This window comes from Amycolatopsis sp. NPDC005003, from assembly GCF_053600695.1.
On the sequence record NZ_JBSGAI010000009.1, the window covers coordinates 113,019 to 170,689 of the forward strand.

General features: G+C 72.7%; 30 protein-coding genes (2 of these 30 cut by a window edge). 20 read left to right on the forward strand and 10 right to left on the reverse strand.

Annotated elements, in window-relative coordinates:
* Window positions 1-4,357 carry the 3' portion of a PA14 domain-containing protein gene (locus ACWED2_RS13415; RefSeq protein WP_449690724.1) on the forward strand. It extends 1,799 nt beyond the left edge of the window, so the window shows 4,357 of its 6,156 coding nt (coding positions 1,800-6,156); its start codon lies beyond the left edge, outside the window; the stop codon is at window positions 4,355-4,357.
* A gap of 82 nt (window positions 4,358-4,439) precedes the next feature.
* A complete protein-coding gene (locus ACWED2_RS13420; RefSeq protein WP_449690725.1) occupies window positions 4,440-7,079 on the forward strand; it encodes a DUF7402 domain-containing protein in 2,640 nt (879 codons plus the stop codon).
* Between the two features lie 39 nt (window positions 7,080-7,118).
* Here the strand turns inward: ACWED2_RS13420 and ACWED2_RS13425 are convergent, their stop codons facing one another.
* The 3 genes from ACWED2_RS13425 to ACWED2_RS13435 are packed head-to-tail and all read right to left on the reverse strand — an operon-like array spanning window position 7,119 to window position 11,698.
* Window positions 7,119-8,690 carry a hypothetical protein gene (locus ACWED2_RS13425; protein WP_449690726.1) on the reverse strand — a complete coding sequence of 524 codons (1,572 nt, stop codon included), beginning with the start codon at window positions 8,688-8,690 and terminating at the stop codon, window positions 7,119-7,121.
* Window positions 8,691-8,692: 2 nt separating this feature from the next.
* Window positions 8,693-10,666: a hypothetical protein gene (locus ACWED2_RS13430; RefSeq protein WP_449690727.1), complete on the reverse strand. Its 1,974-nt coding sequence runs from the start codon at window positions 10,664-10,666 to the stop codon at window positions 8,693-8,695.
* A 54-nt stretch (window positions 10,667-10,720) separates the two neighbouring features.
* A complete protein-coding gene (locus ACWED2_RS13435) occupies window positions 10,721-11,698 on the reverse strand; it encodes a helix-turn-helix domain-containing protein (protein WP_449690728.1) in 978 nt (325 codons plus the stop codon).
* Between the two features lie 160 nt (window positions 11,699-11,858).
* On the opposite strand from ACWED2_RS13435, the gene ACWED2_RS13440 reads away from it, so the two are divergent.
* Both ACWED2_RS13440 and ACWED2_RS13445 read left to right on the forward strand, forming a co-directional pair.
* Window positions 11,859-12,812, forward strand: coding sequence for a VOC family protein (locus ACWED2_RS13440; protein WP_449690729.1), 954 nt, complete (start codon window positions 11,859-11,861; stop codon window positions 12,810-12,812).
* 4 nt (window positions 12,813-12,816) lie between these two features.
* Window positions 12,817-13,455 (forward strand): alpha/beta hydrolase, encoded by a 639-nt coding sequence (locus tag ACWED2_RS13445; protein WP_449690730.1) that lies wholly within the window; start codon window positions 12,817-12,819, stop codon window positions 13,453-13,455.
* A gap of 117 nt (window positions 13,456-13,572) precedes the next feature.
* Here the strand turns inward: ACWED2_RS13445 and ACWED2_RS13450 are convergent, their stop codons facing one another.
* On the reverse strand, window positions 13,573-14,304 hold the full coding sequence (locus tag ACWED2_RS13450; protein WP_449690731.1) for an SDR family oxidoreductase: 732 nt from the start codon (window positions 14,302-14,304) through the stop codon (window positions 13,573-13,575).
* Window positions 14,305-14,408: 104 nt separating this feature from the next.
* Between ACWED2_RS13450 and ACWED2_RS13455 the strand changes: the two genes are divergently transcribed.
* Entirely contained in the window at window positions 14,409-15,002 is a 594-nt protein-coding gene (locus ACWED2_RS13455) for a TetR/AcrR family transcriptional regulator (protein WP_449690732.1), read from the forward strand.
* A gap of 17 nt (window positions 15,003-15,019) precedes the next feature.
* Entirely contained in the window at window positions 15,020-16,273 is a 1,254-nt protein-coding gene (locus tag ACWED2_RS13460; protein WP_449690733.1) for an FAD-dependent oxidoreductase, read from the forward strand.
* Between the two features lie 88 nt (window positions 16,274-16,361).
* Here ACWED2_RS13460 and ACWED2_RS13465 read toward each other — a convergent pair whose 3' ends face one another.
* The 3 genes from ACWED2_RS13465 to ACWED2_RS13475 all read right to left on the reverse strand — a co-directional run bounded on the left by ACWED2_RS13465 (window position 16,362) and on the right by ACWED2_RS13475 (window position 18,923).
* Window positions 16,362-17,318, reverse strand: a complete 957-nt coding sequence (locus ACWED2_RS13465) for a pentapeptide repeat-containing protein (protein WP_449690734.1) — start codon at window positions 17,316-17,318, stop codon at window positions 16,362-16,364.
* Between the two features lie 71 nt (window positions 17,319-17,389).
* Window positions 17,390-18,463, reverse strand: coding sequence for a peptidoglycan-binding protein (locus ACWED2_RS13470; protein ID WP_449690735.1), 1,074 nt, complete (start codon window positions 18,461-18,463; stop codon window positions 17,390-17,392).
* A gap of 16 nt (window positions 18,464-18,479) precedes the next feature.
* A complete protein-coding gene (locus tag ACWED2_RS13475; protein ID WP_449690736.1) occupies window positions 18,480-18,923 on the reverse strand; it encodes a hypothetical protein in 444 nt (147 codons plus the stop codon).
* A 268-nt stretch (window positions 18,924-19,191) separates the two neighbouring features.
* On the opposite strand from ACWED2_RS13475, the gene ACWED2_RS13480 reads away from it, so the two are divergent.
* Window positions 19,192-22,218, forward strand: coding sequence for a BTAD domain-containing putative transcriptional regulator (locus ACWED2_RS13480; RefSeq protein ID WP_449690737.1), 3,027 nt, complete (start codon window positions 19,192-19,194; stop codon window positions 22,216-22,218).
* A 6-nt stretch (window positions 22,219-22,224) separates the two neighbouring features.
* On the opposite strand, the gene ACWED2_RS13485 is transcribed toward ACWED2_RS13480, so the two are convergent.
* The 3 genes from ACWED2_RS13485 to ACWED2_RS13495 form a co-directional block, all read right to left on the reverse strand.
* Window positions 22,225-23,412, reverse strand: a complete 1,188-nt coding sequence (locus tag ACWED2_RS13485) for an aminotransferase-like domain-containing protein (RefSeq protein ID WP_449690738.1) — start codon at window positions 23,410-23,412, stop codon at window positions 22,225-22,227.
* Window positions 23,409-24,428, reverse strand: a complete 1,020-nt coding sequence (locus tag ACWED2_RS13490; RefSeq protein WP_449690739.1) for a methyltransferase — start codon at window positions 24,426-24,428, stop codon at window positions 23,409-23,411. The genes ACWED2_RS13485 and ACWED2_RS13490 overlap by 4 nt, the downstream gene beginning before the upstream one ends.
* 102 nt (window positions 24,429-24,530) lie before the next feature.
* Window positions 24,531-25,835 (reverse strand): hydantoinase/carbamoylase family amidase, encoded by a 1,305-nt coding sequence (locus ACWED2_RS13495; RefSeq protein ID WP_449690740.1) that lies wholly within the window; start codon window positions 25,833-25,835, stop codon window positions 24,531-24,533.
* A 259-nt stretch (window positions 25,836-26,094) separates the two neighbouring features.
* Between ACWED2_RS13495 and ACWED2_RS13500 the strand changes: the two genes are divergently transcribed.
* The 13 genes in view from ACWED2_RS13500 to ACWED2_RS13560 are tightly spaced (at most 45 nt apart) and all read left to right on the forward strand, a layout consistent with a single transcriptional unit that may run on beyond the window.
* Window positions 26,095-27,312, forward strand: coding sequence for an MFS transporter (locus tag ACWED2_RS13500; RefSeq protein ID WP_449690741.1), 1,218 nt, complete (start codon window positions 26,095-26,097; stop codon window positions 27,310-27,312).
* An 8-nt stretch (window positions 27,313-27,320) separates the two neighbouring features.
* Window positions 27,321-28,283, forward strand: a complete 963-nt coding sequence (locus ACWED2_RS13505; RefSeq protein ID WP_449690742.1) for a GHMP family kinase ATP-binding protein — start codon at window positions 27,321-27,323, stop codon at window positions 28,281-28,283.
* Window positions 28,273-30,111, forward strand: coding sequence for an amino acid adenylation domain-containing protein (locus ACWED2_RS13510; protein ID WP_449690743.1), 1,839 nt, complete (start codon window positions 28,273-28,275; stop codon window positions 30,109-30,111). Before ACWED2_RS13505 ends, ACWED2_RS13510 begins: the two co-directional genes overlap by 11 nt.
* Window positions 30,108-34,931 carry an amino acid adenylation domain-containing protein gene (locus tag ACWED2_RS13515; RefSeq protein ID WP_449690744.1) on the forward strand — a complete coding sequence of 1,608 codons (4,824 nt, stop codon included), beginning with the start codon at window positions 30,108-30,110 and terminating at the stop codon, window positions 34,929-34,931. Before ACWED2_RS13510 ends, ACWED2_RS13515 begins: the two co-directional genes overlap by 4 nt.
* 45 nt (window positions 34,932-34,976) lie before the next feature.
* Entirely contained in the window at window positions 34,977-35,204 is a 228-nt protein-coding gene (locus ACWED2_RS13520) for an MbtH family protein (RefSeq protein ID WP_449690745.1), read from the forward strand.
* Between the two features lie 39 nt (window positions 35,205-35,243).
* Entirely contained in the window at window positions 35,244-51,314 is a 16,071-nt protein-coding gene (locus ACWED2_RS13525; RefSeq protein WP_449690746.1) for an amino acid adenylation domain-containing protein, read from the forward strand.
* Window positions 51,315-51,328: 14 nt separating this feature from the next.
* Window positions 51,329-52,660 (forward strand): acyltransferase domain-containing protein, encoded by a 1,332-nt coding sequence (locus ACWED2_RS13530; protein ID WP_449690747.1) that lies wholly within the window; start codon window positions 51,329-51,331, stop codon window positions 52,658-52,660.
* Between the two features lies 1 nt (window position 52,661).
* Window positions 52,662-53,822, forward strand: a complete 1,161-nt coding sequence (locus tag ACWED2_RS13535; protein WP_449690748.1) for an acyl-CoA dehydrogenase family protein — start codon at window positions 52,662-52,664, stop codon at window positions 53,820-53,822.
* Complete coding sequence (locus ACWED2_RS13540) at window positions 53,819-55,072, forward strand: hypothetical protein (RefSeq protein WP_449690749.1); 1,254 nt, start codon at window positions 53,819-53,821, stop codon at window positions 55,070-55,072. Before ACWED2_RS13535 ends, ACWED2_RS13540 begins: the two co-directional genes overlap by 4 nt.
* A complete protein-coding gene (locus ACWED2_RS13545) occupies window positions 55,069-55,923 on the forward strand; it encodes a 3-hydroxyacyl-CoA dehydrogenase family protein (protein ID WP_449690750.1) in 855 nt (284 codons plus the stop codon). The genes ACWED2_RS13540 and ACWED2_RS13545 overlap by 4 nt, the downstream gene beginning before the upstream one ends.
* A gap of 16 nt (window positions 55,924-55,939) precedes the next feature.
* The gene (locus tag ACWED2_RS13550) at window positions 55,940-56,233 is read left to right on the forward strand and encodes an acyl carrier protein (RefSeq protein ID WP_449690751.1); all 294 of its coding nucleotides are present in this window, start codon (window positions 55,940-55,942) and stop codon (window positions 56,231-56,233) included.
* Between the two features lie 11 nt (window positions 56,234-56,244).
* Window positions 56,245-57,024: a thioesterase II family protein gene (locus ACWED2_RS13555; RefSeq protein ID WP_449690752.1), complete on the forward strand. Its 780-nt coding sequence runs from the start codon at window positions 56,245-56,247 to the stop codon at window positions 57,022-57,024.
* Window positions 57,024-57,671: the 5' portion of a PLP-dependent cysteine synthase family protein gene (locus ACWED2_RS13560; RefSeq protein WP_449690753.1), read on the forward strand. Its footprint extends 402 nt past the window's final position; only the first 648 of its 1,050 coding nucleotides appear in the window; its start codon is at window positions 57,024-57,026; its stop codon lies off the right edge, out of view. The genes ACWED2_RS13555 and ACWED2_RS13560 overlap by 1 nt, the downstream gene beginning before the upstream one ends.

The window sequence follows — 57,671 nt, forward strand, 5'->3', positions numbered from 1 at the left end:
CGTCGCGGGCAAGGCGGGGCTGTCGTTCACGTACAACTCCCAGCAGGCCGAGCCGAAGGGGCTCAAGACGTCGTACTTCGCCGACCTGTCCCACAACGGCCTGATCAACGACGCCCAGCAGCCGATCCTGGTGCGGACCGAGCCGCAGGTGAACGTCAACTGGAGCGGTGATTCGCCGTTCGCGCCGGCGCTCGCGGCGGACTGGTTCGTGGTGCGCTGGGAGGGCTACTTCCAGGCGCCGGTCACCGGCAGTTTCCAGTTCGCCGGCGTGCACGACGACGGCGCGACCGTGTGGGTCAACGGGGCCAAGGTGTACGGGGTCTCCGGCCCCAGCGACGTGAACTGGACCGAGTCGAGCGCGGTGAACCTCACCGCGGGACAGCGGGTGCCGATCAAGATCGAACTCGCCGAAGCCGCCGGGCTGGCCCAGATGCGGTTGTTCACCCGCACCACGGACGGCAGCACCGTGCCCGCCCAGATCGTCTCCGCGGACTGGCTGTACTCCGCCGACCTGCCGGCGGTGCCGCGCGGCTGGACGCTGTCCGCCGACGTGGACGGTGACGGTGCCTCCTACACGGACGCGAAGATCGCCGACCAGTCGATCGTGCTCACCGACGGCACCGGCGCCAAGCACACCTGGACCAAGGCGAGCACCGGCGGCTACACCGCGCCCGACGGCGAATCCGGGGTTCTCGCCCTCGACGCGGGAGGGCGGGTGACCCTCACCGAAGGCTCGAACGTGTTCGCCTTCCGCGCCGACGGCAAGCTCGAGTCCCAGACCAGCGTGGCCGACACCCGCAAGCCCGCGACCCTGCAGAACCTCTACGACGGCGCGCCGTCGCGGCTGCGGGAGATCAAGGATCCCGTCTCGGGCCGCTCGCACGTCCTGCACTACAACCGCGCCGGCGACGACTGCTACGGCGGCACCACGCCACCACCGGGAGCCGACGCCCTGCCGCCCTCGCAGATGCTGTGCCGGATCACCTACTGGGACGGCAGCGAAACCCGGTTGTGGTACGTGGGCGGCAACCTCGGCCGGGTGGAGGATCCCGGATCGGAGATCACCGACTTCGGCTACACCGGCCAGGGCCTGCTCAACGGCGTCCGGGACAGCCTGGCCACCGACTGGATCGCCGCCGACCCGGCCGCGCGCCAGGCGAACCAGGGCGACGTCACGGCGTACGTCACCTACGACACGGGAGCGAAACCGAAAGCCACCGGAGCCGGGTCTTCCGTCCCGGCGATCGGGCAGCCCCGGCTGGCTCGCACCTACCGCTACGACCCGGCCAACCGCCAGGCTTTCGTGGACGTCGCCGGGCTTTCCCCGGCGGCCGGTTTCGCCACGAAGGTCACTTATGACGACGCCGACCGCACCTTGAGCACGACCGATGCCACGAACCGCGCCACGCGCCAGACCTGGAACGTGCGGGACCAGGAACTGACCTCGACCGACGCGGCCGGGCGGGTTTCGACCAAGGTCTACGACTACGCCGACCGCCTGACCGACACCTACGGCCCGGCACCGGCGTCCTGCTTCACCGGGCAGCTGCCCACCGCCGGCTGCGCGGCCACGGTGCCCCACGAGCACACCGGCTACGACGAGGGGCTCAACGGCCTCACGATCGCCCTCTACCCCAACGACTCGCTGACCGGCGCACCGAAGGTCTTCACCAGCACGATCGGCGACGCGACCGGCAAGCTGGTCCGGAACTGGGACACGGCCGCACCCGCCGACGGCATCCCCGCCGACCGGTTCTCCCTGCGCGCCACCGGAGAGCTCGTGCTGCCCCAAGCCGGTGACTACACCATCCGGCTGCTCGCCGACGACGGCGTCCGAGTGTGGATCGACGACCGCTCCGTCATCGACGACTGGCGGCCCAGCGTGCCGACGTGGCGCCAGGCGACCGTGCACAGCGATGCCGCCAACTCGGTGAAGCGGATCCGCGTCGACTACTACGAAGCCGACCAGACCGCGCAGCTCGAGCTGCACTGGACCACGCCCGGCGGAGTCCAGGAGCCGGTGCCGGGCACCCAGCTGCGGCCCCGGTACGGGTTGCCCACCTCGACGCTGACCGCCGAGTCCGCCGGTGTGCCCGACCGGACCACGGCGACCCGCTACACCGGGTTGGACCCGGTGTACGGCCAGGCGACCGGTACGGTCGCCGATCCGGCCGGGCTCGGACTGACTCAGGGACACGGTTTCGAACCCGTCGGCACGGGATACCTGCGCAAGACCGGCAAGACGCAGCCCACCGGGGCGCAAACCGGCTACACCTTCTACGGGGACACCGAAACCCGCGCCAATCCCTGTTCGGCGGGCAGCCCGGCGGTGAACCAGGGCGGGATGGCCAAGCTGACCACCGGAACCACGCCGGCGGCCGGACCGGCCCGGACCGACGAGCAGGTGTACGACCCGAGCGGCCGGGTCGTCGCCCGCGCGACGGCGGGCGGCTGGTCGTGCCTGAGCTACGACGCCCGGGGCCGGGTGCTGCAGCAGACCCACCCGGCGAACCCGGCCGCGGGACCGCGCACGGTCACCCACGACCACGCGGTCGGCGGCGAGCCGCTGACGACCTCGTTCGGCGACTACACCGGCACCGTGACCACCAGGACCGACCTGCTCGGCCGGGTCGTCCAGTACACCGACGTGAACGGGACCGACACCACCACGAGCTACGACCAGGCCGGGCGCGTCGTCCGGACCGCCAGCGATCCGTCGCTGTCGAACGACCCGCCGCGGGTCACGGTGACGACCTACGACGACGCCGGCCGGGTGCTGACCGTCCAGGTCGACGGGACCACGCAGGCGGTGAACACCTACGACTCCGGCGGGGACCTGGCGTCGGTGGTCTATGCCAACCACACCGAGCTCTCCGCGATCGGCCGGGACGACGCCGGCCGCACCACGGCACTCACCTGGAAGACGAGCGACGGCAGGCAGATCGTGTCCGCGGTGACCCGCAGCCGGGCGGGCACCGTCACCGACGAATCCCTCGACGGGGTCGACGCCAACCCGGCAGGCCCGAACTACGCCTACGACGCCGTGGGCCGGCTCACCCAGGCCTACGTCGCGGGTCACCACTTCACCTACGACTTCACCTCGGCCGCGGCGGCGGCGTGCCCGGCCGGCACCCAGCCGAACGCGGGCCGCAACACCAACCGGGTGCGGCTGCTCGACCAGACCCCGGGCGGCACGGCGGAAACCGGGTACTGCCACGACAACGCCGACCGGCTCCTCGCCACCACCGGGGCCACCGCCGCGTCGGGGTTCACCTACGACAGCCACGGCAACACCACCGCCTACACGATCGGAGACTCGACCACCCGGCTCGGCTTCGACGCGGCCGACCGCAACATCCTCGTCACGACGACCGGCGCGGACGCGGCCGACGTGTCCTACGTGCGCGATGTCACCGACCGGATCGCCCGCCGCGACGTCCGCCAAGGTGATCAGCAGGCCGCCGTCCTCTACGGCTACGCCGGCGACGGCGACGCGTCGATCGTCACGTTCGACGTCGACCACCACGCGCTGACCTGGACCCAGGTCCTGCCCGGCGGGGTCGTGTGGACCGAGCAGACCTCGCAGTCGCCGGACAACTGGGACCTGCCGACCGTCCGCGGCGACCTGTTCGCCACCGTGCAGAACGGCGGGCTCGTCGTCGGCGACGTGCGGACCTACACCCCGGACGGCCGGCCGGTCTCGCCGGCCGGTGCGGTGAACACCGACAACGTCCCGGACAACCAGCCCGGCCAGCTGGACTACGGCTGGCTCGGCCAGCACCGGCGTCCCTACGAACACGCCGGCGCGCTGTCGATCGTCCAGATGGGCGCCCGGCCCTACAGCCCGCTGTTCGGCCGGTTCCTCTCGGTCGACCCGGTCGAAGGCGGCTCCGCCAACGACTACGACTACGTCATGGGTGACCCGGTCAACAAGACCGACCTCGACGGCAAGGCCTGCCGCCGGAACTGGTTCAGCCGGACCTGCACCACGGTTCGTTTCAGCTGGACCCGCATCACGATCCGCACCGTCACGCGGACTGTCTGGGGCGTCACCACCGACCGCCGGCGGGAGTACCGGATGGCGCGCGCATGGCCCCGCGGACGCTGGGTGCTGGACATCCAAACCACGTGCACCAGGTACCGCGGCGGCCGCCAGAGCTGCGTGGTCTACCAGCCGCACGCGATGAGGGCCAAGACACCCAGCTTCGCCTGCGTCTCGAGCATGGTCGCCCTGGGCATTGCCGGCGGCGGAGTGCTGGTTTCGATCGTCGCGACCGGTGGCCTCACCGCCGTAGCCGGTTACGGCGCGATCACCGCGAGTGGGTGGTCGATCGCCGGGATGGCCGCCAACTGTTGAGACCGTCGGCGACCACGAACCGACTCGAAGGAGCTTGACGTTGTCCTGGCGTAGACATGGAAACCGGCGACTCGCGGGGTCCGTGGCAGCGGTGTTCCTGTTCGTGGTCGCGCTCTCGGGTGCGCGAGTACCGGCGGCGTCGGCGGCCGCCGCGGGGGTGACCGCGGACTTCTCCCGCAGCGACGGTGTGGGCCACGCCGAGGTGTTCGGCTCGAGCATCAACGTCCCGATGCTCACCGACCCGGACAAGATCGAGACGCTGCACCAAAGCGGTACCCGGTTCGTCCGCGGGGACGCCTACCTCGGCGAAATCCTGCCGGACACGACGATCGACGCCTACCTGGCCTCGATGGCGTCCGGGACCGGCGTCGCCGACCCGGCCACCTGGAACTGGGGTCACTACGGCTGGGTCGACGAGCATCACAAGCGCGGCGCCAAGGTCATGCTGATCCTGAGCTACTCGACGAACTGGCTCGGCTACCAGCCCGGCCCGTACTTCTGGAACGGCTCGCCGCCCCGGGGCGCGGACGGGTTCAAGGTCTACCGGGACGCGGTGGCCAAGATCTACCAGCACTTCCGCGGCAAGGTGGACCTGGTGGAGGTGTGGAACGAGCCGGACAACCAGTTCATCGACCTCACCGGCTCGCCGTACGGGACCGGGCAGCGGGGCAAGCTGGCGGCGTACAAGGACATCTACTACAACGCCGCGACGGCCGTGCGTTCGGTGGACCCGGTCATCCCGATCGGCGGTCCGGCCCTGTCCCAGCCGACCCCCGTGCTGAGCGATCCGAACGTCCCGGGCGACGTCGCGAACTGGCCGCAGGAACTGCTCGGCGACCCCAGGATCGCCGGGCTGACCGACTTTCTCAGTTACCACACCTACAACGACTTCGCGGTATCGCGGGCCGAAGCCGTGACCACGTGGAAGCAGGCCGCCCGTGCCGCGGGCAAGGGCGACGACTTCCCGGTGTACGTGACCGAGTGGAACTACGACTGGAACTACAACAGGAACCCGATGAACGCCCCCCACCCGTACACCATCAGCTACACGGCCACCAGGCTGACGGAGTTCCTGAAGCAGCACGCGAACGGGACGAACTTCTTCGCCGACAACGACGAGTCGCTGCTGCCGGACTTCTTCGGCGTGCACGGCAACGGCATGCTGCCGCCGAAAGCCCGCACCTACCACCTCCTGTCGGTGGACCTGGGCCTCGGCGCGGGCGAGAGCACGCTGCGGCCGGTCAGCTTCCCGCCGTCGATCAGCAACGCCGGCGCCGCCACCACGGCGACCGGCGACCGCGTCGCCTGGGTGGTCAACGACAGCGCCGCGGCCCAGGAGATCGATCTGAACCTGACCGGACTCGGCGCCACGGGGCCGACCACGGCGAACATCTTCGAAGCGGGCCCGGCGCAGTCCCCGTTGCGGCCCAAAGCCTCGGTGCCGTTGACCGGCTCGGGTGGCGCCGCGACCGTCCGGATCACGGTGCCGGTGCGGGGCGTGGTCGGTGTCCGGCTGACGCCGGCGCCGGTCGCGGACAGCGAGAACCTCGCTCCCGGCGCGAAGATCACTCCCTCCAGTGTCTACAGTGGCCAGTTCGACGGCGGGCTGGTCGCGGACGGGGTGATCCGGAGGCACGAAGCGGGCGAATGGGCGTCACGGGGCGAACTGACGCCGAACGTCAAGCTGGAGTGGCCCACCCCGAAGGCGGTCGGCCAGGTGGTGCTGTACGACCGGCCGAACTTCGAAGACCACGTGCTCGCCGGCCGGCTGGACTTCGGCGACGGCACCAGTGTGCCGGTGCCCGAGCTGCCGAACGACGGCATCGGCAAGACGGTTTCCTTCCCGGTGCGGGAGGTCACCGGGCTGACGTTCGTGGTGACCCGGAGCACGGGCAAGAACCTGGGGCTGTCCGAGCTGCAGGTCTTCGCCGGGGCCAACGTCGTCAAGGACGGCACGGTGACCACGTCCTCGGAGGCCGATCTCGGGCAGCACAGCCGGCTGAAGGCGGTGGACGGCGTCACCACGGCCGCGGGGGAGTGGGTGTCCACCGAGACCAACCCGTGGATCCGGGTCGGCTGGGTGAACCGCCACCAGGTCGACCGGGTCGTGCTCTACGACCGGCCCGGCGGCGCCGACGCGAACAGCGGCACGCTCACGTTCAGCGACGGAACCGCCGTGGCGGTCACCGGCATCCCGGCCGACGGCACACCCAAGCCGGTGATCTTCCCGGCCCGGCCGGTGTCGTGGGTGAAGTTCCAGGTGACCGGTGGCTCCGGCGGCGACGTCGGGCTGGCCGAACTGCGCGTCCTCGGCGCGGGCAACATCGCCTCCAGTGCCCAGGTGACCGCGAGTTCGGCGTTCGCCGACGCCGACCTGCAACCGGCCGCGGCGACCGACGGGGTGCTCAACCAGTGGTACGTCGGCGAGTGGGCGTCCGGCGGTGAACGCAATCCGTGGCTGCAGCTCACCTGGGACGCACCGCAGACCATCGGGCAGGTGGTGCTGTACGACCGCGACAACCCGGACGATTCCGTGCTCGGCGGAACGCTGGCGTTCAGTGACGGCAGCACCATGCCGGTGCCGGCGTTGGACAACAGCGGGACCGGCGAAGTGATCGCGTTCCCGCCCCGGTCGGTGACCTGGGTCAGGTTCTCCGCCACGGGCGCGGCGACCAGCAGGAACGTCGGGCTTTCCGAAGTCGAGGCGTACCGGCCGGGGTAGGGGGGCCGGACTCGTGACCCGGTGCGTCCCGGCGCCGGGTCACGAGTAGGTCCAATGGCCGAGCCAGGACTCGCGCCACGCCACCGTCAGCTCGCTCACTCCGTCCACACCGGACCGGTCCACCTGGGCCTTCCACGCCTCCTCCAGCGCCGCGCACAGCTTCGCCGCCGGCGGTTCGCCGCCGGATGAGGAGAACCCGCGCAGCACCGACCGCGGCACGGCGAGCTTCGCCTTGCCGCGGATGACCGACTGCTCCGTGGCACGGCAGATCAGGTACTCGACGGTGGCCAGCTCACCGGCCGAGGCCGTGGTTTCCGGCATCGCCACCTGGGGCGCGACCTGGGCCAGCGCGCGGTAGAGGCAGTCGAGCGGGGCGGCGAGGCCCTGGTGCTGGCGGGCGATCTCCCAGGACACCCACACGGCCATGCAGTCGGGCATCTGGTACGGGCGGTAGGCGAACGCCGGACCCGCGAAGGTCTGGTAGTCGCCGGTCGGGTCCTGCTCGACCGGGCCGGGCCCGTCGGGGTCGGGGGGCAGGCCGAGCCGTTTGAACAGCTCGCGCAGCAGCTTGTGCGGCCGGGCCGGCGTCGAGGACTCGCCGAGCAGCTTGCCCAGGATGCGGTTCAGCCGGTCGGCGGCCACGCCGTGGATCGCCAGCTGCAGGTGCACGAACGCGACGTCGGACAGCGTCGTGCCCGCGCAGCCGACCACGCCCACCTGGGGATAGCGCTGCAGGAAGGAGACGACCGCGTGCGTGGAGCCGATCCGCGCCGGTCCGACGAAGGTCACCGGCAGGACCGTGGCGATCCGCTGCCGGGACCGGAGGTCGCCCTTGTACAGCGGCGAGAACTCGCCGTCGGCGTGGTAGACCTCGAACCAGTTTCCCTGCCGGTGCCCCGGGCGGGTGTCGGCGAGCCAGAAGCTGTAGCCGTGCTTCTCGCACAGCTCGCGGAACCGGTCGGCCAGTTCGAACCGCGCGGCCGCGGACATGTCCCGCAGTGCGATCGCGAACCGGACCGCCAGCGACGCGCACGGAGCCGCGACCTCCTTGCGGGTGCGGAGATCGTGGTTGCGGGTCTTCACGATCGTCGGCAGCTGGGCCGGGCACTGCAACGACAACAGCGGCGCGTCGACGAGCGCGGACGCGGCTTCGGAGATCTCCCGCACCAGGTCACGCACGGCGAGGCCGTGCCATTCGCACACCTCGCGCGCCGCCGGGTCGATCGCGATCAGGCCTTCGAAGGTCTGCGCGGACTCGTAGATGAACGTCGGGTTGGGGGAGGTCGTCTGGCGGAAGACCCACCCGTCCCCGTTCTGCTGCGGGCGTTCGGCCGGCTGCCTGCCGTCGGCGTGCTCGACGACCTCGGTGCCGTCGAGGGGCTTGCGGGTGTGGGTGCCGATCACGACGCCGGCGCCGTTCGTGGCCGTGCACAGGGTCTCCAGGAAGACCGCGCTGTCGGGGTCGGCGGACACGAGCTCGCGCAGGTAGCCGTGGCGGGCCGCCGCGTGGTGCACCTCGAAGTCCACTTTGGTCACCGGCTGGCGCGCGATCTCGAAGCCGGCCCGGGCCAGGTCGGCCACGTTCCGCACGGAGATCCGCCGGCCACGCACCCTCACCACCTCCCGGACGAGTCGAACCGCACGTCGGCCTCCAGCGGTTTGCGGCGGCCCCGGCCGCCGGCCCCCGCCCACCGCGGCACCCCGATGCGGGACAGCGGGACCGCCGATTCACGCCACGACGCCTGGCCGAACAGCACGAGCGCGGCGATCACCGGCAGCCCCACCGCGACCGTGAGCGTGGCCTGCACGATCTCTCCCCGGCTCTGCGTCGCGACGGCCGCCGCGAACCCGGCGACGGCCGCGATGCTCAGCTGGACGAGCGCCTGCGGCAGCGTGCCGAGGTAACCCAGCACCGTGCGGCGCGGCGGCAGCGACAGGCGGCTGTAGAGGAAGCCCGGCAACAGCAGCAGCATGGTGATGACGGACTGGCCGTCGCCGATGTGGCCGAGCGCCTCGGTGGCGGCCCGGCCGTACGGCCACGGACGGCCCACCAGCAGCCAGCCGAGCACGAACGAGACCGTCGCCACGGCCAAGGCGTAGAACGTCACGTTGAGCGGCCCGGACTTCGTGGAGTCCTTGAGCACGAGCGTCGCGCGCACCCGGACGTGGTCGCCGCGGGGATCGCGGCCGCCGGACCGGCGCCAGTAGGCCCGCGCCTCGTTGTCGGCGATGCCGTTGGCCACCACCAGGTCCTGCCCGAACTGCCGGTCGGTCAGCTCGCGCGCCGCCGCGCGCAGGTTCGCGGCGGTGAACTCCGGGTGCCGCCGCAGCGAGTTGTCCAGCTCGCCCGAGTCCGTCCGCACCGCCTCGCCCGTGGTCGCGGCGGCCGCGAGCCGGTGAGAGACCGGCAGGCTGCGCGGCGAGAGCTCCACTCCCGACTGGCCTGCCTCCCACTTGCGGCGGCGAAGCAGATCCGCCAAGGGGCGCAGCACGGTCTGCGCCTGCAGTTCCAGGATCTTGTGCCGGGCGCCGTCGGTTTCCTCCAGCGACGCGGCGTCCTGCCGCTCGGCCAGCGAGACGAGGTCTTCGGCCAGGCCGTCGACCTGGTGCTGATCGGCGTCCGTGGACAGGTACATCCGCGAGACCTCGGCTTCCGGCGCGGTCCTGGCCACCAGGTGGTAGGACTTCAGCGTGGCCGGGATCATCGTCTCGTAGGTCACGACATAGCCGCGGCGGCTGGAGGCCAGCCGCCGCCACTGCTCCTTCGCGACCGGCGGCCGCGCGTCGACGTGCAGCGGGGTTTCGTAACTGAGCCGGTGCTCCTCGACCGAGTCGTCGAGCGCCACCACCAGCATGTAGTCGCGCACCGCGACGTCCAGCAGGTACGCGTATTCGACCAGCAGCTCGGAACAGCCGGTGAGGATGTCCAGCGCCAGGTCCCGGCACTGCCGCCCGTACCCGGGGACCGTGCCGGCGGCCTGGGCCGGCGTGAACTCGGCCTCCGGGTGGTTCCGTTCGGTGAGCAGCGTCAGCAACGCCTGCTGGATGAGCCAGCGGGGCTCGTGCACCTGGAACAGAAACGTGTTCAGCTCGTGCTTGGCGGTCTGGGCGTTCTCGTCGCTCGCGAGGATTCCGCGCAGCAGCCGGTAGAGCCCGGCGGCGACCAGCCGGGACGCCTCGTGCTGGGTGAGCCGCGGCAGTTTCTGGCCCGAGCTGTCGAAGACGTCGATGGGGGAGACGTCGCGGCGCGGCAGCCGGGCCAGCGGCACCCACAAGGACCGCTGTCGCGCCGGCCTCGACGCCGCCCGTTCGCCGTGTTCCTGGCCGATGAGGTCCTGCAGCTGCGCGGTGGCGTGCCGCTGTCCCTCGTCGAGCAGCTTGAGGCTGACGTCGACCTCGGTGCTGCGCCGGGCCGTACCGTGCTCGACCACGGTCAGCCGTTCGGTCAGCCGGCGCACGTGGTTGAGCCGCAGCGAGGTGTCCAGGAGCGCCAAGCCGACTGCCGCGCCCTGCCGGGACAGCCGGGGCGGGGCCCCGGGAATGGGAATCGTCGCGATCGCGTGCCGGAGACTGTCGATGCCGTCCACACACTGAGCGTAGGAGATGGCCCAGCCCGGCGACGAGAAAACGACGACATCCGGTCAGGCGAGCGCCCGGCGGCGGAACTCCGCCGGGGTGACGCCGGCGGCGGCTTTGAAGACCTGGCCGAAGTGGGACGGGTCGGTGAACCCCCAGCGGGCGCCGATCGCCGCGACCGGGGTGGTGCGGGCGGTCGGATCGGCGAGGTCGCGTTTGCAGGCTTCGACGCGGCGGTGGCGGATCCACCCGGCCACGGTGTGGCCGCTGCCGCGGAACAACGCGTGCAGGTGGCGAACCGAAACGAAGCAGCCGGCCGCGACGGTCTCGACGCGCAGGTCCGGATCGGACAGGCGCCGGTCGATGTAGGCCAGCACGGCCTGCCGCCGCCGGTGGTGGTCGCCTTGTTCGGCCTGGCCGGCGATCCCGGCGTGGGCGCGCAGCATGGTCGCCGTCATGTCGAGGACGTTGCCGGCCAGCAGGATCCCGGCCGGCTGCTGCGCCGGGGACAGCGAGCCGAGGCTCAGGATGGTCGACCAGACCACGGGCGCGATGCCGTGTTCGGTGGAAAACCTCCGGGCCACCAGCTGGGTGAAGGCCGCCGCGTCGTGGGCACCGACCGCCGCCTTGCGGAACCGCACGTTGACCGACCGGTAGTCGTCGCTGACGTCGAGGGTCAGCGGCTGCTCGGAGTCGTAGAGCGCGAACTCGCCGGCGCGCAGGGTCGTGGACCGGCCGTCCTGGGTGAGCTGTTTGGTCCCGGCGAGCTGCAGCGTCAGCAGGAAGGAGGCGTCGGCGGCGAGCGACAGGTCGTCGGGGCGGCGGTGGACGGTGTGGCGCAGGCAGGCGACGCCGAACAGGCCGAGCTCGCCCACCGCCCGGTGGGTGATCGAGCCGGCGAAGCTCTTCGGGTTGTCGAATTCGAAGCTGAAGTGCAGCGACACGCCGGTGTTGACCTGGCGTTCCCAGACACCCGGCCCGACCTTGGCCGCCGTGCGGGGCACGGCGTGCCCGGTGGGCAGCAGGCTCAACGCACCGGCCATGGTCGCTCCTGGGGCGCTCGGGCAACGCGGCCAGGGTACGCCGTGGCCCGGGTTGTGCGCATCGGCGACATCGGCGTGCACGTTTTCCCGATGCCCGGGTGGCGGCCCGCTCCTAGGTTGGGCGCGGAAGTGCTCGCAGCTCGACGAGGAGATGCCCGCCATGGCCTACATCGAAGGCTCCCACCACATCACGCTGTCGGTCGGCCACGCGCAGGAGGACGTCGACTTCCACGTCAAGGTGCTGGGCATGCGGTTCATCAAGCGGACCGTGCTCTTCGACGGTTCGGTGCCGATCTACCACCTCTACTACGCGAACGCGAACGGCGATCCCTCCAGCGTGGTCACGACGTTCCCGTGGGCGCAGGCCGGGCTGTACGGCAGGCGCGGCACCAACCAGAGCCGCGAGGTGCTGCTGTCGGTGCCCGAGGGCAGCCTCGACCACTGGCACCGGCGGCTGACCGAGCACGACGTCGACGTGCGCAACGTGGAGGTCTTCGGACGGCGGCGGCTGGCGTTCGAGCACCCGTGCGGCATCGAGTACGTGCTCGTCGCGAACGAGGACGACGACCGGGTCGGCCACGCCGGCCACGGGGTACCGCCGGAGTACGCGATCCACGGGCTGCACGGCCTCGGGGTGCACGTCCAGACCCCCGACCGCACGGTCGAGTTCGCCAACGACACCTTCTACGCCCAGGCCGGGCTCGCCGAGGACGGCGACCGGATCGCGGTGCAGCTGGGCAAGCAGGCCCACGGCAACCACCTCGAGATCACGGTGAACCGCACCGACGACCAGGGGACCTGGCACTACGGGGCCGGCACCCACCACCACTTCGCCTGGAACGCCGACACCCTGGAGAACCAGGACGAGCTGAAGTTCGAAGTCGAGGGCCGCGGCTACACCGACATCTCGGAGCTGAAGGACCGCAAGTACTTCAAGAGCGTCTACGTCCGGTCGCCGGCCGGTGCCCTGTTCGAGCTGGCCGTCACCCACGCCGACGGCGGCTGGGACTGCGACGAGTCGCCGCACGAGCTGGGACAGCGCTTCCAGCTGCCCGAGCAGTTCGAGCACCGCCGCGACGAGCTGCTCGCGGCCCTCGAGCCGATCGACGGCTGAAGCGGTGAACCGCCATCTCGGGCAGCGGGTCCTGACCTGGGGACCGGCCGGGGCGCCCGTCGTGGTGCTCGCGGTGCACGGCCGCGGCCAGGACCCGGAGGTGATGCGCGAGCTCACCGCCCGGTTCGGGCCGCTGCCGGCCCGGTTCGTCGGCCCGGCCGCGGCGGCGGGCAGCTGGTACCCGCTGCCGTTCCTGCAGCCGATGGCGGGCAACCAGCCCCACCTCGACGAGGCCCTCGAGGCCATCGAAGCCCGCATCGACACGCTCCGGCAAGCCGGAACGGCTCCCGGCGACCTGGTACTGCTGGGGTTCTCACAGGGGGCGTGCCTGCTGGCGCACCTGCTGCTGACCCGCCCCCGCCGGGTCGGCGCGGCGGTGCTGCTCACGGGCGGGTTCATCGGCCCCGACCCGATCGAGCCGCCCGCCGGAGGTGAGCTCGACGGCGTGCCGGTGCTGCTGCGCAGCATCGAGGAGGACCCCTTGGTGCCTGCCCGTCGGGTGCGGGAGACGGGCCGCCTGTTCGAGGCCGCGGGTGCCTGGCTCGACATGGAGATCGAGCCGGGCACGGAACACATCGTGACCGACCAGTCCTGCCAGGCGGCGGCTGATCTCATCGCGGGGATATCGAGTCAGGCACGGTGACGGGCTCGGGAAACAGCGCCGACGCGCTTCGCTGCCGCGGGAGGCGGCCACCCCGGGGTAGCCGCCTCCCACGACCGGATCAGGCAGACGGCGGGAACGTGGGCCGGCGCCCGTGGCTCACGCGGTGAAGCCGCCGTCGATGTTCAGGTTGGCCCCGGTGATGTAGGCGGCTTCGGGCCCGGCGAGGTAGGACACGAAGGCCGCGACCTCGGCCGCGGTGCCGTACCGGTCGGTGGCCATCACGTCGAGCAGGGCCGGCGCGATGGGCCCGTCGGCCGGGTTGGCTTCGGTGTCGACCGGGCCGGGCTGGACGTTGTTGACGGTGATGCCGCGCGGCGCCAGCTCGCGCGCCAGGCCGCGGGTGAGGCTCGCCAGCGCGCCTTTGGTCAGTGCGTAGATCGACTGGCCGGGCAGCGGCACGCGGTCGGCGTTGATGCTGCCGATGTTGATGATCCGCCCGCCGTCGCCCAGGTGGGGCAGGGACTCGCGGATGGCGACGACCGCCGACCGGACGTTGATCGTCAGCATCGCGTCGATCTCCGCCATCTTCAGGTCGGTGATCGGGGCGAAGCCGGCCACGGCGGCGTTGTTGACGAGGATGTCCAGGCCGCCGAAGCGGTCGGCGGTCTGCGCGACGGCCGCCTCGACCTCCTGCTCGTGCCGGCTGTCGGCCTGGATCGGGTACGCGCCGGTCTCGGCCGCGACGGCTTCCGCGCGGGCGCCTGAGCTGGCGTAGGTGAACGCGACCCGGGCACCGTCGGCGGCCAGCCGGGCGACGACACCGGCGCCGATGCCCCGGGATCCCCCGGTCACCAGCGCGGTCTTGCCTTCGAGCGGTCGGGTGGTCATGGTGACGTCCTCTCGGTGGATTATTGAGTGTTCACTCAAATACAGCGGAGTCCGCCGGGTTTGTCAAATTTGAGGGATCACTCCATAACTGGTAGCGTCGAGGTATGCCGAGGCCCAGGAAGTTCGACGAGGAGGCCGTCCTCACCGCCGCGCGGGACGCGTTCTGGCGCAACGGTTACGCGGCCACGTCGATCCAGGACCTCACGGAGGCGACCGGCCTGGGAACGCAGAGCCTCTACGGGGCGTTCGGCACCAAGCACGACCTGTTCGTCCGGATCCTGGACGAGTACTCCGCTCGCCAGGCCTGCGGCCTCGAGGCCGCGGTCACCGCGGATCCGAGCCCGTGGCACGGGGTCACCTCGGCCGTCGTGTTCGAGGACGGCGGCCGGATGGACCTGCCGCCGCAAGGCTGCCTGATGGCCAACAGCGCCGCGGCGCTGAGCGCGCAGGACGAGGAGGTCCGGACGCGCACGTGCCGCGCCTACTCCGGTTCCCTCGAGCTGTTCACCCGGCGGATCACCGAGGCCAGGGACCGTGGCGAGATCGGCGCGGACATCGATCCCGAGACGACCGCGCGAGCGCTGATCGCCGTCATGCAGGGAATCGAGTTCCTGAAGAAGTCAGGCATCGGCGAGGACGAGGTGCGGCGGGTCAAAACCGCGGCACTGGAGATGATCGAGCGTTCGGCCGGGCGCTGAGCACCCGGGAAGCCGGCGTGCCGCCGGAGCGGACGACGTGCGTCATCGCCGGTGGCGGCCCGGCGGGGATGATCACGGGCCTGCTGCTGGCCAGGGCCGGCGTGGACGTCACCGTCCTGGAGAAGCACGAGGACTTCCTGCACGACTTCCGCGGCGACACCGTCCACCCGGCGACCCTCGACCTGCTCGACGACCTCGGCCTGGGGGAGCGGTTCGCGCAACTGCCGCAGACCCGGGTCACCGCGGTCACGCTGCCCGGCCGGCGAGGCGGGACACGGCGCATCACCGACTTCGCGGCGCTGCGCCGCTGGGGTGTCCGGCACCCGTACCTGGCCGTGGTCCCGCAATGGGACCTGCTCGACCTGCTGGCCGAAGCGGGCCGCGCGGAACCGGCGTTTCACCTGCACATGGGCGTCACGGTCACGTCGGTCATCCGCGAGCACGGCCGGGTGGCCGGTGTCCGGCACGGGGCGGGGGAGACCCGGGCCGCGCTCACGATCGCTTGTGACGGCCGGGATTCGCCGCTGCGGGCGGCCGCCGGGCTGCCGGTCACCGGGTTCGACGTCCCGTTCGACACCTGGTGGGTCCGGCTCTCCCGCCGTCCCGGCGAGGAGCTGAGCACGCTCAACCGGCGGCCCGGCCGAGGGTGCTTCGCAGTGGTGATCCCGCGGGAGGGCTACGTCCAGATCGGTTACGTGGCCAGGAAAGGCACGGACGCGGCGCTGCGGGCCCGCGGCATCGAGCGCTTCCGGGCCGACCTCGCGCGGGTGCTGCCGGAGTTCGCCGACCGGGTCGGCGAGCTGTCCTCGATGGACGACGTCAAGCACCTGGACGTGCGGCTCGACCGGCTGCGCCGGTGGCATGCCGACGGGCTGCTGTGCCTCGGCGACGCCGCACACGCGATGTCGCCGGTCGGGGGCATGGGGATCGGCTTGGCCGTCCAGGACGCCGTCGCGGCGGCCACGCTGCTCGCGGGACCACTACGCCGCGGCGAGGTGACGACGGCGGACCTCGCCCGCGTGCGCCGGCGCCGCCGCCTGCCGTTGCTGCTGGTGCAGGGCCTGCAGCGGATCATGCACGCCGACCTCGCCGGTCCCATCGTGAACGGCACCCAGGCCGGGCCGCCCGGCCCGCTCCTCACGCTGGCGACCCGCCTGCCGTTCGCCCGCACGCTCGCGGCCTACCTGATCGGCGTCGGCTTCCGCCCGGAACGCGCCCCGGCGTTCGCCCGCCGGAGCGGCCGGCCGATCGACCGGTGCTCGCGAACCTAGACCGTGACTCCCGCCGTGCCGACCAGGGACGGCAAGCCCGACCGAAGCACCGACACGCACTCCGGCCCGCTTCGCGGGGCTGCCCTTCTCAGGCGGCGGCCCGCAGCGCCGCCCACCGGCCGGGACGCTTCGGCAGCGCGACGTCCCCGCTCCCGACGGCCCAGCCCGCCGGCCAGGTCCGAACGGCGTACCGGTCCGTCCGCGCCCAGGTCCGGGTCAGCTCCGGCGGCACCACGAAGGACGCACCGGTGAAGTCGGCGTGACCGGTGAAGCGGGCCTCGGCGAACCAGGTCGTCCTCCTGAACCGCGTGTCGCGGAACGAAGTCCGGCCGGCGAACCCGGCGGCCTCGGCGTCGAACGACCCGGCGAACCACGCGCCGGTGAAATCGGTCAGCCCGGAGAACCTCGCCTCGCCGAACCCGGCCGGGCCGGCCACGGTGACGCCGGGGAACGCGGCCGTCCCGGTGAAGGTCACCGAGTCGAAGGCCGCCTCGCTCTTGAACTGCGCCTCGCGGAACCGCGCGTGCCCGGCGAAGCACGAGCCCACGAACGTGACCTCGCCGGTGAAGACGGTCCGGACGAACCGGGCGGTGCCGTCGAAGCGCACCCACTCGAAGGTGAGATCGCGGACCTCGCAGCCGGACAGGTCGACCGCGGTGAGGACGGCGCGCTCGACCCTCAGGTCGATGCCGGGCCAGAACTCCGCCGCGTGCGGGCGCAGGTGCGGGAGCACCAGGGCCCAGAGCCGGTCCTGCCAGTCCGGCAGCCGGCTCCAGCCGCGGAACCGCAGCTGGGCGAGCACCTGGTCGACGAACAGCTGCCGCTGCGCCCGGTTCCGGTGCGCCAGCCGCTCGAGCCCACCCAGCACCTCCAGCCGCTTTTCGGGGTCGCGCGCGTGGACGTCGTCAGACCCGGTCGCCCTCGCCGGTACCCGCCGCGGCGCGGCGCTCTTGCGCAGGACGAAGACCCGCACGTACTGCACGGCGAGGGCGATCAGCGCAAGCCCGACGACGACCTTGGCCACCGCGAGCGGGAAACCGGACATGGGACGAAGTGTGCCCGGGCGGCCGAGCCCGGGACAGCGAAATACCGGCGAGTGTCCGCGTTGCCGGCCGGTCAATCGGCTTCGCGCCGCGAAAGCGGGTTGACGGGCGCGCTCCCTTCGGGGGCGTAGCGCGCCCCGAGCAGGTAGAGGCGGGTGATACCCAGCGCGACCCCCTGGGCGACGCGCTTGAGATAGCCGGTGTCGCCGAGCCTGCGGAGGTCATCGGGATCGAGGACGTTGCCGACGGTCACCCCGATGGCGGGGGCCTGTGGCGACATCAGCAGTTCGGAGTCCTCGGCACGCGCGCCGAGGTAGGGTGCGCCGGTCTGGCGTGCGATCTCCTCGCCGATGTAGCCGGCCAGCGGCGAACCCACGTCGGAGTCCGCGCCCGCGCGGCTGAAGTAGTGGGTCTGGATTCCCGCGGGTCCGTTCTCGACGCGCCTGAGGTCGAGGAGGACGATCAGCTCCGCCTTGATCGAGTTGGCGAACTGGGCGCGCTCGGCGGGCGTCAGCATCGACGACGTCGGCAGGGCCTGCATGTGGGCGTCCCGCTCGATGCTTTCTTCGACCAGGGTTCGCAGGCGTTCCAGGATCGCCGGCTCGGCGTCGTGCTCCTCCGACGTCTGCCGGACGGTGGTCCCGACGAGGACCATGCCGCTGCGCTGCGCCGAAACCGACCAGTAGATCAGGCGCTTCTGCTTGTCGGTCGCCGGATTCTCCGCGGAGGTCCCGATGCTGTCCAGGAAGTTGAGCACGAGCACGCTGACCCGGGCGCAGACCCCGTCGGTGAAGATCCCGTAGTCGTTCTGGAACCGGACGAGTGCCTGGTGGGTGGCGGTGCCGAAGACACCGTCGACCGGTCCGGTTTCGTGGTAGCCCAGGCGCACCAGCCGCCGCTGGAGCTCGGACACGTCCGCGCCCGCCATCAGCGGGCCGTCGGGAACGAGGTACAGCTTCCGCTCGCCCAGCGTGGTCTCCGCCCGGCGAGCCGGCTTCGGGACGTCGGAACCGGGCGGCGGATCGCGATCTTCGCGCGGGGCCAGGGCTTCCCGGGCCCGGCGGCTGGCGCGCTCGATCCGGGCCGCCTCGCCGGGCAGCGGGATGCGTCCCCAGCCGACAATGGTGAGATGGCTCGAGGTACGCATGGGACCTGCCTTCGCGTCAGTGGCTGAGCAGCGAAACCGAGCCGGCGGTCGCCGAGAGGAACGCCACCGCGACTTGGAGCAGAGCCACCCGTTTCACCAGGTCGACGACGTGTTCGTTGTACGCCGTCGAGGCAGTCAGCGCAATGGTGAACTCCAGGAGCAGTTTCTCGTCGCTCCAGCCACGCAGCTGGGCCTCGGCGAGCAGCGAGTCCCGGTCGACCGCGGTGGTGCGATCCAGCACGACCACGGCGAAGGCGAGCAGGAAAGCCAAGCCGAGCAGCGAAACACAGACCACGTCGAACGCCCGGAACCGGCTCACCTGCAGCGCCGAGGCGGCGATCGCGGCCGCCACGCCGACCGAAAAGGTGACCAGGATCTTCGCGGTGTCGACCTGACTGCGCTGGCGGGCGGACCGGCGATCGAGGTCGCGTTCGTGCCAGGCCATGGTGGAATCGGTCATCGGCCCTGCTCAGCCGACGCCGGAGTCGAGGAGTTCCACAGGGGGCAGGTCGTCCGGAGCCGGTTTGTCGTTACAGGCCGGGCAAACCGGCCGCAGAGTCGGTTCGAGCGTCCTCGGCCGGGACGAACGTGACCCACAGCGACGCTGACGACGGCCGTCGGGCTGGTCGCGCTGCTGCGCCGGATCGGCATTGTCGACGGATTGTCGACGGAATGCGAGACAGTCGGAGCAGGACGACGCAAGCATTCATGCCGAGGTGGGGGCTGCGATGGAGTTCAAGGTGCTCGGACCGCTCACCGTCACGGACGGAAACCTGAGCGCTCACCTGCCCGGCGGGTTGCGGCGCCGGCTGCTCGCGGCCCTGCTGGTCAACCTGAATTCGGTCGTGTCGGCCGATCGCCTGGTCCACATCCTCTGGGGCGACGACGCTCCGCCGTCGGCGTCGCGCAACCTGCACAACCAGGTGTGGCGGGTGCGGGCGGCCCTCGACGAGTGCTCACCCGGCATGGGCGCGGTGCTGATCACCCAGCCGCCCGGCTACCAGCTGCGGGTGGATCCGCAGGTGGTCGACGCCGTGCGCTTCGAACAGGCGGTCACCGAGGCGGTCGCCGGGGCGGCCGAGCGTCCCGACCGGGCGGCGGCGCAGCTGACCAAGGCACTCGAGCTGTGGCGCGGGCAGCCCTACGCGGAGTTCGCCGGGCAGGAGTTCTGCCGGTACGAGGCCATGCGGCTCGAAGAACTGCGCCTGGTCGCCACCGAGGAACGGTTCGAAGCGATCATCGCCTCGGGCAGGCACGCGGAGCTGGACGGCGAGATCGAGGCGTTCGCCGCCGAGCACCCGTTGCGGGAACGGCCCCAGGACCTGTTGATGATGGTCCTGCACCGGGCCGGGCGCCAGGCCGACGCCGCCGCGGTCTACCGGGAGTTCCGCCGCCGGCTGGTGGAGCAGATGGGGCTGGAGCCGTCCGCCGCGCTGCGCCGTCGCCACGAGCACATCCTGCACGCCGATCCGATGCCGGAACCGGACCGGCGGCGCGCCCGCGTCGGCAACCTGCGGCTGGAGCTGAGCGAGCTGGTCGGCCGCGGCGAAGACATCGTCCGGGCGCTGGCCACCCTCCGCCACACCAGGGTGCTCACCATGACCGGGGTCGGCGGGGTGGGCAAGACCCGGCTCGCCCTGCGGGTGGCGGCGGAAGCGAGCGAGGCGTTCCCGCACGGCGTCTGGGTGTGCGAGCTCGCCGCGGTGCGGGACGGCTGGCTGGTGCCCGACGTGCTGGCGACCACGCTCGGCATGCAGGCGCTGCCGGGCATGACCGTCACCGACGGGCTGGTCGACTTCCTGCGCTCCCGGCGCGCGCTGCTGGTGATCGACAACTGCGAGCACGTGCTGGACGCCGCCGCGCAGCTGGTCGACGCCGTGGCGCGCGACTGCCCCGAGGTCGTGGTGCTGGCCACCAGCCGCGAGCCGCTGGGGGTCGACGGTGAACACGTCCTGCCGGTGGGCCTGCTCGAGGTCCCGCCGCCGGACGTGGGCCGGGACGTCGACCGGGTGGCCGCGGTGCCGTCGGTGGCGCTGTTCGTCCGCCGGGCGAGCGCGGCGACCGCGACCTTCACCCTCGGCGGGCACAACGTCGCGGAGGTCGCCGAGATCTGCCGCAGGCTGGACGGCCTGCCGCTGGCCATCGAGCTGGCCGCGACGCGGCTGCGCTCGATGTCCGTGGCCGAGGTCGCCGCCCGGCTGGAACGCCGCCTGGACTTCCTGCACAGCATGCGGCGGGTGCGGGAGGAACGGCACGGCACCCTCGGCACCGTCGTCGGGTGGTCCTACAACCTGCTGGCCCCGATCGACCGGGCCGGCTTCGACCGGCTCAGCGTGCTGGCCGGGTCGTTCACCCTGGACGACGCCACGGCCATCGCCGCCGGCGGCGACATCGGTGCCGCCGACGTGGTCGACGTCGTCGCCGACCTGGTGCACAAGTCCATGCTCGTCGCCGAAACCGAGCACACCCCGACCCGGTACACGATGCTGGAGACGCTGCGGATCTACGGCCGGGAACAGCTCGAACGCAGCGGGCGGCTGGCGCTCCTGCGGCGCCGGCACGCCGCACACTGCGTCGCCGTGGCCGAGGCATCTGCCGACGGGCTGGCCGGGCCGGACGAAGCCGGCTGGGCGGCCAGGATCGGCGCGCTGCTGAACGACCTGCGCACCGCGCACACCTGGGCGCTGACCACGGATCCGGCGACCGCGATCCGGCTCTCCGCGGCGTTGCTGCGCTACACCTCGGCACACGGACCGGCCGAGATCTACGGCTGGGCCGACCGGGCGGTGGCGGCCGCGACCCACGAGCCGCCCGGTCCGCGCCTGGCGGCCGCACTGGCCGTCGCCGCCGCGGGCGCCGCTCGGCGGGGCGATCTGGCCGACGCGGAGGAGCTGGTCGAGCGGGGGTTGCGCGCGGTGCCCGAGCGGACCGACCCGGCCCGGCGGCATCTGCTGTGGGTACTGGCCAGGGTGGCCTCCTACCGGGGCCGGCTCACCGACGCGGCCACCCTGTACGCGAAGGTCGCGCAGCTGGCCGAGCAGGCCGGTGACACGCATTGCGTCGCCTACGTCACCGCGAGCGGCGCTCTGCAGCACGCCTACCGGGGTGCCGGCGAACAGGCCGTGGCGCTCGCCCGCAAGGCCGGGAAACTGGCGGTGGTCACCCGCAACCCGACCGCCGTCGCCTGGGCGCACTACGCGCTCGGAGTGGCGTTGCAGGACCGGGATCCGGAGCGGGCGCTGGCCGCCCTGCGGCAGGCTCGCGAGGTCGGGAGCGCCGGCGGCAACACCTACATCCCGGGGGTGGCGCTCAGCGTGGCCGCCGCCGTGATGACCCGGCACGGCGACGTGGACCGGGCGGCGCGGCTGACCGCCGAGGTGATCGACCACTGGAGCCACGAGAGCCACTGGGCGCAGCAGTGGGTCGCGTTGCGCACCGCTGTCTCGGTGCTCGCCCGGTCGGGGGAGTACGAGGCGGCGGCCACGCTGCACGGCGCACTGACCGCCAGCGACGGCGCGATCCCGCCGATCGGGGCCGAATCCGAGCTGGTCGACGCGGTCGTCGGCGCGGTGGCCGGCCGGCTCGGCGCCGGGCCGTTCAGCGCCGCTCTCACCCGCGGAGCCGCGCTGAGCGACGACGACGCAGTGGTCTTCGCGAGGACCGCGCTCGACCGGATCGGCCGTGCCGGGTCCGTCACCCCCGCGCACTGGGTGGTGTCCCGGCGGGCCCGGGGCGAGGTCGCGGCCGGGGCGTGACCGGGGCTATCCGGCGGTGCCCGCCCCGCGCAGCCCGGACGCCCGGGCGTGGGCGCGTTCGAGGCGCCGCACGGCTTCCGGCATCTCCGACGGCGCCAGCGTGGCGAACGACAGTCGGAGGTGGCGGGAACCATCGCGGTCGATGCAGAACGGGGGACCGGGAACGATCGCCAGGCCCTCCTCGATCGCCGCCGCGGCCACCGCGGGGGCGTCCACCCCCGCGGCCGTGATGGCGGCCCAGAAGAACAGTCCGCCACGCGGTGCGGAGAAGGTCAGCCAGCCGAGCTCGCCGAGCAGCCCGGCGAGGTGGCTCGCCCGGGTGCGGTAGAGCGACCGGATGCGGAGCAGGTGCCGGGGCAGGAAGCCCGGCCGGCCCAGCAGCCGGCTGACCACGTGCTGGCCGAAGGTGTTGGTCTGCAGGTCCGCGTCCTGCTTGGCACTCGCCAGCGGGCCGACCAGCTCGGGCGGAGCGACCAGCCCGGCCACCCGGAACCCGGGGCACAGCGTCTTCGACAGGCTCAGCAGCCGGATGACGCGGTCGCCGAAAGCGTCGATGGAGGGCAGCCGCACACCGTCGAACGCGAGATCCGCGTAGGGATCGTCCTCGACGATCAGGAACCCGTAGTGGCCGGCGAGCTCGGCCAGGTGCCGGCGGCGCTCCTCGGTCAGCACCGCCGCGGTCGGGTTGTGGAAGTGCGGTACGACGTAGACCAGCCGGCAGCGGGCACCACGCCGGAGCCGGCCGGCCAGCGCCTCGGTGTCCATGCCGTCCTCGTCCCCGGGCACCGCGAGCAGCTCGGCGCCGGCCTGCCGGAAGACCCGCACCGCACCGAGGTAGCCCGGATCCTCCAGCGCGACCGGGTCACCCGGCGCCACGAGCGCGTTCGCCACCAGGGCGAGGCCCTGGTGGCTGCCGCTGGTGACCAGCACCCGGTCCGGGTCCGTGTGGCCGCCGGTCTCGCCGGCCCGTGCGGCGAGACCGGCCCGCATCGCCGGGACGCCTTCGACCGGGCCGTACTGCAGGGCGGCCGCGGCCGCCGAGCTCATGACCTCGTCGAGAACGGTCACGAGCTCCGGCACCGGGAAGCTGTCCGGGGCCGGGAGGCCGCCCGCCATCGACAGGACACCGGGGGCGGCCGCGGCGGCCAGGATGTCGCGGATGGCGTCCGGCGCCGGCCGGTCCACTGTGGTCACTTGCGCGCGAGGAACAGCCGGCCGGTGGGGAAGCCGAGCTCGACGGTCTCCACCTGCCGGAAGCCGGCGCCGGACAGCTTCTCCTCCCACTCGGGGACCGACAACAGCTTGCGGGTCATGAATTCCCGGTGGTAGTAGGTCACGATGGAGCTGAACCGGCGCTCCCGTTCGGTGCGGACGTAGGGGATCGCCTCGGTGATCGCCATCAGGCCGCCCGGGCGCAGCGCCGCGCGGCAGTTCGCCAGCACCGCGTCGGCGACGTGCTCCTCGTCCGGCATCATGTCGTGGAAGACGAAGCCGGCGTGGATGACGTCGGCGTCGAGCAGCGGGCCCGGATCGGTGGCCAGCGACTGGATCGACCGCTGCACCACGGTGAGCCGGTCGCTCAGGCCGGCATGCACGGCCGCCTCCTTCGCCGCGTCGCACGCACCCCGGTCGAGGTCGAGGCCGACCCCGGTGGCGCCGGGGAGCACGTCCAGCAGTTCGATCAGCAGCCGGCAGGTACCCGAGCCCAGGTCGGCGACCCGGGCGGGGCGCACCTCGGTGATCGCCTCGAACGCCGCGGGGTAGAACGCCAGCGATCCCATCCACTGCGAGCTGACGGCGACCTGCCTGCCGTCGCGGACGTACGCCGCTCGCGCGCGCTCCGGATCGACGAGGAACTCGCGCGCGTGCTCGACGAAGGGCCGGTTCGCGTTCATCGTCCACGACACGTACCCCGCCTGGTGCCGGATGACGTCGTAGTCGGGCACGATCCGGAAGGAGCCGTCGCCGGTGGGCTCGATGATGCCGGCGGACTCCAACGCTTCGAGGTAGCGGGCGACACCGCTTTCCGGCAGATCGGCGATCGAGGCGAGCCGGCTCGCGGTGACCTTCCCGCCGGCGCTGATCTCCTCGAGGACGCCGAGCCGGTCGCCGATCTCCAGCAGCGCCGCCGCGGCCGCGATGTCCGGCGCCGAGGCGCTTTGCTTGATTTCCCGGAAAAGTTCACGTCGGGGAGTGGCGGCAATGGTCATGGGGCATTCCTTACGTTCGGCTCTGATCGATGAGAGCAGATCTGAAAATCGGCTGGATCCGAGGGGAATCGACCCCGTTCGGGCGATTCGGCGGCAAACCGGTCAACCGGCCGCGAGGCGCAGCACCGAATGCAGCAGGGTGCGCGCGCCGGCGATCAGGTGCGCGTCGTCGGTGTGCTCGTCCGGGGCGTGGCTGACACCGTCGTGGCTCGGCACGAAGATCATGCCGATCGGGGCGATGTCGCTCACGATCTGGGCGTCGTGACCGGCGGCGCTGAACATCTCCAGGTGCGCGAGGCCCAGTGCGTCGGCGGCCGCGGTGATCGCCCGCTGCGCGGCCACGGTGGTCGGTGTCGGCGCGGTCACCGGGCGAACGGTGGCCTCGATGTCGAGCCCGGTCGCCGAGCCGAGCCGGGCCAGCAGGCCGGTCAGCGCGCGTTCCGCGGCGCGCAGGCGGTCCGGTCTGCTGTCCCGGATCTCCGCGGTCAGTTCCACCCGGCCCGGGATGACGTTCGTGACGTTGGGCTCGGCGTCGATCCGCCCGACCGTGCCGACGGCGCAGAGACTGTGTTCCGCGGCCAGCTCCTCGACCGCGAGGATCACCCGGGCCGCCACCGGCAACGCGTCCCGGCGCAGGGCCATCGGGGTCGTGCCGGCGTGGCCTTGGCGCCCCTGCACGGCGATGTCCAGGATCGTCCGCCCGGTGATCGCGCCGACCACGCCGATCGGGATGTCGCGGGCTTCGAGCACCGGGCCCTGCTCGATGTGCAGCTCGAGGTAGCAGGCGATGGAGCCCGGTGCCCACGCGGCCGCGCCGATGGTGTCGAGGTCCCCGCCCGCCGCCCGCAGCGCGGCACGCAGCGGCAGGCCGCCCCGCTCCGCCGCGGCCGTCGCGGCGGCGACGTCCACCTTGCCGGTGAGGGCGAGCGAACCGAAGAAGGGGTAGGGGAATCCGGCGCCCTCCTCGTTGGTGAAGGCGATCGCGACCGGTTCCACCGGCAGTTCGACCTCGGCCTGCGCCAGCACCCGGACCACCTCGCACGCCGCCATGACGCCGTAGGTGCCGTCCAGGCGGCCGCCGTCGACGACGGTGTCCAGGTGTGAGCCGAGCAGGACGACGGGCTTGCCGGGATCCGCCCCCGCACGGCGCACGATCAGGTTGGCGGCCTGGTCGACGTGCGTGGTGAGGCCGTCCTCGCGGCACCGCGCCGCCAGGTAGCGGCGGGCCGCGGTTTCCTCTTCGCTGAGTCCGGTCCTGGTGATGCCGCCCGGACTGGGCCGGGCCCCGAACGCCGCGATCTCGTCCAGCCGGCGCAGCAGCAGGGCGGCGTCGATGTCCTGGCCGGGATCGAGGCCCGCGCCGCCGGCCGGTGTGGACAGCACTGCGGGATCAGCCGGAATGCTCATAACGTCCTCATGCCGTGGGAAGGGGGTTTTCATGCCGGTTCGAACTGGCATTCCGGCAACGATAATCCGGCCGTCTATCACCGGGCTATCCATGTGCGATCAGCGATTTTCCGGAACGGCGGTTGACTGTCGGACCTGGCCTGGAAACATGACTCAGTGCGTCGGCGACGATGCGAATGCCGTCGGCCCGACAACAGTGGCGAGGAGCCAGATGAGAAGCATTTGGAATCTGGTGGCGCACAATCGGAACTTTTTCCTGTTGTCCGGCGCCAACCTGATCTCGCTGGCCGGTGACTGGATTCTGGGCATCGGGATGATGTTCTACGTCTACACGGTCACCGGGTCCGCGCTGGCCTCCGGCGCCATGCTGCTGGTGGCCCTGGTCCCGCAGCTGCTGTTCGGTTCGCTCGCCGGCGTGTTCGTCGATCGCTGGGACCGCAAGCGCACGATGGTCGTCACCAACCTGCTGCTGGCGCTGGTCCTGGTCCCGCTGTTCGCGGTGCACGACCGAAGCACGATCTGGGTCGTCTACGTGGTCGTCTTCGTCCAGGGCGTGCTCGAACAGTTCTTCCAGCCTGCCGAAGGCGCGATCCTCCCGCACGTCGTGCCGGCCGAAGACCTGGTCGCCGCCAACGCGCTGAACGGCCAGAACCGCCAGGTCGCCCGGTTGATCGGCGCCGCGGCGGGCGGGGTGCTGGCCGCCACCGGCGGGATCTTCCTGGTCGCCGTCGTCGACGTGGCCAGCTACCTGCTCGCCGCCGCACTCGTGGCGATGATCCGCGCCGAAGTGCCGCCGGAGCCGGCCGGCGTCCGGGGCCGGGTCGACCACGAATGGCGGGCGGGGATCGCGCTGTGCCTGACCGAGCGGGACCTGACCACGCTGCTCGTCTTCCGGCTGATGAACGGGTTCGGCGAAGGGGTGCTCTCCGTGCTGATCGCGCCGCTGATCATCAGCGTGCTGCACGCCAGCAGCGCCGAGTACGGCTCGGTGATCTCCGTGCAGGCGGTCGGCGGGATCGCGGGCGGGCTGGCCATCGCCGCCATCGGGCGGCGCCTGCCGCCGCGCGTCCTGCTCGGCTACGGCGCGCTGCTCTTCGGCGCCATCGACCTGGTCATCGCGCTCTACCCGCTGGCCCTTCCGGCACTGTGGCCGATCTTCATCCTGATCACGGTCGCCGGCGCGCCCTCGGCGGCGCAGCTGGCCGGGTTCGCCACGCTCCAGCAGACCCGGACGCCGGACCGGTACCGCGGCCGCGTCTTCGGCGCGCTCAGCGCCGGATGGGCGTCGGCGATGCTGCTCGGCGTCGTGCTGGCCAGCCTGCTCGGCGACGTCGTCGGGATCATCGCGATCATCTCGCTGCAGGGCCTGATCCACATCGTCGCCGGCCCGTACCTGCTCGTGCGGCTGAGACCGCGGGCGCCGGCGGCGAACGGCGTGGCGGTCCTCGCCGCCGAAGACAACCCGGCCGGCGGATGAGCCGCCCGATGGACGGGGCCATCACGGTGCCGCAGCACGCGGAGGCCGGCGTACGCGCCGGCGTGGGCACGTCGTTCGGCACGTTCGGCGAGCTCCTGCAGGGGGCGCTGCCCGGATCCGAGCAGGACTTCCTGGTGACCCTGCCGATCGCGCGCTGGACCACGGCGGTGCTCACCTTGGTGCCGGGAGCCGGCGAGCTGCTCGTCCGGCCGGCCGGCAAACACAAGGCGTTGCGTGCGGCCCGGATAGCGCTGGCCCGGTACGGGGTGCGGTCCGGCGGCACCCTCACCCTGACCAGTGACCTGCCGGAGGGCAAGGGGATGTCGAGCTCGTCGGCCGACCTGGTGGCCACGGTCCGGGCCGTCGGCGCCGCCTTGGGCGTCGCGGTCTCACCGGCGGACACCGAGGCCTGCCTGCGCCGGATCGAGCCGACCGACGGCCTGATGTACCACGAGATGGTCGCGTTCTACCACCGCAAGGTGAAGCTGCACCGGGTACTCGGTCCGACGCCGCCGCTGACCATCGTCGGGATCGACGAGGGCGGGCAGGTCGACACGGTCCGGTTCAACGCGGCCCGGCCGGTGATCACGGCGGCCGAGCGGCGCGAATACCGCACGTTGCTCGACCGGCTCGGCACCGCGCTGGCCGGCGGCGACCTGACCGAGGTCGGCCGGGTCTGCACCCGGAGTGCCGTGCTCAACCAGCCGAGGTGCCACAAGCGGCACCTCGAGCCGGTGCTGGAGATCTGCAGGGACGTCCGGGCGCTCGGGGTCAGCGTGGCGCACAGCGGCACCATCGTCGGCGTCCTCGTCTCGGACGACGATCCACGCCGCGCCGGCAAGGTCCGCGACGCCGTCGCCGCCTGCACCGAACTCGCCGGCGCGGCCTCGATCGACCACACGCTCGAGCCGGCGGCCGCCCGCCCGGCACCACGAGACGACGACCGGGAGGGCGTGTCCTATGCGGACTGACAACGGGACCGAGCAGGGCTGGACGCTGATCGGCGGCTTCGAGGCGCAGGTACGCGCGGTGCCCGGCGCCGTCGCGCTGGTGGACGTCGACGGCACCACGACGACCTACCGGGAACTCAACGCGCAGGCGAACCGGCTGGCGCGGCTGCTCGTCGGCCGCGGTGTCGGCGCGGAGGTCCGGGTCGCGCTCGTGCTGGAGCGGTCGCCGGCGCAGGTGGTGGCGATCCTCGCGGTGCTGAAGGCGGGCGGCGCGTACGTGCCGATCGACGCCGGCTACCCGCCCGAGCGGATCGCCCTCATGCACGCCGACTCCGGGGCGGCGCTGGTGCTCACGACGAGCGACCTCGCCGCCGGCCTGCCGGCCGGGACCGGCCCGATCGTGTCGCTGGACGAGCCGGGGACCGTCGCCGCGCTGGCGGCGCACGCCGACGGCGACCTCGGCCTCGAGGTGTGGGGTGACCAGGCGGTCTACGTGATCTACACCTCGGGTTCGACGGGCACCCCGAAGGGGGTCGTGGTGTCCAACGCCAATCTGGCCACGTTGTTCGTCGAGGCCCAGCGGATCCTGCGGTTCGGGCCGTCGGACGTGTGGACCCTGTTCCACTCCTGCTCGTTCGACTTCGCCGTCTGGGAACAGTTCGGCGCGCTGCTGCACGGCGGCCGGCTGGTGCTGGTGTCGCGCGAGCAGGCCCGTTCGGCCGAGGAGTACCTCGACCTCGTCGAGCGCGCGGGCGTGACGGTGTTCAACCAGACGCCGTCGGCGTTCCTGCAGTTCGTCCAGACGGCCGACGGCCTGGGCCGGACCGGGTGGACGGACCCGCTGCGGGTCGTCTTCCTGGGCGGCGAGTCGCTCGAGGCCGCCCGGCTGGCGGGGTGGTACGGCCGCGAGCCGGCGAGCCGGCCGATGGTGACCAACGCCTACGGGGCCACCGAAGTCTCGATCCTCAACAACATCCGGCTGATGGACCGGGCGAGCGCCGCGGCCGGCGCCGGCAGCCTGATCGGCACCGGCCTTCCCGGGCTCGGCGTGACCGTGCTGGACGCCGCCGCCGATCTGGTGCCGCCGGGCGAGATCGGCGAAGTGCACGTGTCCGGGCCCGGGGTGACCAGGGGCTACCACGGCCGGCCCGGGTTGACCGCGCGCTCGTTCGTGCCCGATCCCGCCGGGCCACCCGGCTCGCGGATGTACCGCACCGGTGACCTCGCGCGCTGGGCCAGGGACGAGCTGGAGTACCTCGGCCGGGCGGACGACCAGGTGAAGATCCGGGGTTTCCGGATCGAGCTCGGCGAGGTCGAGGCGGCGATCGCGACCTGCCCGGCGGTGGCCCGGTCCGCCGTGGCCGCCCGGGAGGACCGGCCGGGAGACCAGGTCCTGGTGGCCTACGTGGTGCCCGACGGCGATCCGGCCGGCCTGCCGGCGGCGGTGAAGGCCTGGGCGGCCGCCCGGCTGCCCGCGCACATGGTCCCGGCCATCGTGCTGGCGGTACCGGACCTTCCCTTGACACCCAACGGAAAACTCGACCGCAAGGCGTTGCCCGCCCCGCCGGTGCGCGCGAGCGCGGGCGACGGGACGGAAACCGGCACCGAGCGGGCCGTCGCGGCGATCTGGGCGCAGCTGCTGGGCCGCGACGGCGTCACCAGGCTGGACGACTTCCTGGACCTGGGCGGTCATTCCCTGGTGGCCGCCCGGATCGCCGCCCGGGTGCGGGCCGAGCTGAACACCGGTGTGCAGGTCCGCGACTTCTACGACTACCCGCGGCTGGCGGACTTCGCCTGCCGCGTGGACGCGTTGCGCGTACCGGCGGCCGGGACGGCGGAGGGCGAATGACCACCGGACCAGGACGTCTCGCCCCGCAGTCCTACGAGCAGCAGCGGCTGTCCCTGTTCGAGGGGCTCGACGACGGCGGGGTCGCGAGCAACGTCGCCTACATCCACTGGATCACCGGTGCCCTCGACACCGCGGCGCTGACCGCGGCGATCACCGCCGTGCACGCACGACACGAAGTCCTCCGCACCCGGTACCCGGACGTCTCGACCCAGGAAGTGCTGCCGGCCGGGGAAACCCCGCCGGCACAGCTCGACCTGAGCGCCGGCCCGGACCCCGCGGCCGAGCTGCGCCGGCTGGTGGACCGCCGGGTCGGGACGCCGTTCGACCTGGCCGCCGGAGCGCCGGTGCGGTGGATCCTCGCCGCGCTGGGACCGGACCGGCACGCACTGGCGATGGTGGTGCACCACATCGCCATGGACGCCTGGTCGCTCGCGGTGCTCAACCGGGACATCTCGGAGCTCTACTCGGCGTTCCACACCGGCCGGCCGCCCCGGCTGGCCGAGCTGCCGACGACCTACGCTGGCTACGCCACGGCGCAACGCGAGCGGCACGACGCCACCGCGGCGCCCGAACTCGACTACTGGGTCACCGAACTCGCCGGCCTGCCCGGTCCGACCCGGCTCCCGTTCGACCGGCCGGCCGGCCACGAGACCGGTCGCCGCGGCGGGGTGCACCGGGCCCCGGTCCCGCCGTCACTGGTGAGTGCGGCCGCGAGCCTGGCCAAGGCGGAACGGGCGTCGGTGTTCATGGTGCTGCTGGCCGCGTTCTCCTGGCAGCTCGCCCGGTGCGGCGACCAGCGCGACTTCGTGGTCGGGGTGCCGAACGCCGGTCGCGACCAGGACGGGCTCGACGCGGTCGTCGGCTGCTTCATCGACACCCGGCCGTGCCGGATCCGGCTGGACGAGGCCCCCACCTTCCGCGAGCTGCTGGCCGTGGTCCGCAAGTCCGCACTGGACTCCTACCAGCACGGGGCGCTGTCGCTCGAGCGGGTGGTCGCCGCGGTGGGGCCGGACCGCGAGCCCGGCCGGGATCCGCTGGTGCAGGTGAGCTTCGGGGTGACGAACACCCCGGACGCCGGACTGCGGCTGGCCGGCCTGGAGGTGACCGAGGAGGAGCGCTACTCGCCGGCCACCGCGCTCGACCTGGCGGTGATCGTCCTCGACGAGCCCGCGGGCCTCACCGGCCTGTGGCAGTACCGGGCCGACCTGTTCGACGCCGGCACCATCGCCGGGCTCCAGGCGGACTTCGACCGGATCGTGCGCTGGGCCACGGCCAACCCGGACCTGCCGCTGACCGGCTTCACCGGGTTCACCGCCGGGTCCGCTGTGGACGGTGCCGGCGCGGCCGCCGAACCGGCCGCGGACGACGAGGCCGGAGCAGTCCCGCGCACCGCGACCGAGGAACTCCTCGTGCGGCTCTGGTGCGAGACGCTCGGGCTGGACTGGGTCGGCGTCGGGGAAGACTTCTTCGAGCTGGGCGGGCATTCGCTGGTGGCCGCTCAGCTCGTGGCCCGGATCGAGGCCCGGCTGCCCGGCCTCCCCGTCCGCGGGCTGATGCGCGACGTCCTGCGGTACCCGACGGTCCGCCGGTTCGCCGCGGTCCTCGACGAGCGCCTGGCCGGCCACGCCGCGGCCGAGCCCCGCCGCGTCCCGATCCTGCCCCGCGGCGAGGCCTTGCCGCTCTCGCTCGGGCAGAAGCGGCTGTGGTTCCTCGACCAGTTCGTCAACGACAGCAACGAGTACCTGGTGCCGTGGATCCTGCGCCTGTCCGGACCGCTCGACACCGGTGCGCTGGTCGCCGCGCTGACCGAAATCGTCGCCCGGCACGAAGTGCTGCGCACCAGCGTGGTCGTGCCCGCCGACGACCCGGTCGGGGTCGTGCGCGACGTGCGGGCGTTCACGGTCGCGGTGGCCGAGTGCGCGGAGGCCGACCTGACCGCGACGATCACCGCCGAGACCACCCGGCCGCTCGACCTGGCGGCCGGCCTGCCGATCCGGGCCACGCTCCTCCGGCTCGGCGACACCGACCACGTCCTGTGCCTGACGGTGCACCACATGGTCTTCGACAACTGGTCGGCCGGGCTGTTGCACGAGGAGCTCGACGCGCTCTACGGCGCGTTCACCGCGGGCCTGCCGTCACCGCTGCCGCCGCTCGTCGCGCAGTACGCCGACGTCACCGCGAATCAGGAGTCCGGGCAGGACGGTCCGGAGTTCGCCGCGAAGCTGGCCTTCTGGCGGGCCGAACTGGCCGGTGCGGAGCCGTTCGAACTCACGCCGGACCTGCCGAGGCCCGCCCGACGGACGTCACCGGGCCGGACAGTGTCCTTCTCGGTGCCCGCGGACGTCCTGGCCGGGCTGGAGCGGATCGGCACCCGGCACGGCGCGACGACGTTCATGACCCTGCTGGCCGCGTGGCAGGTGCTGCTGCACCGGTGCACCGGTGCGGACGACATCACGGTGGGCACCACGGCCGCCGACCGGGAGCTGACCGAGTCCGAGCCGCTGATCGGCCTGTTCGTCAACATGCTCGTGCTGCGCGGCGACCTGTCCGGCCGGCCCTCCTTCGGAGAGCTGCTGGCGCGCACCAGGGACCGGACCCTGGAGGCCTACGCGCACCAGGACGTGCCGTTCGACCGCCTGGTGGAGGAACTGGCCCCGCAGCGGGACCTGGCCAGAACCCCGATCTTCCAGGTCATGGTCAAACTGGACAGCGGACGGCAGCGGCCGCCGTCCTTGCCGGGGTTGACGGTCCGGCGGCTGGCCAACGCCCCGGTGCCCGCCAAGTACGACATCGAACTCACCTTCGCGCCGAGCCCCGCCGGCGGCCTGTCGGCCGAGCTCAGCTACGACACCGGCCTCTACCTGCCGGCCACCATCGACCGGCTGATCGGCCACTTCCGCACCCTGCTCGCCGACATCGCGGCCGGCCCGGACCGCCCGATCGACCGGCTCGCGCTGACGGACGCCGCCGGCCGGGCCGAGGTCGAGGCGCTGGCCGCGCGACCGGAGGTCCCGGTTCCCGCGCTCTGCCTGCACGAGCTGGTCACCGCGCAGATCGACCGCACGCCCGGCGCGGTCGCGGTGGTGCAGGACGACCGGGTGCTCACCTACGCCGAGCTGGGGCGCTGGTCCGACGCGGTCGCGGTGTGGCTCCGCGAGCACGGCGCCGGACCGGACGTGGTGGTCGGGGTGGTGCTGGACCGTTCGATCGAGCTGGTCGTCGCGGTGCTGGGGGTCCTCAAGTCCGGCGGTGCGTACCTGCCGATCGAGCCCGGCACGCCGCCGGCCCGGATCACCCGGCTGCTCCAGGACTCGGGCGCGCCCGTGTGCCTGGTGGAGCCCCGGGAGGCGGGCGTCGTCACCGAGGCCGGCAGCCGGGCCCTGCTCGTCCCGATGCGGCAGTCCAGCCCGCGCGGCCCGGCCCCGGCTCCGGCGGTCGACCCCGATCACCTGGCCGCCGTCTACTACACCTCGGGATCGACGGGACGGCCCAAGGGCGTCGCCAGCACGCACGGCGGCTGGGTCAACCGGATGCGCTGGATGCAGCGGCACCACCCGCTCGGCGCGGAGGAAACGGTGCTGCACAAGACGACCATCACCTTCGACGACGCCGCGGTGGAGATCTTCTGGCCGCTGATGTCCGGGGCCACGGTGGCGGTGCTCGGGCCGGGACGGCACCGTGACCCGCGCGCGATCGCGGACGCGGTGATCCGGTACGACGCGGTGCACGTGCAGTTCGTGCCGAGCATGCTCGAGCTGTTCCTGGACACGGTCACCGCCGCGGACGTCGCGCGGATGCCCGCGTTGCGCAGCGTGCTGTCCAGCGGCGAGGCACTGCGGCCGGAGCTCGCCGGCCGGTTCCGCGAGGTGTTCGGCGAGGCGGTCGTGCTCGACAACACCTGGGGCGCCACGGAAGTGTCCATCGACTCCACCTGCCACGTCTGCCGGAGCGAGGACGCGGCCGGCACCACGGTCCCGATCGGCAGGCCGATCGACAACAACGAGGTGCGGGTGCTCGACCCGCGGTTCGAAGAGGTGCCGGTCGGCGTGCCCGGCGAGCTCTGCATCGGCGGGGCCGGACTGGCCCGGGGCTACCTCGGCGACCCGAGGCGGACGGCGGAGGTGTTCGTGCCCCACCCGGAACGAGCGGGCGAGCGGCTGTACCGGACCGGTGACTGGGGCAGGCGCGGCCCCGACGGTGTGCTGACGTTCCTGCGCCGCCGGGACGATCAGGTGAAAATCCGCGGCGTCCGGGTCGAGCTGGGCGAGGTGGAGCACGCGTTGCGCGCGCACCCGGCGGTCGCCGACGTCGTGGTCGTCGCGTGGGTCGCGGCCCCGGGGGACAAGCGGCTGGCCGCGTACGTCGTGGCCGGCTGTTCGTCCCGGGAACTGTTCGAGCACGCCCGCGCCGTGCTCCCGGCGTATGCGGTACCCGGCTCGATCACGGTGCTCGACGCACTGCCGAGGCTGCCCAACGGAAAGCTGGACCGGAAGAACCTGCCCGAGCCGGTGATGACCGGCCACGAGGACGAACACCTCGCGCCGCGCACCGCCACCGAGAAGGCGCTGGCCGGGATCTGGGCGGACGTGCTCGGGCGGGACCGGGTGGGCGTCGAGGACGACTTCTTCGCCATCGGCGGGCATTCCCTGCTGGCCACGCGGGCGATCGCGCGGATGCGGCAGGCCTTCGCGACCGAGCTCCCGTTGACCCTGATCTTCGAACGCCCGACCGTCGCGCGAATCGCCGAGGCGATCGAGGAGATCGTGCTGGCCGAAGTGGCCGGGCTCTCCGATGCCGAGGCGCGCGAGCTGCTGAGCTGATCCGGCCGGAGCGAGTCCGGCCACCGGAAGGGAAGGGGTACCGAGATGTCGGAGAACGAGACCGGGGCGGACCGCTACGTGGTGGTCGTCAACGACGAGGAGCAGTACTCGATCTGGCCGGAGGGCAAGGACGTGCCCGCCGGGTGGCGCACCGACGGCACCGCCGGGTCCAAAGAGGACTGCCTGCGGCACGTCGAGGAGGTCTGGGTGGACATGCGTCCGCTCAGCCTGCGCCGGAAGATGGCCGACCGGCAAGCGGCGGCGAACGGCTGAGCGACCCACGAGACCGGACGGACCAGACGCGAGGAAGCCATGACCACGACGTCGAACGAACACCGAGGGCTCACGGCCGCGCAGCGTGCGCTGGCGCTGCAGCGGCTGCGGGGCGTCCGCGGCGGCACCACGGACGAGCCGATGACCGCGCCACCCGGTGCGCCGGTGCCGCTTTCGCCGGTGCAGCGGGGCCTGTGGCTGGTCGAGCAGTTCCTCGACGACAACTCGCTCTACGGCGTGCACCGGAGCCTGTGGCTGCGGGGCGAGCTGGACGTGGCGGCCCTGCGCGCCGGTCTCGACCGGCTGGTGGCGCGGCACGAGACGTTGCGCACCACCTACGCCGGCGACACGCTGCCGCTGCAGCAGGTGGCAGCCACCCGCGAAGCGGATTTCCGGGTCACGGACCTCACCGGGCTCCCCGCGCCGGAAACCCGGCAGCGCGCCCTCGACCTGGCGGCAGCGGAGCTGCGCACCCCGTTCGACCTCGCCACCGGGCCGACCCTGCGGGCCAGGCTGTTCCGCACGGCGGCGGCAGAACACCTGCTGGTGCTGAACATGCACCACCTGGTCAGCGACGCCTGGTCCTGCACCGTGCTGGGCCGCGACCTCGGTGAGCTCTACGCGTCCGAAGTGGCGGGACGCGCGCCGGAACTGCCCGCGCTGCCGGTTCAGTACGGCGACTACGCGTACTGGCAGGTGCGCAGGCTCGCCGGGCGGTTGCGCGACGAGCAGCTCGGGTACTGGCGCTCGGTGCTCGACGGGATCGACCCGGTGCTGCGGCTGCCGGCCGACCGGCGGCACCCGGCGCGGCCGTCCTACCGGGCCGGCCGCGTGCGGCGGTCGCTCGACGCCGAGCTGACCGCGGCGGCGCGCCGGCTCGCCCAGGAGCGCGGGGTGACGCTGTTCTCCCTGCTGCTGACCGCGTTCGCCGTGGTGCTGGGCAGGTGCGCGGGCCAGGACCGGTTCGCGGTCGGCTCGCTCACCTCGGGACGGGAACGCCCCGAGGTCGAGCACCTGATCGGGATGTTCGCCAACACCGTGGCGATCCCGGTCGACCTGTCCGGGAACCCGACCTTCGGTGAGCTGCTGCAGGGGACCCGGCAGGCCGTGCTCGGCGCGCTGGGCCACCAGGACGTGTCGTTCGAGGACGTGGTGGCCGCGGTGCGCCCGGAGCGGGAGCCCGGCCGCAGCCCGCTGTTCCAGGTGCTGTTCCAGCTGGTGGCGGTCGACGACGAACGGTGGCGGTTCGGCGACCTCGACGTGCGGACCGCCGAGACGCACAACGGGCTCGGCAAGGTCGATCTGGCCCTCTACGGCATTCACGACGGCGGCCGGCTCGACCTCGAGATCGAGTACGCGCACGACGTCTTCGACCACGCCACCGCCGTGCGCTACGCCGAGCGGGTCGCCACGGTGCTCGAACAGGTCGTGCGCGCCCCGGACGCCCCGCTGTCCACAGTGGACGTCATGCCGCCCGCCGAGCGGGAGCTGGTGGTGCGGGGGTTGAACGACACGGCGGCGGAGGTGCCGTGGGCGACCTTGGGTGAGTTGTTCGAGGCCGCTGCGCGGCGGGTGCCGGACGCGCGGGCCGTGGTGGACACCGACGGTTCGGTGACGACGTACGCCGAGTTGAACGCGCGGGCGAACCGGCTCGCCCACCACCTGCGAGACCGCGGGGTGGGCTGCGAGTCGGTCGTCGGCGTCTGCCTGGAGTCCGGGGTGGACCAGCTGGCGGCCTTGCTGGCGGTGGTGAAGTCCGGGGGCGCCTACCTGCCGCTCGACCCGGACCACCCGGCGGACCGGCTCGGGTTCGTGCTGGCCGACACCGGTGCGCGCGTCGTGGTCACCGCGGCGCACCTCGCCGGTGCGCTGCCCCGGGGCCACGGCGGGGACCTGGTTCTGGTGGACGACGACCGGGCCGTGATCGAGGGGAGTCCGGCCACCGATCCGGTGGTGGTGAACGGTCCGGACAACCTGGTGTACGTGATGTACACGTCGGGGTCGACCGGCCGGCCCAAGGGCGTGATGATCTCTCACCACGGGTTGGTGAACTACCTGTGGTGGGCCATCGACGGCTACGGCCTCGACGGCGCGTCCGGCGCCCCGATGCTGGGTTCCATTGCAGTGGACCTTTCGGTGCCGAACTTCTTCCTCCCGTTGATCGGTGGCAAGGACGTCACGCTGCTGCCGCCGGACCGGAGCCTGTCGGCACTGGGCGAGCTGCTGGCCCGGCCCGGCGACTTCAGCCTGCTGAAGCTGACCCCCGGCCACCTGGACCTCGTGCGGGCGACGCTGGCTGCGGATTCCACTGTGGACTCGGTGCGCACCTTCGTGGTCGGCGCGGACGAGGTGCGCCCGGAGACGGTGGCGGCGTGGCGGGAGGTGGCGCCGGGCGCGCGGATCATCGACGAGTACGGGCCGACCGAGACGGTCGTGGGCTGCTCCACCTACCTCGTCGACGAGGACTTCGACCCGGCGCGACCGGTGCCGATCGGCAAACCCATCGCCAACACCCGGATGTACGTGCTCGACCGGGACCTGAACCCGGTTCCGCTCGGGGTGACCGGGGAACTGTGCATCGGCGGCTTCGGGGTGGCCCGCGGCTACTGGCGGCGGCCGGGGCTGACGGCGGAGAAGTTCGTGCCGGATCCGTCCGGCCCGGCCGGGACGAGGATGTACCGCACCGGCGACCTGGCCCGGTTCCGCGGCGACGGCAACCTCGAGTTCCTCGGCCGCTCGGACCACCAGGTCAAGATCCGCGGCTACCGCGTCGAGCTCGGCGAGGTCGAGGCCACGCTGCTGTCGCACGAGAGGGTGAGCGAGGCCGTCGTGGACGCCCGCCCGGACCTGGCGGGCCACCAGCGGCTCGTCGCCTACCTCGTGGCTCCTTCCGGGCCGGCGCCGGACGTCGCGGAGTTGCGCGAGTTCGCGGCCGCGGCGCTGCCGGAGTACATGGTGCCCGGCTCGTGGGTGCTGCTCGACCGGCTGCCGCTCACCCGGGCCGGCAAGGTCGACCGGACGGCCCTGCCGGATCCCGGGCCCGCCGGGAACACCGCGGTGCCCGGCGTCGCGCCGCGCACGGAGACGGAGCGGGTGCTGGCCGAGGCCTGGGCACACGTGCTCGACATCGGTGGCGTCGGTGTCCACGACGACTTCTTCCGGCTGGGCGGCGACTCGATCCTGGCCGTCCAGGTGGTCGGCCGGGTCCGGCAGGCCGGTGTCCCGGTCACGCTCCGGCAGGTGTTCGAGCACCGCACGATCGCCGCGCTGGCCGCCGAGGCCGGCCCGGCCGAGCGGCAACCGGTGCGCATCCCCGCGCGCCCGCCGGACGAGCCGGTGCCGCTTTCGCCGGTGCAGCACGGCTTGTGGGTGGTCGACCAGTTCCTCGCCGACAACTCGCTCTACAGCGTGCACCGAGCCCTCTGGTTGCGCGGCACCCTCGACGTGACCGCGTTGCGGCAGGCGATCGACGGGGTGGTCCGCCGGCACGAGGTCCTGCGCACGACCTACGCCGGGGTCACCGAACCGGTGGTCGTGATCGGTGCGGCCCGGACCGCCGCGTTCGACCTCGTCGACGTCTCGGGGGACCCCGCCGCGGCGAGGGAGAGGGCGGTGGAACTGGCCGAAGGCGAGTCGCGCCGCCCGTTCGACCTGACCGGCGGACCACTGTTCCGCGCCACGCTGGTCCGCGTCGGCGACGACGAGCACCTGCTCGTGCTGAACCTGCACCACCTCGTCACCGACGGCTGGACGGTACTGGCCCGGGAGCTGGGGGAGCGTTACGCGGCCGCGGTGCGCGGTGCCGAGCCGGCGGTGCCGGACCTGGCCGTGCAGTACGCCGACTACGCCCGCTGGCAGGCGGACCGGATCTCCGGCGAGGTGCGGGAGCGGCAGCTGGCCTACTGGCGGGACGCGCTCGGCGCGGTGGCACCGGTGCTGCGGCTGCCCACGGACCGTCCGCACCCGGCCGTACCGTCCTACCGCGCCGGCACGGCCGGCCACGCCCTGTCCGCGGAGCTGACCGCGGCGATGCGGCGGCTCGCCCAGGATCGCGGCGTGACGCTGTTCTCGTTGCTGCTCGCGGCGTTGGCGGTGGTGCTGCGCCGGTGCGGCGGCGAGGACCGGTTCGCGATCGGCTCGCTGGTCTCCGGCCGTGACCGGGCCGACCTCGACGACCTGATCGGCATGTTCGCCAACACGGTGGCGATTCCGGCGGACCTCGCCGGCGACCCGATGTTCACCGAGCTGCTGGACCGGACGCAGCGCACGATGTTCGCGGTGCTGGAAAACCAGGACGTGTCCTTCGAGGACGTCGTGGCCGCGGTCCGCCCGGACCGCGAAGCCGGCCGGAATCCGCTGTTCCAGGTGCTGCTCCAGCTGTTCCGGGCCGACGACGAGCAGTGGCGGCTGGCCGGGCTGGAGGTCGACGTCGCCGACCTGGGCGCCGAGTCCGGCAAGGTCGACCTGAGCGTGTTCGCCGTGGACCGCGGCGAGCTGGTCGAGCTGGAGCTGCACTACGCGAGCGACGTGTTCGACCAGGAGTCCGCCGAGCGGATGGTGGCCCGGCTGGCCGCCACGCTGGCGCAGGTGGTGGCGGATCCCGGGGTTCGCGTGTCCGGTGTGGACGTCATGGCGCCCGCCGAGCGGGAGCTGGTGGTGCGGGGGTGGAACGACACGGCGGCGGAAGTGCCGCGAGCGACGCTGGCGGAGTTGTTCGAGGCGGCGGCCGCGCGGGTGCCGGCCGCGGCTGCCGTGGTGGACGTGGACGGTTCGGTGGTGACCTACGCGGAGTTGAACGCACGGGCCAACCGGCTCGCGCACCACCTTCGGGCCCGGGGGGTGGCCGCCGAATCGGTGGTGGGCGTCTGCTTCGAGTCCGGTGTGGACACACTGGTCGCGTTGCTGGGCGTGGTGAAGTCCGGTGCCGCGTACCTCCCGCTGGACCCGGGGCATCCGGCGGACCGGCTGGCGTTCATGCTGGCCGACACGGCCGCCCGGCTCGTCGTCACCCGGCGGCGGTTCACCGGGGCGCTGCCCGGCGAGTTCGACGGCTCGGTCGTGCTGCTGGACGACGACCGCCCCGCCATCGACGCCGGTCCGGACAGCAACCCCGCACCGGTCAACGGCCCGGACAACTTGGTGTACGTGATGTACACGTCGGGGTCGACCGGTCGGCCCAAGGGCGTGATGATCTCCCATCACGGTCTGGTGAATTACCTGTGGTGGGCCATCGACGGCTACGGCCTCGACGGCGCGTCCGGCGCCCCGATGCTGGGTTCCATTGCGGTGGACCTGTCCGTGCCGAACTTCTTCCTACCCCTGATCGGCGGTAAGGACGTCACGCTGCTGCCGCCGGACCGGAGCCTGTCCACGCTGGCCGGGCTGCTGAGCAGGCCCGGGGATTTCAGCCTGCTGAAGCTCACCCCGGGTCATCTCGATGTGCTGCGGGCCGAGCTGGGTGATGGGTCCACTGTGGATTCGGTGCGGACGTTCGTGGTGGGTGCGGACGAGGTGCGGCCGGAGACGGTGGTGGCGTGGCGGAAGATCGCGCCGGAGGCGCGGATCATCGACGAGTACGGGCCGACCGAGACGGTGGTGGGCTGTTCCACCTACCTCGTCGACGACGGCTTCGACCCGTCCCGGCCGGTATCCATCGGCAAACCCATCGCCAACACCCGGATGCACGTGCTGGACGAAGCCCTCGACCCGGTGCCGATCGGCGTGGCGGGCGAGCTGTACATCGGCGGCTCCGGCGTCGCGCGCGGGTACTGGCGGCGGGCGGCCCTCACCGCCGAGAAGTTCGTCCCCGACCCGTTCGGCACCGAACCGGGCGCCCGGCTGTACCGCACCGGGGACCTCGCCCGGTTCCGCGGCGACGGCAACCTCGAGTTCCTCGGCCGCATCGACCACCAGGTCAAGATCCGCGGCTACCGCGTCGAACTCGGCGAGATCGAGGCCAGGCTGCTGTTGCACGACAGGGTGAGCGAGGCCGTCGTGACCGCCCGGCCGGACCCCGCCGGGCACAAGCGGCTCGCCGCCTACCTCGTGCCCGTGGCCGGTTCCGCCCCCACGCACGCCGAGCTGCACGAGTTCCTCGCCGCCGCCCTGCCCGGCCACATGGTGCCCGCCACCTTCACCGCGCTCGACCGCATGCCGTTGTCCCCGGCCGGCAAGGTGGACCGCGACGCCCTGCCGGACCCGGACCGCACGGTGCCGGCCGGCACCGCTCACCTCGCGCCCCGCACGCAGAACGAGCGCCTCCTCACCGAGATCTGGACGCGCGTCCTCGGCATCGACCGGGTCGGCGTGCACGACGAGTTCTTCGAGCTCGGCGGTGACTCCATCCTGGCCATCCACATCGCCGGCCAGGCCCGGCAGGCCGGCCTCCACCTGACCGTGCGACAGCTGTTCGAGCACCGCACCATCGCGGCGCTCGGTGCGCTGGCCGGCCGGCCGGAAGCCGCCCCGGTACGCGCCGAGCAGGGCGTGGTGACCGGCGCGGTGCCGCTGACGCCGATCCTGCGCTGGTTCACCGACCACCACGGCGGGCTGGACCACTACAACCAGTCGGTGGTCCTGGAATGCACCGAGCCGGTCGGGCCCGCCGCGCTGTCGGCCGCGCTGTCGGCCCTGGTCGCCCACCACGACGCGCTGCGGCTGCGGCTGTTCCGCCAGGACGGTTCCTGGCGGGCGGAGGTCACCCCGGTCCGGGACCACGAGCTGCTGCGGGTCGTCGACCTGACCGGCGTTCCGGCGGACGAGCGGAGCGCCGCCTGCCGGCGGGTGGCCGACGAGGTCCAGTCCGGGCTTTCCGTGGCCGACGGGCGGCTGGTCGCCGCGGCGTTGTTCACCGGCGACGACGGGAACCCGGACCGGTTGCTCATCGCCGTCCACCACATCGCCGTCGACACCGTTTCGTGGACCACCCTGCTGGCGGACCTCGCCACGGCCTGCCGACGGCACGAGGCCGGCCAGCCCGTCCGGCTGCCCCGGAAGACCACCTCCTACCAGGAGTGGGCCCGGCGGGTTTCCCGGGACGAACTCCCCGCGAGCGGCACCCCGCTTCCCGGCCACGGCACCGAGGAGTCGACCCGGACCGTCGACGTCGAGGTGCCGGCCGAACTGACCGAGGCGCTGCTGCGACAGGTGCCGGCGGCCTACCGCACCGAGATCGACGACGTGCTGCTGACGGCGCTGGCCCGCACGCTGACCGAGTGGACCGGCGAGGCCGCGGTCACCGTCGACCTGGAGGGACACGGCCGCGAACCGGAGTCCGACGACGTCGACCTGAGCCGCACCGTCGGCTGGTTCACCAGCCTGCGCCCGGTCACCCTGCCGGCGGCCGCGGGCGGCTGGGGTGCCCACCTCAAGGCGGTCAAACAGCTTCTGCGGTCGGCCCCGCCCCGGGAGACACCGCCCGCGGCACTGGCGTCGTTCAACTACGCCGGCCGGATCGATCCGGCCGGTGCGGGCGGCGGCAGGTTCCGCGCGCTGCCCGGCGGGCTCGGCGCCGACCGGTCCGGGCGGGCGTCCCGGCCGTACCCGCTGGACATCAACGCGGCGGTCCGCGACGGCCGGCTCCAGCTCTCGTGGGGCTATTCGCACCGCGAACACGACCGGGCCGGGATCCACCGGCTCGCGACCGCGTTCACCCGGCACCTCGCCGACCTGGTCGGGCACTGCGTCGGCGGCGCGGAAGGCGCCACGCCGAGCGACTTCCCGCTGGCCGGGCTCGATCAGGAAACCCTGGACGGACTGCTGGCCCGCCTCCGCGACGGCCGGGCCGCGGTGCGCGCCGCCGACGTCGAGGACGTTTACCCGCTGACGCCACTGCAGCACGGCATGCTGTTCCGCTCGCTGTACGACGCGGACTCCGAGGACTACTTCGAGCAGAACGGGTTCGTCGTCCGCGCCGGGCTGACCGTGGACAAGTTTGTCGCCGCCTGGCAGCAGGTGGTCGACCGGCACGCCGCACTGCGCACCCTGTTCGCCTGGGAGGGACTTCCCCGCCCGGTCCAGGTGGTGCTGCGCGGCCACCGGATCCGGGTCGACCGGCTCGACTGGACCGGCCTCGCACCGGCGGCCGTGCCGGCGGAGTTCGACCGGCTGATGCGGGCCGATCGCGCGGCCGGGTTCGACCTCACCGCCGAATGCCCGTGCCGGCTCACCCTCGTCACCACCGCGCCGGACGAGCACCACGTCCTGTGGAGTTTCCACCACGCCGTGCTGGACGCGTGGAGCGTGTCCACGGTGCTCGACGAGGTGTTCGCCGCGTACCGGTCACTCGAGGGCGATCGGGTGCCCGAGCCGGCCGAGGTGGTGCCGTACCGCGACCACGTCGCCTGGATCGAGCGCCAGGACCGCGCGGCGGACGAGCGGTTCTGGCGGGCCGAGCTCGCCGGGCGCACCGGATCCACGGTCCTGCCGGCCATCCCGCCCGTCGACGGCGGCCCCGGCGTCGACCGGGTGCACCGCCGGTTGCCGGCCGGACTGGCCGACCGGGTGCGCCGGCTGGCGGTGCGCTGCGAGTGCACGGTCGGCACGGTGCTGCAGGCCGCCTGGGCGCTGGCGCTGAGCCGCTACACCGGCGAGACCGACGTGCTGTTCGGCACCGTGGTGGCCGGGCGCGCCGCGGACCTGCCCGGTATCGAGCGGATGGTGGGCATGCTGGCGAACACCCTGCCCACCCGGGTGGCGGTCGATCCGGAGGCCCGGGTCGTCGACTACCTCGCCGCCCGCCACGGCAAACAGCTCGAGCTGCGCGAGCACGAGCACAGCGCGCTGGCCGACATCCGGCAGTGGACGGACTTCCCGCCGTACACCGCGTTGTTCGACCACATCTTCAGCTACGAGAACTTCATGTCCGGCGGACAGCCCGCGGACGGGCCGGAAATCGAAGCACGCGGCGAGTTCCTCGAGCAGACCGACTGCCCGCTGGTGCTCGACGTCGCCGATCACGACACCATCGAGCTGGTCGCCACCTACCACCGGGCGCGCTTCGGCCGGGACACCTGTGCCCGGCTGCTCGGCCACATCGAGCACCTCGTGCTCGGCATGGTCGAGGCCCCGGAGTCCGCCCTGCGGCAGCTGGACATCCTGCCGCCGGCGGAGCGGGAGACGGTGCTGCGGGAGTGGAACGACACCGGACTGGCGGTGCCGCGGTCGACGTTGGGGGAGTTGTTCGAGGCTGCGGTTCGCCGGGCGCCGGGTGCGGTCGCCGTGGTGGACGTGGACGGTTCGGTGGCGACCTACGGCGAGGTGAACGCGCGATCGAACCGGCTGGCACACCTGCTGCGGGATCGCGGTGTCGGGTGCGAATCGGTCGTCGGGGTGTGCGTCGAGTCCGGGGTGGACCTGCTGGTGGCACTGCTCGGGGTGGTCAAGTCCGGTGGTGCGTACCTTCCGCTCGACCCGGAGCACCCCGCCGATCGGCTGGGGTACATGCTGTCCGACACCGCCGCGGGGCACGTCGTGACGCAGCAAGCGGTGGCCGCCGTGCTGCCCACCGAGTTCGCCGGTGCGGTGGTGCTGCTGGACGGTGAGCCCTCGGAGCTCACCTCCCACCCGGACACGGACCCGGTTCCGGTCAACGGCCCGGACAACTTGGTGTACGTGATGTACACGTCGGGGTCGACCGGTCGCCCCAAGGGCGTGATGATCTCCCACCACGGGTTGGTGAACTACCTGTGGTGGGCCATCGACGGCTACGGCCTCGACGGCGCGTCCGGCGCCCCGATGGTCGGTTCTATTGCGGTGGACCTGTCGGTGCCGAACTTCTTCCTCCCGTTGATCGGCGGCAAGGACGTCACCCTGCTGCGGAAGGATCGTGGCCTGTCGGCTCTGGCGGAGCTGTTGAGCGGGCCCGGGGATTTCTCGTTGCTGAAGCTCACCCCGGGTCATCTGGACGTGCTGCGGGCCGAGCTGGGTGAAGGGTCCACTGTGGATTCGGTGCGGACGTTCGTGGTGGGTGCGGACGAGGTGCGGCCGGAGACGGTGGTGGCGTGGCGGAAGATCGCGCCGGAGGCGCGGATCATCGACGAGTACGGACCCACCGAAACGGTCGTGGGCTGCTCCACCTACGTGATCGGCCAGGACTTCGACCCCGCGGTGCCGGTGTCGATCGGCAGGCCGATCGCCAACACCCGGATGTACGTGCTGGACGAGTGGTCCAACCCGGTTCCGGTGGGCGTGGCGGGCGAGCTGTGCATCGGCGGGTCCGGGGTGGCCCGCGGGTACTGGCGGCGTCCCGGGTTGACGGCGGAGAAGTTCGTGCCGGAGCCGTTCGGCCCGGCCGGGTCGAGGATGTACCGGACCGGTGACCTGGCCCGGTACCGGGCGAACGGTGACCTGGAATTCCTCGGCCGAGCCGATCACCAGGTCAAGATCCGCGGTCACCGGGTCGAACTCGGTGAGATCGAAGCCCGGCTTTCACTGCACCCCGGGGTCAGCGAGGCGGTCGTCACCGCCGACGCGGATTCCGCCGGGAACAAGCGGCTCGCCGCCTACGTCGTCGCCCACCCCGGCCGCACGGCCGACCCGGACGAGCTGCGCGCGTTCGCCGCGACCACGCTGCCCGGGCACATGGTGCCCGCCCGCTGGACGGTGCTGGACCGGATGCCGCTGACCCAGGCCGGCAAGGTGGACCGCACCGCCCTGCCGGACCCGGACGGCCCGGCGGCCGCCGGCACCACCCACCTCGCACCGCGCACCGGGACCGAGCGCCTCCTCGCCGAGGTCTGGGCGCGTGTCCTCGGTGTCGACCGGGTCGGCGTGCACGACGACTTCTTCGCCCTCGGCGGCGACTCCATCCTCGCCATCCAGGTCGTGGCCCGGCTCCGGCAGGACGGCACGCCGGTCATCCTCCGGCAGGTGTTCGAGTGCCGCACCATCGCCCGGCTCGCCGAGGCCGTCGACGCCGGCGTCGCGGTCCCGGTTCGGGCGGAGCAGGGCGTGGTGACCGGCCCGGTCCCGTTGACCCCGATCCTGCACTGGTTCACCGAGGTCCACGGCGGGCTGGACCACTACAACCAAGCCGTCCTGCTGGAGTGCCGTGCCCTGGTCCCGCCCGAACTGCTCTCGGCCGCGTTGTCGGCGCTGGTCGCCCACCACGACGCCCTGCGCACCCGGCTGTTCCGCCAGGACGGTTCGTGGCGCGCCGAGGTCACGCCCGTCCAGGACCGCGAACTGCTCGAGGTCGTCGACCTGTCCGGCCTCCCGGCCGGGGAGAGCGAGCGGACTTGCACCGAAGTGGCCGCCCGGATCCAGTCCGGTCTGTCCCTCGAACAGGCGAGCCTGGTCCGCGCCGCCCTGTTCACCGGTGCCGGCAACGGCTCCGGCCGGCTGTTCATCGCCATCCACCACATCGCGGTCGACACCGTCTCCTGGAACATCCTGCTCGAGGACCTCACCACCGCCTGTGCCCAGCTCACGGCCGGCCGGAGCGTCCGGCTGCCCGCCAAGACCAGTTCCTTCGCGGACTGGGCGAGCCGGTTGAGCTCGTACGTGCCGACCGGGGACACCCGGCACCCGCACACGGCGCACACCGCGCTTCCCGTCGACCACGACCGCGGCCCCAACACCGAGGAGTCGGCGCGTTCGGTCGAGGTCTCCCTGCCGGCCGAAGTCACCGCGGAGCTGGAAGACGTGGCGGCCGGCCACGGCACCGAGATCAACGACGTCCTGGTGGCCGCGCTGGCGCGGACGCTGACCGAGTGGACCGGCGAGCACCGCATCACCGTGGACCTGGAGGGGCACGGGCGCGAACCACTGTTCGACGACATCGACCTGACCCGCACCGTCGGCTGGTTCACCACCATTCGCCCGGTCGAATTCCTGCTCCCCGACGGTGGCTGGGCGGCCCGGCTCGACGCGGTCAAGGCGCGGCTGCGGGCCGATCCGCACAACGGGATCGGATACGGCGTGAGCCGCTACCTTCGCGGCGCCGACACGGCCGCCACCGACTCGGCGCAGGTCTCGTTCAACTACCACGGCCGGCTCGACCGGCAGCGCGCCGGCGCGGCCCGGTTCGTCGAACTCCCGGCCACGCTCGCCGTCGAACGTGATCCGCTGGCCCGCCGGCCGTACGACATCGACGTCGACGCCGCGATCGCCGAGGGCAGGCTGGGCGTGTCAATGACCTACTCCGCGAACCTGCACCGCCAGGACACCGTGGCACGGCTCGCGCAGCGCTACCTCGGCCACGTGCGGGCACTGGTGACGCACTGCCGGTCGGAGCGGCCCGCGGCCTTCCCGCTGTCCGGACTGGACGGTGCCGCGCTCGAGCGGGTGCGGTCCGAGGGAATCGAGGACATCTACCGGCTGTCCCCGCTGCAGGCGGGCATGCTCGTCGAGACGCTGCTCACGACGGCCGAAGATCCGTACTACCTGCAGTGGAACTTCGACATCGAGGGCGACCTGGACACCGATGCCTTCGTCCGCGCCTGGCAGTTCGTGGTCGACCGGCACGCCGTCCTGCGCACGCGGTTCGCGTGGGAGGGGCTGCCGCACCCGGTCCAGCTCGTGCACGCCGCTTGGCCGGTCGAGGTCCACCGGTGGGACGCCCGCTCGATTCCCGAGGAGGACCGGGCGGCGTGGCTCGACCGGCTCGTGGCCGACGAGCGAGCCGACGGAATCGACCTGCACACCGCGCCGCCGACGCGGCTCGTGCTGGTGCGGACGGGCGAACGCCGCCACCGGCTGATCTGGAACAGCCATCACATCCAGCTCGACCGGTGGAGCCGGACCCTCGTGGAAACCGAGGTGTTCGCCGCGTACCAGGCGCTCACCGGCACCGGCGATCTGCCGCGGCTGCCGGCTCCGGTTCCCTACCGGGACTTCGTCGCTTCACTGGGACGCAGCTCCGGCGGCGAGGCCTACTGGCGGGCCGTGCTCGCGGACTTCCCCGGCTCGACCCCCGCGCCCGGCGCCGGCCACCCCGGTGGACCGGCCACCATGGCCGTGACGGACCTCGTTCTCCCGGCCGAGCTCACCACCGGCGTGCGGCACGCGGCCCGCCGGTACGGGGTCACGGCGAACGTGCTCGCCCAAGCCACCTGGGCGCTGCTGCTGGCCGGGGCGAGCGGTCGCCACGACGTCGTGTTCGACCTCACCGTCGCCGGCCGGTCGGCCGACACACCCGGTGTCGAACGCATCGTCGGCATGCTGATCAACACCGTCCCGGCCCGGACGCGCGTCGACCCGTCGTGCGGGCTCGGCACCTGGCTGCGGCAGGTGCACGACCAGCAGGTGCGGCGGTACCCGCACGAGCACCATTCCCTGGTCGACATCCACCGCTGGGCCGGCCTCACCGGCAGCGGGCGGTTGTCCGACACCCGGTTCGTCTTCGAGGCCGCGGCCACCGAGGAGGCGACCGGCTCCGGTGGTCTCACCGTCGAGCCCCTCGGCGAGGTGAACGGGGACATCGAGCACACGACCGTGCTCGCGGTCAGCAGTGGCCGCGACTGGCTCGTCCAGCTCCGGTACGACTCGGCCCGCTACCGCCCCGAAGCGGCGGACGAGCTGCTCGCCGAGTACGTCTCGCTGCTGCGAGCCGTGGTCACCGCGGAGCCGGCCGCCGCTCTCGGCACCCTCACCGATCTGTCCGAAGTAGACAGTGGGGTGGCGGCGGTGGCGGGCCGGGCGTCGACGGTGCAGGCGCACGTGGCGCCGGCGACGCCGGACGAACGGGCGCTCGCCGAAATCTGGACCCGGCTGCTCGGCGTCGACCGGCCCGGTGCGCACGAAGACTTCTTCGCCCTCGGCGGCAATTCCCTGCTGGCGTTCCAGGTGGCCGCGCAGGCTCAGAGCGCGGGGCTGGACCTCACGGTGCGGCAGGTGCTGCAGCACCGCACGATCGCGGAGCTGGCCGGTGCGCTCACCGGCGGCCGCCCTCGGCCCGCCGCCGCCCACCCACCGCTGACCCCGGCGTTGCACGAACTGACCGCGGACGGCGAGGCGTGGCCGCCACCCACCTCGGTGCTGGTGCCCTGGCGGCCGGCGGCCGACGTGGCGGGAGCGCTGCGCGCGGTCGTGGCGCGACACGACGCGTTGCGGCTGCGGCTCACCGGGGAACCGGGTGACCGGCGGCTGGACGTCGCCGACGTCGAAGCCGCCCGGCCCCGGGTGCTCGACCTGACCGGGCACCACGACCGGCCCGACCCGGACCCGGTCGCGGCCGGACTGGCGGCGGGCCTCGACCCGGTCCGCGGCCCGCTCCTCGGCGCCGCGTTGCTCCCGGACGGCACGGGCTGCCGGCTGCTCCTGGTCGCCCACCGGATCGCCGTCGACGCTTCGTCGTGGCCGATCCTGGTGGCCGACCTCGCCGCCGCCGCCCGGGGCGAGGAACTGCCGGGAGGACCGTCCTACCGGGACTGGGCACGGCGGCTGGACGAGTACGCCGGCAGTGCCGCGTTCGCCGAGGCGTCCGCGTTCTGGCTGGCTCCGCGACCCGACGTGGCGCGGCTGCCGGTCGATCACCCGGACGGGCGGAACACCACGGCCAGGTCGGTGCGGACCGTCCGGCCCGCCGCGGCCCCGACCGGCCGGACCGGCTACCGGATCGACGAGATCCTGCTGGCCGCCGTCGCCCACGCGCTCGCCGGCTGGACCGGTTCGGCCGACGTCCTGATCGACGTCCGGTGCGACGGCCGGGAACCGGTCTTCGACGACCTCGACCTCACCGGAGCGATCGGCGCGTTCGAGTCCACCCACCCGGTCCGGCTGCACCTGCCCGACGGCGGCCCGAGCCGGCGGCTGGCCGCGGTGGCGGCGCAAGTCCGTGCCGAGCCGCACGGCGCCGTCGGGCACGGGCTCGCGCGCCGGCGCCCGGACACCGCGGCCGCGGCGGCCGGGCGGCGCGCGGCGCAGGTGCTCCTCGACACCCGGGTGGGCCCGCACCGGCCGGCTGACCGGGACGACGCCCCCCACCTCGTCACGGTCGACGCCGAGGTCGCCGACGGGCAGCTCGTGCTGCGCTGGGGTTACTTCGCCGACGTGCACGACGAGACGACCATCGACCGGGTGGCCGGAGCGTGCGCGGACGAGCTCGCGAGGCTGGCCGCGGCCGCCGCGTCTTCGGCGGCACGCGGCCCCGGGCCGGCCGACCGGCTGGCCGGTGCGCTGTTCCCGCACGCGCCCGCGCTGCTCGTGCCGATGACCCGGCACCGGGTGCCCGGCGTGAGCGTCGCGGTCGTCGCCGACGGGCGTATCACCGCGTGGGGACAGGGTTCCACCGGCGGCGAGGATCCGGTGCCGGTCACCGCCGGGACGCTGTTCCCCGCGTGCTCGGTCAGCAAGCACGTGACGACCTTGGCCGTGCTGCGCCTGGTCCAGGAGGGACACCTCGACCTGGACGAGGACGTCCGGCACCGGCTGAGCTCGTGGCGGCCGCCCGCGGGCGAGCCGGTTCCGTTGCGGGCCTTGCTCAGCCACACGGCCGGGCTGGCCGCCGGTCGCCGTCGCGAGTACCTGCCCGGCTGTCCCGTTCCCGAACTCCGCCAGGTGCTGGACCGGATCGTGCGCGACCGCCCGGTGGGCTCGGGTTTCCACTACTCGAACGCCCATTTCGCGGTGATCCAGCAGCTGCTGGCCGACGTGACCGGCCGCCCGGCGGCCGAGGCGCTGCGGTCACTGGTGCTCGACCCGCTCGGCATGACCGACAGCGGTTTCGAATGCGACTTCGCGGAGTCCTGGACCGGTCCGGTCGCGTACGGCCACGAACGCGACGGGCGGCCGTACCCGCACGGCTGGCGGGTGACGGCCGAGGTGGCCGGCAGCGGGTTGTGGACCACCGCACGGGACCTCGCCAAGGTCCAGCTCGAGGTGCTGGCGGCGGTCGGCGGTGGTCCCACCGCGTTCCTCGGCCGTGAGCTCGCCGAGCTGATGGTCACGCCCGTGGCCGGGGAGTACGGCTTCGGTACCGCGTGTTCCCGCGGCACCGACGCCCACTGGTTCGGGCACCCGGGCGAGCGCAACTCACACCAGAGCTTCACCGCGGCCGACCTGCGCACCGGCGCCGGCATCGTGGTGCTGGCCAACCTCGGTGGCGACACGGCCTTCCTCGCCGACCTGGTCAACCAGTTGCGGCTGGACATCCACTACATGATCGGTTAGGGGGTCGTTGCCCAGTGGACGAAGCAAGTACCCGCCCGTGCCAGCTCGTGGCGCTGTCGGCGGGGACGCCGGACGAGCTCGACCGGATCACCGTGCGGCTGGCCGACGACCTGGCGCTGCGGCCGTCGACGTCGCTCGCCGAGGTGGCGAGCGATCCCCGGCTGTGGCGGCCCGAGGCACCGTACCGGCGGGCCTTCGTGGCCAGGGACGCCACCGAGGCGGTCCGGTTGCTGCGCCGGGCGGTGCCGGTCACCGAGCCGGTGACCGGCGGCCGGCCGGTCGTGTTCCTGTTCCCCGGGGTGGGCGACCACTACGCCGGGATGGGCCGCGGGCTCTACCGGTCGGAGCCGGTGTTCCGGCACTGGCTGGACCACTGCGCCGAGCGCCTGACCGGCGAGCTCGGTCTCGACCTGCGTGCCGTGCTCTACGCCGACGGCACCGAACCCGCCGCCGGCGGCCACGCCAGCGGGATCGACCTGGCCAAGCTGCTCGGCCGCCGCGACGAGGCAGTGGCGGAGATCGACCGCACCCGCCTGGCACAGCCCCTCGTGTTCGCCGTGGAGTACGCGCTGGCCCGGCTGTTGCTGAGCTGGGGGATCACGCCGTCGGGGCTGGCGGGGTACAGCATCGGCGAGTACGTCGCCGCGGCCGTGGCGGAGGTCCTGCCGCTCGACGATGCCCTCATCCTGGTGGCGAGGCGGGCCGGGCTGATCGAGACGGCGCCCGCCGGCGCGATGCTGGTGGTGATGCTCGGCGAGGAAGAGCTGGCGGACCTCCTGGACGAAGAGCTCTCGCTGGCCGCGGTCGACGGACCCGAGCTGTGCGTGGCCGCCGGGCCCGTGCACGCCGTGGAGCGCCTGGAGAAACGGCTGACCGCGGACGGGGTGTCCCACCTGCGCGCCGGCACGCGGCACGCGTTCCATTCCGCGATGCTGACGCCGATCCGCGCGCCGCTCGCCGAACTGGCCGGCCGGTTCCGGCTCGGCCCGCCGCGGATCCCGTTCCTGTCCAACGTGAGCGGCACCTGGATCACCGGCGCGCAGGCGGCCAGCCCGGGCTACTGGGCCGGGCACGTCGACCACACCGTGCGGTTCCACGACAACCTCACCGCGATGTGGCGGCGCCCCTCGGTGGTCGCCCTCGAGGTGGGTGCCGGGCAGATGCTCTGCGGCCTCGCCGCGCAGCACCCGGACCGGCCACCCGGGACGCCACCGGTGTTCGCCACGCTGCCCGGCGCCACCGCGGGCGGCGGCGACACCGCCGCACTGCTGAGCACCGCCGGGCGGCTGTGGTGTGCCGGCGTGCCGGTCGACTTGGCCGCGTTGTGGCCGCGAGAGAGGCGATGACATGGATTTTGCGCTGACCGACGAGCAGGTCACGCTGCGGACGGCCGTGCTCCGGTTCGCCCGCGAACAGCTCGGGGAGAAGGCCGCCGAGCACGACCGGGACGAAACGTTCGATCGTGACGGGTGGCAAGCGTGCGCCGGCTTCGGCGTACTGGGGTGGCCGGTCCCGGCCGAGTACGGCGGTTCGGGGTTCGACCCGCTCACCACGATCATCGCCTGCGAGGCGCTGGCCTACGGGTGCCGGGACAACGGGCTGGTCTTCGCCGTCGACAACCACCTGTGGGCGTGCGTGATCTACCTGCTCCGGCACGGCAGCGACGAGCAGAAGGCCGCCTTCCTGCCACGGCTCGCGGACGGCTCGATGATCGGCGCGCACGCCCTGACCGAGCCCGGCACCGGGTCGGACGTGCTCTCCGTCGCCACCCGGGCCGAGCGCGAGGGCGATCACTACGTGCTCACCGGCACGAAGGTCTTCATCAGCAACGGACCCTGCGCCGACCTGTACGTGGTCTTCGCCAGGACGGGCCGCTCCCCGGGCGGCCAGCGCGACCTGTCGGCGTTCCTCGTGCCCCGCGACACCCCGGGGCTCGAGGTCCGGCGGGTGATCAGCAAGGCGGGGCTGCGCGGGACCCCGATGGGCGAGATCCGGTTCGACGGATGTGTGGTGCCGCCGGGGAACCTGCTCGGCGCGGAAGGCACCGGCTACCACGTGTTCACCTCCACCATCGAATGGGAGCGCGGCTTCATGGCCGCCAGCCAGGTCGGCCGCGCCCAGCGCATCCTGGACACCTGCGTGGCGTGGGCCGGGGAACGAACGCAGTTCGGTCGCCCGATCGGCTCCTACCAGGCGGTTTCGCACCGGCTGGCCGACATGCAGGTGCGGATCGAGCTGGCCCGCCTGCTGCTCCACAAGATCGGCTGGCTGAAACAGCAGGGCCGGCTGGCGTTGCTGGAGTCGGCGATGCTCAAGCTGTTCACCAGCGAGAGCCTGCTGGAGACCGCCCTGGACGCGGTCCGGGTCCACGGGGCGCGCGGCTACGTCGGCGATCTGCCGGTCGAGCGGGAGCTCCGGGACGCCCTCGGCTGCGTGCTCTTCGGCGGCACCTCCGACATCCAGCGCAACGTGATCGCGGGCCTGCTCGGCGTGGCGGGTGCGGCATGACCACGTCGCACCGGACCGACGTCGGCGAACCGACGTCCGAGCACGTCGTCCGGCTCGACACGCCGCTGCCGGACACCCTCGCGGGGGAGTTCGCCAAACGGGTGTTCTTCGCCGCCGAGGAGATCCGCGGCTTCCGGCTGATCGGGGACCACGACCAGGTGACCGCCGTGGTGGTGACCACGACGGGCACCGAACTGCCCGAGCGGCTCGCCGACAAGCTGCACGTGGTGCTGCACAACGACGTCCTCGGGCAGTTCATCAGGGAGCCCAAGGTGATCTGGCGGTCGCCGGTGCGGCGCGAACCCCCGGCCGGCACCTTCGAGCGGCTCGTCGCCGACGGGATCGCCTACCCGGTCGGCGAGGGACAAGTGGCGCTCGGCGAGCCCCTGCTCGGCCTGATGGACGACCTCGACCGGGTGATCCGGCGGATCGTGACCGAGGAGTTCGGCGGAACCGAGTTCCGCTACCCGACGCTGATCCCGATCGCCGCCCTGGAGCGGAGCGGCTACCTCACCTCGTTCCCGCAGCACGCCATGTTCGCCACCCGGCTCCGGTCCGATGTGGACGTCTACCGGGACTTCGTGGACAGCACCGGGAGGGCGGCCGGAGGCGGCGCCGGTGCGGAGGTCCTCGGCCGGTGCGACCGCGTGGACTACTGCCTGCCGCCGACCATGTGCTACCACACGTTCAACCAGTTCGCCGGACGCCCGCTGCCGGAACACCTGTCCGTCTTCACCGCGCGCGGCAAGTCGTTCCGCCACGAAGCCCGCTACCAGCGTTCGCTCGCCCGGCTGTGGGACTTCACCATCCGGGAGATCGTCTTCCTCGGCGGGCGCGAGGACGTTCTCGCCGCCAGGGAACGGTTCTTGGACCGGGCCATGGAGCTGGCCGGCGAGCTGGCGGTCTCCGGTCGCTGCGAGGTGGCCAGCGATCCGTTCTTCGGCAACGCCGACAGCGGCGCGCTGGCGACCTCGCAGCGGATGCTGGAGCTCAAGTACGAACTGCAGCTCGACATCGGCCCCGGCGACTCGGTCGCGGTCGCCTCGTTCAACTTCCACGAGCGCCTCTTCGGCGACTCCTTCGGCATCTCGCTCACCGGCCGGGACACCCCGGCCTTCAGCGCCTGCGTGGGCTTCGGACTGGAACGGCTGGCCTTCGCCCTGGTCTGCCAGCACGGACCCGACGTCGCGAACTGGCCGGACGCCGTGCGACGGGCACTGGCGGATCCGCGGGAAAGGAACACGCCATGATCGGACACATCGGCGTCGTCGGCGCCGGCACCATGGGCATCGGGGTCAGCCAGGCGTTCGCCGCCGCCGGGCTCCCCGTCACCCTCGTCGACCCCGACCCGCGGGCGCTGGCGACGGCACGGGAGAAGATCGCGCTGGACGCCCGCATGGCGCGCCTGTTCCGGCCGGGTCCGGCCGCGGAGCCGGACCGGGTGGCCGGCCTGATCACCTGCACCACCGCGCTGGACGAGCTCGCCGAGGCCGGGTTCGTGGTGGAGAACGTCACCGAGAAGCCCGCGGTGAAGGAGCCGGTTTACCGCCGGCTCGAAGGGATCTGCGCACCGCGGTGCGTGTTCGGCGTCAACACCTCGGCCATCCCGATCACGAAGGTCGCCGGCTGGACCGGGCGGCCGGACCGGGTGATCGGCACGCACTTCATGAACCCCGCTCAGCTCAAGCCGCTGGTCGAGCTCGTCAAGGGCGTGCACACCTCGGCGGAGACGATCAAGCGCACCCAGGAGCTGATCACCGCGATCGGCAAGGAGAGCCTGGTGGTCGCCGACTCGCCCGGGTTCGTCACCAACCGGGTGCTGATGCTCACCCTCAACGAGGCCATCTGCCTGCTCGACGAGGGCGTGGCCACCGCGGCCGAGATAGACCGGCTGTTCGTCCGCTGCTTCGGCCACGCGATGGGACCGCTGGCCACCGCCGACCTCATCGGCCTGGACACCGTCCTGTACTCGCTCGAGGTGCTGCTCGAGAACTTCAACGATCCCAAGTACCGCCCGTCGATCCTGCTGACCAGGTACGTGGACGCCGGGCTCCTCGGTCACAAGAGCGGCCGCGGGTTCTTCAGCTATGACACCGACTGAGAAGCGGAGCGACGACATGACCGACCAGCTGGCGACCATCCGGGACTTCGTCGTCGGACGCCTCCGGGCGCTCGAACCCGGCGGGATCGAACTGCGCGACGAAGACGACCTGTTCGCCTTGGGACACGTGAGTTCGCTGTTCGCGGTGCAGATCGTGATGTTCGTGGAGCGCACCTTCGGCATCGCCGTGGTCGGCGACGACCTCGACATCGCCAACTTCGCCTCGATCACGCGGATCGACCGGTTCGTCACCGGCCACCGCGCCGGGGCCGACCCCACCGCGAAGACCGACCTCACCGCGAAAGCGTAGGAGCAGCGGCCATGCCCACACCGTGGTTCCCCTACCCGCCGGCCGCGCCGCCCCGCCCGCTGCGGCTGTTCTGCCTGCCACCCGCCGGTGGCGGGGCGTCCGGGTACCGCACCTGGATCGGTGCGTTCGGCCCGGACGTCGAAGTGGTGCCGGTGCAGCTGCCCGGCCGGGAAAACCGGCTCGGCGAACAGCCGGCCGGTTCCGCCGCGGAGCTGGCCGACCGGCTCGTCGCGCCGGTGCTCGACCGGGCCGGCGACCGGTTCGCCGTGTTCGGGCACAGCATGGGCGCGATCCTCGCCCACGACCTGACGCACCGGCTGTGCGCGGCCGGACGACCGCCCGGGCACCTGATCGTCTCCGCGCACCGCGCACCCCAGCTCGTCGCCCGGCGCCGGTGGGACCGGCCGGCCGCCGAAATGTCCGACGACGACCTGCGCGACTACCTGGCCGACCGGGCCGGGACCCCGCCGGAGGTGCTGGACCTGCCCGAGCTGATGGACCTGGTGCTGCCGGTGCTGCGCGCCGATCTGGCCCTTTGCCAGTCCTATCAGGACACTGCGCGCACGCCGCTGCCCGTTCCGCTCAGCGTCTTCGGCGGTGCGGACGACCCGGAAGCCGGCGCCGGGGAACTGGCCGCGTGGGCGGAGCGGACCAGCGCGGGATTCCGGCTGCGGGTGCTGGCGGGCGGCCACGGCTACCTGTTCGAGGACGCCCCCTCGGTGCACGCGGCCGTGCGCGCCGCGCTGGCCGATCCACCGAAGCGCCTGCCCGTCACGACCGGGTCGTCCTGATGAGCGCCGCCGCGTTCGCCGATGTGGTCGAGGCCCAGCGGATCCCGGCACTGGTCCGGCTGACCGGGAACCTCTACGCGCTCGCCTACCGGCTGATGAAGATGGTGCCGGCGCGGCACATCCTCCGGCAGGCGCGGGCCGGTGGCCTGCTGGACCCGGGCACCACGGTGGTCGAGACCACCTCGGGCACGTTCGGGCTGGCACTGGCCATGCAGTGCGCGCTGCACGGCCAGCCGCTGGTGCTGGTCGGCGACCCGGTGATCGACGCCCGGCTGCACCGGCAGCTGACGGATCTCGGCGCGAGGGTCGACATCGTCCGGGAGCGGGCCGCGCACGGCGGCTTCCAGACGACCCGGCTGCGGCGGGTCGCCGAGATCCGCGAGCGGCTCGGCGCCACGTTCTGCCCCGAGCAGTACTCCAACCCGGCCAACCCCGCCGCCTACGCCCTGATCGCCGAGCTGCTCTCCGACACCCTCGGCCAGGTCGACTGCCTGGTCGGCCCGGTCGGGTCCGGCGGCTCGATGTGCGGTACCACGCGGTACCTGCGCCAGGGCAGCCCCGATTTGGTGTCGATCGGCATCGACACGAACCACAGCGTGCTGTTCGGCCAGGACGACGGGCCCCGGGTACTGCGCGGGCTCGGCAAC

Excerpts from the sequence above, each read along its gene's own strand:
- ACWED2_RS13490 (WP_449690739.1), bottom strand. The coding sequence starts at position 24,428 with ATGACCATTGCCGCCACTCCCCGACGTGAACTTTTCCGGGAAATCAAG.
- ACWED2_RS13520 (WP_449690745.1), top strand. The coding sequence starts at position 34,977 with ATGTCGGAGAACGAGACCGGGGCGGACCGCTACGTGGTGGTCGTCAAC.
- ACWED2_RS13535 (WP_449690748.1), top strand. The coding sequence starts at position 52,662 with ATGGATTTTGCGCTGACCGACGAGCAGGTCACGCTGCGGACGGCCGTG.
- ACWED2_RS13465 (WP_449690734.1), bottom strand. The coding sequence starts at position 17,318 with ATGTCCGGTTTCCCGCTCGCGGTGGCCAAGGTCGTCGTCGGGCTTGCG.
- ACWED2_RS13470 (WP_449690735.1), bottom strand. The coding sequence starts at position 18,463 with ATGCGTACCTCGAGCCATCTCACCATTGTCGGCTGGGGACGCATCCCG.
- ACWED2_RS13495 (WP_449690740.1), bottom strand. The coding sequence starts at position 25,835 with ATGAGCATTCCGGCTGATCCCGCAGTGCTGTCCACACCGGCCGGCGGC.
- ACWED2_RS13525 (WP_449690746.1), top strand. The coding sequence starts at position 35,244 with ATGACCACGACGTCGAACGAACACCGAGGGCTCACGGCCGCGCAGCGT.
- ACWED2_RS13475 (WP_449690736.1), bottom strand. The coding sequence starts at position 18,923 with ATGACCGATTCCACCATGGCCTGGCACGAACGCGACCTCGATCGCCGG.
- ACWED2_RS13555 (WP_449690752.1), top strand. The coding sequence starts at position 56,245 with ATGCCCACACCGTGGTTCCCCTACCCGCCGGCCGCGCCGCCCCGCCCG.
- ACWED2_RS13515 (WP_449690744.1), top strand. The coding sequence starts at position 30,108 with ATGACCACCGGACCAGGACGTCTCGCCCCGCAGTCCTACGAGCAGCAG.
- ACWED2_RS13540 (WP_449690749.1), top strand. The coding sequence starts at position 53,819 with ATGACCACGTCGCACCGGACCGACGTCGGCGAACCGACGTCCGAGCAC.
- ACWED2_RS13480 (WP_449690737.1), top strand. The coding sequence starts at position 19,192 with ATGGAGTTCAAGGTGCTCGGACCGCTCACCGTCACGGACGGAAACCTG.
- ACWED2_RS13550 (WP_449690751.1), top strand. The coding sequence starts at position 55,940 with ATGACCGACCAGCTGGCGACCATCCGGGACTTCGTCGTCGGACGCCTC.
- ACWED2_RS13545 (WP_449690750.1), top strand. The coding sequence starts at position 55,069 with ATGATCGGACACATCGGCGTCGTCGGCGCCGGCACCATGGGCATCGGG.
- ACWED2_RS13455 (WP_449690732.1), top strand. The coding sequence starts at position 14,409 with ATGCCGAGGCCCAGGAAGTTCGACGAGGAGGCCGTCCTCACCGCCGCG.
- ACWED2_RS13440 (WP_449690729.1), top strand. The coding sequence starts at position 11,859 with ATGGCCTACATCGAAGGCTCCCACCACATCACGCTGTCGGTCGGCCAC.
- ACWED2_RS13435 (WP_449690728.1), bottom strand. The coding sequence starts at position 11,698 with ATGGCCGGTGCGTTGAGCCTGCTGCCCACCGGGCACGCCGTGCCCCGC.
- ACWED2_RS13450 (WP_449690731.1), bottom strand. The coding sequence starts at position 14,304 with ATGACCACCCGACCGCTCGAAGGCAAGACCGCGCTGGTGACCGGGGGA.
- ACWED2_RS13510 (WP_449690743.1), top strand. The coding sequence starts at position 28,273 with ATGCGGACTGACAACGGGACCGAGCAGGGCTGGACGCTGATCGGCGGC.
- ACWED2_RS13505 (WP_449690742.1), top strand. The coding sequence starts at position 27,321 with ATGGACGGGGCCATCACGGTGCCGCAGCACGCGGAGGCCGGCGTACGC.